A 57671-nucleotide genomic window follows, 5' to 3' on the forward strand; every position below is an offset into this window, starting at 1 on the left:
CATTACGGCTGCATTCTTAAACAAAACAACAAAGGATCATGACAAAACGAGCTTGCAATATGATTATGCCAAAATAGGAAAAGTGTTAGACAGTATACTAATGCGTAATGGAGAGTCTTGGGAAAAAAGAAACTATAACCAATTGGAATTTAACTATACCAAAACATTCGATAAAGCGCATAAGAAATACACGATAGATATGCAGTACGATTTTTGGAATAGCGATAAGGACTGGAGTTTATTCACCCAAAAAACTTTCCCGGTAGCCACCTCCTTTCCTGGCATTAGAACCAGTTCCATTGGATCAAGCAAAGATTTTATGTTACAAACCGATTATATACACCCTTTAGATAGCATTGCCAATTTAGAGTTCGGTATTAAAATCGAAAAACGTAGTGTAACCAGTGCATATAAAGCCGAACAGCAAAACAATATAGATTGGGAAATACTGGACAGAATCAACAACCAGATTATTTATGATGAATTAATTGGTGGTGCCTATGTACAATTTAGCAACAAATGGAATAGAATAACTTACCAAGTTGGTTTAAGAACAGAATTGACCAAAACCGCTTTAGAAGATAAAGCAGGAACATTTAACGATACCAAAAAATACACAAGACTTTTTCCAACGCTTAACCTAACCTATCAGTTTGGTGCAAATACCACAATACAGGCTAGTTATAGCAAACGAATTAATAGGCCCTCCCTCTTTTCGTTATATCCTTTTAATGAATTGACCGATTTCAATGCCCAGTATGTAGGCAATCCAAATTTAAATCCTTCCTACGCTGATGTCATAGAATTCAGTTTTTTAAAAACCTGGCATAAACTAACCTTTAATCCCTCCTTATATTATCAGAACAATAGTGCCATTATCCAAGATTATACTTACAGAGACCTTAATGGAGTATTTATTACCACACCTATAAATATTGATAGAGAAACACGTAGCGGGCTAGAGCTTTCTGCCTTATATAGCCCTTATAAATTTTTACACCTAAGCATGGAAGTTAATGCCTATTATTTTAAGCAAAAAGGTTTCTATGTAGACCAGGATTTTTATCACAGTGGCAATATTTTAATCAGTAGGTTCAGCGTGCAAACGAAACTACCTGAAAAATTCAGTTTCCAATGTCGTTATAATTTTACCAGTGCGCAAAGTAATGCACAGAGTAGAGTGGCCAGTATTCATAATTTAGATTTTGGGATAAGCAAACTACTACTAAAAGACAAAGCTACCCTAATATTTGATGTCACTAATTTATTTGATTTGAAAAAATTTGAAACTAAAACAACTGGCAGCACCTACTTACTTTCACAAACCAATAGACCAAATGCAGCAAGGTATCGTTTAACCTTTATCCACAAATTTAACCTCAAAGAAAATCAAGGTGTTAGACAAGCAAAAACGGGCAATAGAAATTAAACTTTATTATCACCTTCCAGGTCTAGGGATCATCATTAAACTTTCATGGCCCTTTTCATCTACAGACTGTACCGCAAAAAAGTAATTGTCTTTTGAGTAGGCCAAAGTAGCCATGGGTTCTTTTACAAAAAACTTTCGTTCCCAAAATGGGCTGGTGGTTTCTCTCATTAATACATAGTAGCCATAAGGCTGTTTTCCTTTTGGCGCATCCCATTTCAATTGCGTTTTATTGGTCAATCCAGAGGTGACAACCACTACATTCTCTGGCTCTTGGGTTGATAAGCCCAGATTAGCCATTACCGACAAGTTCATTCTGGTTACCTTTTGCAGGTAGGTATAATCTACATATTCGGGTAAATCACCATACTTAAATCCATTCTCCGTTCTTATATCTTGATGTTGTCTATTAAAATCTTCGTTCATCTCTGTTACCCTAACGGCAGTAAAACCTTGTTGTGAAAACGGCGTATGATCACCACCTCTCAGATACCTGTCTCTTCGGTAAATCAATTTTACTTCGAGCTGGTCAACATATTTTTCGGCAATTTCTTTAATATACCGGGCAGCCTGTCTAGCCTTGCCATCATTTTCCGTACCCGCCGATTGACGGGCAGCGGCCTGTTCCTTCGTTTCTCCCGCTGGCACACCTTCACTAAAAACACGGACACTCTTATTATCTTTTATATCGGTCTCCATGCCATAAGAATTGCCAACAATATCATTATTCATTAATAAATGTACATTCCAACCCTCTTCTTTCGCCCGTTTGGCCAAATTGGTGGCTCCATACAAGCCCTGTTCTTCGCCTACGAAAGCCACAAATACCAAGGTGCCACTGAATTTGTATTTGCTCATGATACGGCACATTTCCAATACCGCAGCTACACCAGAGGCATCGTCATTAGCTCCAGGTGCAAAATCCTTAATGTTCATCACATCGGTAACCCTTGAATCATAATGTCCGGAAACCATCAACATCCGTTTATCTTCTGGATCGGTTCCCGGCAATATGGCCATTACATTCTTAAGGATAACAGGTTCTTTGATCCTTCTACCATCTGCTGGCTGCAAAAAAGTATCATAAGAAACCTGTAGTCTTCCCCCACTTGATTGGGCATATTTCTCGAACTCACTTTTTATCCAGGTACGTGCTGCCCCAATACCCGTAGTCTTACTTATGGTATCACTCAGGGTATGCCTGGTATGGAAAGAAACCAATCTCTTCACCAATACTTCGAGATTGGCTGCCGAAACCTCTCCAACCATCGTACTAATTTCGGGATCTTTGACTTCTGTTCTTTGGGCAGAAACCCTATCTGTTACCAAAAGGAATAAGAACATGAATAGGGACAGGTATTTATTTTTTATCATAAAAGCACGTGTAAAATTATGAATAGAAAGTTACAACTATTTAGCAATACCTGTAAATTCACACACTACATTGTTACTTAAACTAACTAATATATGATGATGAAAAAATTTATGATTGGCACATTGGCCGTGGCCTTTTACTTCTCTGCATTTGCACAAGAGCCCGTGAACACTGTGGCTGTGCAAAAGATAAGAGCCGAAGGCCTAGAAAAATCGAAGGTGATGGACATTGCCCATCAAATTACCGATGTAATTGGTCCCCGTTTGGCCAATTCTCCCGGCATTAAACGAGGGAGGGACTGGGCTGTTAAATATTTTACGGAATTAGGCCTTAAAAATGTAAAGCAGGAAAGCTGGGGAGATTTTGGAAAAGGCTGGTCGGTTGAAAAATATTATGCAGCAACTACCACACCGTTTTACAGACCGATTATCGGTTATCCTAAAGCTTGGACCCCGGGAACCAATGGTCCTATCAAATCTGAAGTGGTACTCATTAAAGCAGATACCGTGACCGATCTAGCTGCCTATAAAGGTAAACTAGCAGGCAAGATCGTGGTGATCGAATCGGTGTTAGTTCAGCCGCTTAAAAATTCTTATACCCCTGATGTAACCCGCTATACCGATGAAAAACTTGCGGAAATGGCAGCAGCAGAACCCGTAGCTCCGGGAGCTGGTCGTCCAGGTGGACGCGGAGGCAACAACCAAATGGCCATGATGATGAGGATGAGACAAAACAGGGCTGCTATTAACGAAGTGCTATTACAGGAAAAAGTAGGTTTAATCTTAACCTATGCCCGTGGTAGCTATGGCACCTTCTTTACCAGCAATGGGGCTTCTTATGCCCTAGATGCCAAACCTGTTTCACCAGAGCTGGAAGTTTCGGCCGAAGACTTCCTTCACATTCTACGTTTATTGCGCAGCGGGCAAAAAGTAGAGGTAGAAGCTGATATCAAGACTTCTTTCTATTCCCAAGATCCCAAAGGCTATAATGTAATTGCCGAAATTCCAGGTACCGACAAAAAACTGAAAGATGAAATCGTAATGCTTGGTGCCCACTTTGATTCATGGCACTCGGGAACCGGAGCCACCGACAATGCCGCTGGCTCTATCGTAATGATCGAAGTAATGCGAATTTTGAAAGCAATTAACTTCCAACCCAAAAGAACTATAAGAATTGCCCTTTGGGATGCCGAAGAACAAGGTTTACATGGTTCAAGGGGCTATGTAAAACAACACTTTGCCGATCCAACCAAAATGGAGTTATTGCCAGAACATGGCAAACTTAGTGCTTATTATAACTTAGATAATGGTACTGGTGCGGTTCGTGGTATTTATTTACAGGGTAATGCAGGTGCGAGAGATATTTTCCAGTCTTGGCTAAACCCATTTGCAGATTTAGGTGCTAAAACGGTAACCATTAGCAATACTGGTGGTACAGATCACCAAGCTTACGATGCTGTAGGCTTGCCCGGTTTCCAATTTATCCAAGATCCAATGGATTACAATACACGTACTCATCACACCAACCAAGATACTTATGACAGATTGGTAGAAGATGACCTCAAAAAATCGGCAACCATTATTGCCTCATTTGTATACCATACTGCTGAACGTGCAGAAAAAATTCCGCGTAAGGAGTTGCCAAAACCGGTTGCACCGAGGAATTAATTTATTTCTAATCTAAAAAATAATAAAAGCCACTTAAAAGTGGCTTTTATTATAATATGTAGCTTGTTCTCAGCAAAGTCTTCTAACATTTCAACTAAATTTATATGGTATGAATCAAAGCATAGATATTTGGGTTGGTATAATAATAATTCCCAAATTGGTCCCCTATTATTCGGTCATTATATAGGTCAAAAACAAAAGTCTTTATTTCTTTTTCAAATTTAACTTTTACGCTTACCTGCCCAGTTTTCATGGCAGAAAATTGTCCATCAATTGTAAAAGGCTCTGAGGCAAAAAAATCTTTTAATATCCCTTTGTTTAATTTATTGTCAACATTTAGCTGCCTTATCCCAACGTTAGAATTAATAAAGTTTCTAGATATCCTAACTTCCTCAACTTGATCTGCGGTTATTATCTTGAATACATTTCCATCATTAAACGTTATCATTTTCAGTTTTGTAAAGTGAGGTGTGGGAGCATTTATAGGGGTTGGCCTTCTGTCAGGGGTTGCGACTTGCCAAACAGAGCCATTCTCGAACCAAACTCGGGGTTCATTACTTGAATATGTAAATCCTGTTCTACCAGCAACCGGCTTACCTATGGCCTGGGCCAATAAAAATAAAAAGTCTGCGCCTCTTTCTCCCGCCCCGCTATGGCAAGAATAAATGTATATAATGGGGAAGTTTTTACCTTTTAGTTTTTCTAAAAAGGTTTTCCAATATAATTCATTCCAAGTGGTTATATAATTAGTTTTCCAGTCTTGCGCACCCGTTTGTCCAGAACCCGTTTCCAAGAACCCTTCATTACCATGTCCCCCAATGTTTAGGTTTCCATTTCCAAATAGTTCAATCTCATCTTTAGGATTAATCGCTTTATTAACTCTAGATAACCAATTGTTTACGGCCATTTCAGTGGTTGAATGACGCATGCACTGCCAAAATGCCCTCCCCATATTGTTATTTGCACCGTTATCTGGACCGCTTGACACAGTATTTTGATCTCCTATGCCTTTGTCCATAAGAGAATAAAAATGCTTATTTTGACCTTTTGTTTTCATATTATTTTATTTAATGGTTACATGACAATCTCCTTAGTTTACCATCAGATAAGAAAAAGAAGTATGATTAATCAAGCAAAAACCCTCTCCTTAAATGCCCACACCACCAACTGGTACGCATTTCTAAAACCCATCTTCTTCACCATATTTCTGCGATGGGTTTCAACGGTAAGCTTGCTGATAAAAAGCTCATTGGCGATTTCCTTATTGCTATAGCCCATGGAGATTAATTGCAAAACCTCGATCTCTCTGGGACTAATGGTATTTTGTAGCTGTTCTTCATTAATTTGAATTGTCATAGCTCTTTAGTTTTAACCAAAATTATTTAGCAGGAGCTATTTCTATTTAGGAGATATTACCCTAAATTACAGGGTGTTTTTACGGTATTGAGCATCTGTAAAAAGCGGTTACTTTGAAGAAATTAATAAACCATTTAAATTATCTAATATATAAACCATGATTATCAAACTAAACGACGGAGAAAAGTCACACACAGGAAAACCTTTTAAAAAAGACGAAGTAAAGGAAATGGTTAATGCATATAGAAAACTCATAGACCCCGATAAAGACTTAAAATTTGCACATTTCACTGTTTATGAGATACTGGAATTATTTGTAGACAATAAGATTATCCCAAAGGCAGTATTAAGTCAAATAAACAAGCCCAGTGCGACAACGGAATATGGTGTGAAAATTTATATTGGAAGGCACAGTACAGAAAGAACTTGTCCTACTGGTAGAATCAATGATTATTTAAACCGTAATACAGCAATTATATGCAATACTGAAATTCTTGGATTTAAGAAATATCTAGATATATTAGACAATACCAAGTCAATCTCAATGGCTGTTCCAGGACCCGGTGACGCTATAGACCAAGCTACGATATGTCCGCCCGATTGTCCTGAAGGCACATATACCGATCCTTCAGATGGTTATGATGTAGGTAACGCATAATGAGTTTATTAAAAATACCATTTTCTGTAATTATAGAATGGATGTGTTTCGTCGCATCTATTCTATTTATTCCTAAAAGAATATTTCCAAGGTATTGGAGAGCGTTTATTATATATTTAGGCATCTTAATTATCTTTGAGACCTACACTCATGTTGCGAGTAAAATGGCTACGGTTACAAGAAGCAATCACTCTTTGTATAACAGCTTCATGCTTGTTTATGCTTCTTTTCATATTTGGATATTTTCTAAAATAATTACACTGAAAAATATTAAAATAATATGCTCTTTATTAGCACTTGGGCTACTTGTTGGCTATATTTCCGAATGGCTATATCAAGGTTTCTATCTTTACTTTTACCGAACAAATACAGCTTTTAGTGGCATAATGGTACTACTCTGTATTATTTATTATTTTAGTTTATTTAAACAAGATGAATATCACGATCTTCTAAAAGATGCTACGTTTTGGTTCGTTACTGGCTGCTTAATTTTTTATGCTACCAATACTGCCGTAAACGCCTTTTTCGCAGAACTTATCCGTGTAAAGATAAAAGGACAGGTTTCTATACGTTATGCAATAATAAATATATTAAATATACTGATGTATAGCTGTTGGATAAAATCATTTCTATGCTTAAAGAACAAACAGATCTATACACGAGCATAATTCTTATCTCTCTTGTCTTTTTGATAATTGTGATTGGCCTTGTCATTTTGGTGACTACCTATTATAGAAAGAAAAGAATTCATTTAGACGAAAAAAAGCTGCTTCACCAAAAATTTGAAGCCGAGCTACTTAAATCTCAAATTGAAGTACAGGAACAAACCATGCAAACTATCGCTAGCAACCTGCACGACAATATTGGCCAACTGCTAAGCCTTACTAACTTAACCTTGGCTTCCATAAATATTGATGATCAAGAAAAAGCGAGCAAAAAAATTAATAACTCTACAGAGTTAGTAAACAAATCCATCAAAGAACTAAGAGAATTGGCTAAACTTTTACAGGGAGAAAAACTGCTCGAAAAAGGTATCGGCTACGCCCTTGCACAGGAAGTAGCTTGGCTTGAAAAATCTGAAATCTACCAAATTAACTTTACCAACCAACTTGAAGAGAATCTAGAAGATTCTGCCGAAAAGGACTTGATTATCCTAAGACTCTTTCAGGAAATCGTGAATAACATTATCAAACATGCCCAGGCTACCGAAATTATCATCAGCTTGGCACAACAACAAGGAAGCTTAGTCATAGTCATTAAAGAAAATGGCATTGGCTTTAATTATCACGACGTATCTAAAAACAGCAGTGGCGGGCTAGGTCTCCACACCATAGATAAGAGAGTAAAATTAATTGAAGGAACATTTCAAGTCGACTCAGAAATAGGCAAAGGAACTCAAATTACCTTAATCATACCCTACCCTTAAATTATGCAAGAAAAGATAAAAATAGCCTTAGTGGATGATCACACCCTATTCAGATCTGGTTTGGCGAGCCTGCTAAGTGAATTTGAGGAAATTACCATTGCTTTTGAGGCAACAAACGGTATTGATCTTCAAGCCAAAATAAAACACCATGAAGACATACAATTGATATTAATGGACATTAATATGCCCATTATGGATGGCTTTACCGCTACTAAATGGATGAAGGTAAATTATCCAGCTATCTATATCTTAGCCCTAAGCATGTTTGAAGATGAGAAGTCCATTATCAATATGATCAAAGCTGGTGCAAATGGCTATATGCTTAAAGAATCAAAATCTACAGAGCTACTGGTAGCCATCAAAACAATGATTGAGAAAGGATTCTATATCAATGAACTGGTTTCTGGTCGATTGCTGGTTTCCATGAAAAATAACGATTCCAAAGACACCCTTACCGAAAAAGAACTCGTCTTTCTACAACATTGCAGTACAGAACTAACCTATAAAGAAATTGCCAGTCTTATGAATGTAAGTCCACGTACGGTAGATAATTATCGCGAATCCTTATTTGCCAAGCTCAATCTCAAATCTAGAACTGGCCTAGTGGTTTATGGCATTAAAAATAATTTGATCAAAATTTAGTTGGGGTTGGGTTAACTGTTTAATTGGTTATTTGATTAGCTTGAAACATCAAATTAGCTAATTAACTGAGCAGGTCAAACGATTGGTGCCTATCAGGAATTTCAACATTCCTAAAACCAGCTGCCCTTAACCTTTCTTTAAAGTTCAACTGAACTTCATATTCACCATGAACAAGGAACAGTGTTTTCACCTTACCGGCATCTTGGCAGGACAGAAACTGTAGCAGGTCTTGATAATCGCCATGTGCACTCATGGATTCGATGCTTCGTACCTCGGCGTGCACATCAAACTTGTCTCCAAAAATACTGACTTGCTGTGCCCCATTTTTTAATCTACCGCCCAAGGAATTTGGCTCGCAATAACCAACCAACAATATGGTGTTCTTTTGATTTCCAATATTGTTTTTAATGTGGTGTTTAACCCTGCCAGCCTCAGCCATTCCAGAAGCTGAAATGATGATACAGGGATTTGGATCTGCATTTAGCGCAATAGATTCCGCTACGCTTTCCACGTAATGGAGGTTTTTAAAATCAAAAGGATTATCATCGATCTTTAGAACATCTAAAACATTATCATTATACCCTTCTGCATGTTTTTCCACAATTTGCGTGGCCTTTGCAGAGAGCGGGCTGTCTACATAAACCTTAACCTTGGGAAGCTGTCCTTTTAAATCAAGGTTATTTAAGATATAAAGCAATTCTTGGGTTCTACCCACACTAAAGGCAGGAATAATTACTTTTCCTTTTTTCTCTATACAGGTCTTGGTCACCACTTCCAACAAAGCGTGCTCGGTAGGTTGAGCATCCTTATGTAATTTATCCCCATAGGTAGATTCCAGCAGAATGTAATCGGCCTGCGGAAACGGTTGGGGCGAACGCAAAAGCAAATCTCCATATTGGCCTACATCACCACTAAAGCTCAACTTAGTAGTTTTTCCCCCTTCAATGATGGTTAAATGTACAGAGGCACTACCAATAATGTGGCCCGCATCTATAAATTTTAACCAAACCCCTTCCGTTATCTCAATTTCGCTTTGATAGTCGACTGCCACAAATAACGACATTGCCGCCCTTACATCATCTTCAACATACAATGCCTCTTCTAACGGCATCCCCCTTTTCAATAGCTTCTTATTTTTATAAGCTAAATCTCCAGCCTGTATTTTGGCCGAATCAAGAAGTAGAATTTGACTAAGTTCCATAGAGGCAGGCGTGGCATAAATCTGCCCCTTAAAGCCCTGATTTACTAACCGAGGAATCAAACCGCTGTGGTCGATATGCGCATGCGAGAGCACAAGATAATCTACTTCAGCAGGATCAAAACCAAAATGCTCGTTTAAGCTTTCTGTCTCCTGTCCCATGCCCTGAAACATACCACAGTCCAGTAAAATTTTAGTTCCGCTATCAAGCGTTAGCAAATGTTTGCTACCAGTTACATTTCTGGCTGCTCCATGAAAAGATATTTTCATCATTAGATTTATTTACTCAATAATAATGAAATATGTCGGAAAAGACTATAGGTGTAATTCATAAAACCTATATCCCGTAATCGGGCACCAGCAAAGACCCAACAAAAATAAAACACAGAAAATTTCAAAAACTAAACAATTAGTTATAAATTAGACTTAGATATCTAAAACTAGTTAGTGCTTTGCAAGGCCTGAACTTAAAAAACAACATCAAAATGGAAATTAAAGATTTGACAAAAGCAGAAGAGCAGTTAATGCAAATAGTTTGGCAGTTAAAGAGTGCTTTTGTAAAAGAAGTGATTGATTGCCTACCTGAACCAAAACCTGCCTATAACACTGTTTCAACTATCATAAGAATTCTGGAAGTAAAAGGGTTTATAGGACATGAAGCTTATGGAAAGGCCCATAAATATTTTCCTTTAATTTCTAGGGAAGAGTACAAAAGACATGCTACCGAAAAACTCTTGGGCAACTATTTCGAAAATTCGGTAGAAAGTATGTTCTCTTTCTTTGTAAAGGAGGAAAAGCTTGATCTGAGTGATGTGGATGAAATTTTAAAAATGATTAACAAATTTAAAAACAAACCTAAATGAGCTGGTCACACTATTTATTGCAAGTAAATATCTATTTGGTTGTTTTTTATGCCTTTTATAGGTTATTACTCACCAAAGAAACCTATTTCGTGTTAAATAGGGTCTACTTAATTTGTTCGGGCATTTTCTCGCTGGCCATTCCCTTTATACAGGTAGATTGGTTTAGCAAACAGGAAATTAGTCAGCAGATTTACGTGCAGGTTGAACAACTGAACCAGCTCATTAACCAAGGGCCAGTAGCTGCAGAAGCCAAAAGTTTTAACTGGGGCAGTATCATTGTACTTATTTATCTATTGGGAGTACTGTTTTTCCTAGGCCGCTTTATCATTCAACTGATCGGTGTAAAAAAAATGTTCAATGGACTTAAAAATGGTTTGGCTTTTTCTTTCTGGAATAAGAAAATAGTAGCTGATAACCTTCCTGGTGCCACAACTGTAAATCACCACGAAGACATCCACATTAAACAACTGCACACTTTCGACGTACTATTTTTCGAGTCCTTAGGTATACTCACTTGGTTCAATCCTATTATCTACCTCTATAAGGCTACGGTTAAAAGTATCCACGAATATTTAGCTGATGAAGCTGCTGCTAAATTTCAGGGCGATAAGGAGGCTTATTCCATGTTATTGCTTAACCAAGCTTTTGGCGTAAACGTTAATACCTTAACCAATGGTTTCCTTAAAAAATCAATGATTAAGAAGCGGATTTTTATGCTTTATAAAGAAAGATCCAGAAAAACAGCTATCGTGAAATATGGCATTTTCGTTCCTCTTTTTGCCTTAGCCCTATTACTTTCTTCTTCAACTATAAGAAAAAATGAACAGCTTTTGGCTGCAGCTGACCAAGTACCACTTGAAGATGCAAAAGCAACCGTAGCTGAAGTGTTGAATTTGACGCCACAAAAGTCGGTTGAAGTTGTTCTTGCTGAACCTATCGTAAGATTTCCACTGCCTAAGGGCACTAGGGCTGAAGATGGGATTAACTCATTTTATAAATATTTAGGTAATACGGTAAAATATCCTTCTTTAGCTGCCGAAAATAAAGTTCAAGGAAACTTAGTGATCACCTTTAAGGTAATTGACAAAAAAACCACGGACATTAAAATAGAAACCAAATTAGGTGCGGGCTGCGATGAGGAAATGGTTAAAAGGATAGAAGCCTATAAAGAAGGAGCGTTAAAAGACGGAAATTACAGCTTAAAAGTAGCTTTTATGCTTCAAGGTTCTTCGGCACCATTTATTAACGAAAAGGCAGAGAACAAAGCTAACTTCATCAGTTTAAACACTATTTCTATTGTTGGATATCCTTTCGAGCCCGACGAAGTATATAGCTTTGCGAGCTTAGAAAACCCTCCAAAATTCCCTGGAGGAGTTAATGATTTTTATAAATTTTTAGGCGACAATATTAAATATCCAGAAGAAGCCGCAAAGCAAGATATTGAAGGAAATGTTTTTGTGTCCTTTATTGTAGAAAAAGATGGCTCACTAAATGAGATTAAAATAGACAGGGGATTAGGATATGGTACAGACGAAGAAGCCGTGAGAATTTTAAAACTTAGTCCAAAATGGACACCAGGTACTCAAAACGGCAAAATCGTTCGCGTAAAGTATAATCTCCCAATTAAGTTTAGCCTAAATAAAAAACAAACTGGTACAATAAAAGGCATTAAATTCGAATCTCAGGAAGGCGCAATAAAGCTAACTGGAGACCAAATTGTGCTGAGAGGAAAAGACTTTGAAGACGGAAAATCACCTCTTTATGTTTTAGATGGTGAAATTTTGGAAAATGGAAGAATTAGTGGCATAGACGCTAAAACCATTGAAACTATCAACATTTTGAAAGATGATAGCGGGGTAGCGCTCTACGGCGAAAAAGCAAAAAATGGTGTGGTAATTATTACTACAAAAAATGCTGAAAAAGTAGTGACTGGAAGACCTAGTAAAAAACCAACTCAACGATAAAAATGAAGAAAATTGCGCTTATCTTATTGGTTTCGCTATTAGGGTACCACTTAGGTCAAGCCCAAACCACTAAAGATAAAGTACATTCTTTTGTTTCTATGAAAAATCCTCCAAAATTTCTAGGGGGCATGGCAAAGTTTTATAAGTATCTGGGCGAAAATATCAAATATCCCTAGCAGCCCACAAAAGACAATATACAAGGAAATGTCTTTATGTCTTTTGTGCTAGAAAAAGACGGATCGGTAAGGGATGTTAAAACATTGAGGGGATTAAGCACCGAAACCAACCAGGAAGCAGAAAGAGTTTTAAAGCTTAGCCCAAAGTGTAATCCCGGTATGCTAGACGGCAAAGCTGTTAGAGTAGTGTACAACCTTCCAATAAAGTTTGCCAACAAAGCCGGAAAATAAATCTCCTCCTTTAATATACAAGAACTAAAAATAAAAGCCCTCCCGACAAAATGTCGAGAGGGCTTTGTAATTTCTCCTCTGTCTCGGACAACTAAATTTAGTGAAAAATTTAGTGATTAGAAAATATAATCTTCATTAATAATGAATTACGACTGAAATTGCTTGCCTTTTACCTTACGTTCCTGCTCGGTCAAATAGATTTTACGTAATCGCATACTTGCTGGGGTTACTTCAATATATTCATCAGCTTGGATATATTCCATAGCTTCTTCCAAAGAGAACTTGATTGCCGGAGCAATACGGGTATTGTCGTCAGTACCAGACGCACGCATATTGGTTAATGCTTTACCTTTAACCACGTTTACGACTAAATCGTTATCACGGATGTGCTCGCCCATGATCTGTCCTTCATAAACATCCACTCCCGGATCCACAAAGAAACGACCACGATCCTGCAGCTTATCAATAGAATAGGCGGTAGTCATGCCTTTTTCCATAGAAATTAAAACCCCATTTAAACGACCAGGAATTGTACCTTTCCAAGGCTCATAAGCTTTGAAACGATGCGCCATAATGGCTTCGCCAGCAGTTGCAGTTAATACGTTATTACGCAAGCCAATGATACCACGGGCAGGAATTTCAAATTCTAAATGTTGTAAATCGCCTTTTGGCTCCATAATCAACAACTCGCCTTTACGCTGAGTTACCAATTCAATGACCTTACCAGCAACTTCACCTGGTACGTCTACAATTAAAGTTTCTATCGGCTCATGTTTTTTGCCATCAACTTCTTTAACGATAACCTGTGGCTGACCAACTTGTAGCTCGTAACCTTCACGACGCATGGTTTCGATTAAAACAGACAAGTGAAGAATACCACGACCATAAACCAACCAAGAGTCTGGAGAAGCTGTCTCCACCACTTTAAGGGCCAAGTTTTTTTCCATTTCCTTCATCAAACGGTCTTTGATACGTTGTGAAGTAACCAACTTACCTTCTTTACCAAAAAATGGAGAGTTGTTAATGGTAAACAACATGTTCATTGTTGGCTCATCAATGCTAATTACCGGTAGTTGTTCTGGCGCTTCAAAATCAGCAATAGTGTCACCAATATCGAAACCATCAATTCCCACAACTGCACAGATATCTCCAGATTTAACTTCAGTAGTTCTTACCTTGCCTAAACCCTCGAAAGTATATAATTCTTTTACCCTAGATTTTACCAATTTACCATCACGTTTAATTAAGGTAACGGGTTGGTTTTCTTTAATTACGCCCCTATGTACACGACCAATAGCAATACGACCCACGAATGAAGAATAATCCAAAGAAGTGATTTGCATTTGCAAAGTGCCATCGTTAACCGGTGCAGCTGGGATATGCTCTACAATAGCATCTAATAACGGGAAGAAATTATCTGTTGGCTGTTTGTAATCAGTACTCATCCAACCATTTTTAGAAGAACCGTAAATTACAGGAAAATCCAACTGCTCTTCAGTAGCTTCTAAGTTAAAGAACAACTCAAAAATTTGCTCATAAACTTCTTCTGGGCGACAGTTTTCTTTATCAACTTTGTTGACCACCACAATTGGCTTTAAACCTAAGGCCAAAGCTTTTTGTGTGACGAAACGAGTTTGGGGCATTGCTCCTTCAAATGCATCGCAAAGCAAAAGTACGCCATCGGCCATTTTCAAAACACGCTCTACCTCACCGCCAAAATCGGCGTGACCAGGAGTATCAATAATGTTGATTTTAACATCCTTATATTTTACCGAAACGTTTTTAGACACGATGGTAATACCACGTTCACGCTCTAAATCGTTGTTATCAAGAATTAAATCTCCAGTTTGCTCGTTGTCACGAAAAATAGAACAGGCATGTAAAATCTTGTCTACAGTAGTAGTTTTACCGTGGTCTACGTGGGCTATAATAGCTATATTTCTTATCTTTTGCATCGTATGCGATTGTATTTAAGGGCGCAAAGGTAGTAAAAAAAGCTTAAAACAGAAAGGAAAAAGCCAAACAATTGATGTTAAGTTTTTGTAAATCAACCGCATTACAAATTAATTACTATAGCCCTATACCGAAACGAAAAGCTACGCAGTAAACCGAGCATTAGCCCATTTAGCAAATCGTAATTTAATGCAGTAGCATACGTTATTCTGTTTAACTTCTGTATTGAGCTTAGTTTGAACCAATTCACATTGGCATTGGATAACCTGATATTGTCGCTTAAACATACTTTGGACCTCAGCATAGAAGAACATTAAAGTATACATTAAACGAAAGGATTTATAAAATCCGAGAAAGACTTTATGAATACAAAACAACCTTTTATACCTTAAAGACCAATCAATTAGGTCTTGAAATCCAACCTATCAAATCAGTCAAAAATCCAATTATCGCAAAAAACCATCAAGGAAATGTCAAATTATAATTTATTTCAAGTATTATTGAGGCAATTTAAACCAACCAAATACAAACTCATTCAGCAAATCTGTAACAGCTATTATGAACGAAAACATTATTAGTAATTATGCTAAACTGAAATCATCTTTATTTTATTTACCGCTATTTTTATTGATTTCAATTGTTGTTTTTTTATATATTCAAAACGCACTAAATGTTGAGGCATACACACAAATTCAAAAGAACTATTTCTTTTTTTTCAATTCGAAATTATCGCAACTTCCAAGTATACAATATAACCTTACCCAATTGGGCGATGTGTTAATTATTTTTTCGCTTTTAAGTATTTTTATTATATATGCTCCAAAAATGTGGGAGTCTCTAATATCAGCATCGCTTGTCTCGGCTTTACTTTCCGGCCTATTAAAAGCATTATTTGCCGTACCAAGACCTGCCGAGACATTGGACAACAAGAGTTTTGTTATTATTGGAAAAGCATGTTCTGGTTACAGCAGTTTGCCTTCTGGACACTCTATAACTGTTTTTACCACACTCACTATTTTGTTGTTCGGATTTATGCCCAAAGAACTGAAATTTAAAATTTTATGGTGTTTTTTGGCCATCATTACAGGATTGATTATTGTGTCTACGAGAGTAGGTGTAGGGGCACATTATCCCCTTGATGTTATTGTGGGAAGTATTATTGGGTATATTTCGGGACTTATAGGTATTTTTATCAACCAAAAATACAGCATATGGACTTGGATCGGCAACAGAAAATACTATCCAGTTTTTATTGTATTATTTTTAGTTTGCTGCTGCTTATTAGTAAACAAACTAATTGGTGATAATTTGATAATTTATTATTTGTCGTTAACAAGCCTAATTACTTCATTATATATAACCACTAATGTTCAAATTAAAAAACAAATTAAGTTTAAATCACTACGTATGGATAGCGAGCTTTCTTAATTTTTTATTATTTCATTACCCTTTTTTTTCCTTTGTCTTTAATAACCTTGACTATAAAAGTTTAAACGGCATTGCCATTATTATTAGTTTAATAATTCTAATGTTGGTTTTAAATGCTTTTGTTTTTTACCTGATATTTTTCCTGTCTCGAATTGTGGGGAAATCCCTATTGGTGTTATTTTTTATCCTTAATGCAATTGCTGTTTATTTTGTTAACACTTATGGTGTCATCATAGACGAGAGCATGATTGGCAATGTACTGAATACCAATTTTAAAGAGTCTAGTAGTTTTTTCTCTATAAAGCTGATCATTTATGTGGTTTTATTTGGTGTACTTCCCAGTGTTTACATCATAAAAACCAAAATAATAAACGTAACACTAAAAAAGTTTGCCATAACTTCTGCGCTTACCTTGTTATTTGTTGCCATTTTAATATTTGCCAATGCCAGCAATTGGTTATGGATTGATCAAAATTCAAAGCAATTAGGTGGCTTAGCAATGCCTTGGTCATATGTGGTAAATACTTCGCGTTTTTACATCCATAAACACCAGGAAAATGAAAAAGAGATATTATTGCCTAATGCCACAATAAAGGATAACAAAAAATCTATTGTGGTCCTAGTAATAGGAGAATCGGCAAGAAGCCAAAACTTTTCTTTATATGGATATGAGAAAGACACCAACCCCCTACTTGCTAAGGTGGAAAACTTATTCCCTTTCAAGGCAACCTCTTGTGCAACCTATACAACTGCAGGCCTAAAATGTATTTTAGAACACAAAAACACCGATGAATTATATGAAATTCTACCCAATTATTTATACAGAAATAATGTAGACGTTATCTGGAGAACTACAAACTGGGGAGAACCTCCAATTCATATTAAAAATTATCAAACTGGGGAAAACTTAGCTTCAAATTGCAAAGGCGTTGGCTGTAATTATGATGAAGTTCTTTTGACTGGCCTAAAAGAACAAATATTGGCTAGTAAAAACAATAAAATATTAATTGTTTTGCATACAAGCACAAGTCATGGACCAACGTACAGTAAAAAATACCCAGCTCAATTTGAAATTTTTAAACCTGTTTGTAATAGTGTGGAATTAGGAAATTGTTCTCACCAAGAACTCATCAATGCTTATGACAATACTATCGTTTACACAGACTATATACTCTACAATGTAATTGAAGATTTAAAACAATTGAAAGAATATAACAGCGCAATGCTTTTTGTTTCTGATCATGGAGAATCATTAGGAGAAAAAAACCTGTATATGCATGGACTACCCTTAAGCATTGCCCCCAAAGAACAATTTGATATTCCTTTTATGGTTTGGTTATCTGATGGCTCAAAACAACTTAAACCCAATAGAACAGTATCTCAGAACTATGTATTTCATAGTGTTCTAAATTTTTTAGGCATACAAAGCGCTATTTATGATGACAAAATGAGCATTTTTAAATAAGGAATATCCAATCGCGATTTCTTTAAAAACCTGCCATAGGACAAAGGGGTTCAAAAGACCGATGCAAACAATTGTTAAAATACGCATTAGATCATCTTAATGTTGAACGAGTTGAGTTTAAAACTTGCCTATACCTGCTCCAACCATTCCTCATAACTTATTACACCTAACTCGGGCTTTCCTTCGCCTTCCAACATGGCGATAAATTCTAAATCATGTCCATCAGGATCTTTAAAATAAATGGCAATTGCAGGCATCCAAGCAAAGACCATTGGCTTTTCACTGCCATCCTTCAGAAAATTATAAGGTTTTAAATTCCTTGTTTTTAAAAATGCCACAGATGTTTGCAACACGTCAACAACTTCACACCTAAAGGCAAAATGCCTTATATCAATCTGATTTTTAGGTTTTTCCCATAAACCAAGCATCGCACCCTTAGGTTCCCCAATCCAAAAAAATGCTACCCTACGCTCATCGGAATAATTACATTCAATTAGGCCTAGAACATTTTTATAAAAATCTATAGACCTTTCTAAATTCTCGACAAATAAGTGCGTTTCAAATAATCCTTTTATCATGCCATAAAATTACACGTTAATAAAGGTCAAAGAAAATCACTTATATCAATCTGCATATCGATTATATATATATATATATATCAACAATCTCAGCAAACCGGCGAACTATTATACTTAAAATTTCAACCCTAGCCCAAAGGTTCCAGTTACCATTCTTGTATCAAAGCCAATATTGTTCTTAAATACCGGCACAATGCCATAACTGCCTCTTAAATCTAAATAAAAAGTGGTCTTGCCAAGTTGTTGGGAACCAACCTGAACACCTATTAGGGGGCTAATATTGAGTTTATTCACGCCATGCAGGCTTTGATCTCGATTTGGTTGGCCATTACCTGGCCCAGAGGTGATGGTAGGATATTTCAAAGACACGTTACTGGAAACCAAAATACCTGGGGCTACCCCTCCATAAGCACTCAGATAAGTACTGGAACCATTTAAAAATTTATAGTTAATCATTATGGGCAACTCTAAATAATCGAGCTTGAATATATAATAATCATAAGCTTGTTGCCTACCCCCATTTGAATTTAGGCTAAGAACACTGTTGTTTTCCCTACGATAGGCATTCCCCCTACTATTGTAAAGCAATTCTGTCCCAACATTTAGCCTATTGCTTAGGTTATATTCGCCAACCAAACCAACTGCGATGGAGCCTCGAAAATAACTTTCGAAATCATTATAACCCATTGCATCAAATGTGGTCAGCATTTGTGCTTTATTGGTAAAAGCAGAAAAATTGATCCCCAATTTAAGACCAATCTTCAACTTAGTCTTCTCTTGTGAAAATGAATTAAGGGACAGCAGCAGTAAAAAACTGAAAATTTTTGATTTCATTGAACCTATATTTAGATGGTTAAGCCGCAAAAATAAATCTTACATCATGACTAAACAATAGGAAAATCAGTACCATAAAAAAAGCCCCGAATTGGGGCCTTTCTATTAATTAGCCATGAAAAACTAAGGCATTAGTACGGTATCAATTACATGTATAACCCCATTAGATTGGTTAACATCGGCTATAGTTACTTTTGCATCATGACCTTTTGCATCCCTTACATACAAATCTTTACCTTTTGTCCAGAATGTAAGATTTTCACCCTCAACAGTTTTCATAGTTGCTTTTCCTCCGCCTTTTTTAACTGCTTCCCAAATGGCCTTTGCACTATAGTTTCCAGCAAGAACATGATAGGTAAGAATCTTGGTTAGCATGGCTTTATTTTCTGGCTTAACCAATGTTTCAACAGTGCCTTTAGGCAATTTATCAAAAGCGGCATTAGTTGGTGCAAACACCGTAAAAGGTCCTTTTGAAGATAGGGTTTCTACCAAACCTGCGGCTTTTACCGCTGCCACAAGTGTAGTATGGTCTTTTGAGTTTACCGCATTTTCAATAATATTTTTTGAAGGGTACATGGCTGCACCACCCACCATTACTGTCTTTTCTTTCGACTTCATCGACTGTGCACTTACTTGTCCTGCCAACAAAAGGCTAAAAGAAACAGCTCCAAGAGCAATAAATTTTGTTAGATTTTTCATTTTCTTACGTTTTTAATGATTTAGTAATTTTTGATTTCTGAAACATTTACGAGAACTATTTTGCTTCGGTTTTTCCTTTCTTCATTTTTTCGAACTGGCAGCGCTGAACAAGGTCGAACGACATTTAAAACATTAATTGAAAACAATTGATATAAAGTGCCTTTCATTCATTTTATTTTATATTTTTGTTTTAATAAGTATATACTTTTTGAATACAAGCATAAAATTATCAGAAGAACAACTGATCTCCTTACTACTTAAAAAGGATGAAAAGGGATTTAATTATCTATATGATAATTATGCTGCTGCCCTATTTGGCGTAATTACCAGAATGGTCAGTTCAAAAGAATATGCGGATGAAATCATGCAGGATGTATTTGTAAAGATTTGGAAAAACATCGCACAATTTGACCCTGAAAAAGGCCGTCTTTATACTTGGATGTTAAATCTTGCCCGCAATACCTCTATTGATTATCTAAGATCTAAAGGCTTTCAAAACGAACAAAAAAACCAAAGTATTCCAGAATCCGTAAATGATAGCGAACATTATTCCATCATCTCGGATGTGGACAATATTGGAGTTAAAAACATTTTGCTGCAATTAAGACCAGAATGGAGAGAGTTGATTGATTTGGCCTATTACAAAGGGTATACCCAACAGGAAATAGCGGAAAGGCTGGACATCCCTATAGGCACAATCAAAACACGAACAAGGAATGCGTTAATTGAATTGAAAAAACTATTAAAAGATCATCAATAAATTGGATATTAAAGAATACATATCATCTGGCATTATTGAAGCCTATGTAATGGGATTAGCATCTGAAGAAGAAGTGGGTATATTGATGTGCGTACAGAAAAACAATCCAGAAGTTAAACAAGCCATCTTAGAGGCAGAAAAAACACTGGAAGATTTCAACAGCAGGCACGCAATCAATCCTCCAGAAGAACTAAAATCTGCTATCTGGGCCAAGATCAGTGCCGAAGGTGAAGAGGCTTCTGCTCAACAAAGTTCTGATGATAGTTTAACTGAAGACCACATTATCCCATTAAATCAAGAAATTAAACCTATAAACACGGTAAATCTGTCTCTAAAATGGCTATCTATTGCAGCTTCTGTCCTATTGATCGTCAGTATATCACTTAACCTATATTTCAGAAGCAGTCAAAACAATTATCAGGCCCAGCTTCTTGACCTTCAAAAGAAACAACAAAATACCGATATAGCTTATAATGCCCTTAAAATTAAATGGGATATTGCTAATCACCCCAACATGAAGACTATTCAGCTATTGGGCGTAGAAAAGCATCCAAATATGAAAGCAATGGTGTATATGGATAAGAGTTCCAATGAGGTTTATCTTAGCTTGGAGAATTTACCATCTCCTCCTAAAGACCAAGAATATCAGCTTTGGGCCATAGTAGATGGGAAACCTACTAGTATGGGCGTATTTGACCAAGAATCTACCGAAGCCGTTCAAAAAATGGTTACCGTGACCAATGCCCAAGCCTTTGCCATTACGTTAGAAAAGAAAGGGGGTAGCGAAGTGCCTACTTTAGAGAATATGTATGTAATGGGAAAAGTTTAATCCGTAAATCTTATTTAACCTAAGTTCGAATTAAGTGAACTTAGCGGCTGTCTAAATTTCACGTCATCATCATGGTCCCGAATATTTTGGGTATGCACTACTTGTTCCGATGTATCGAAATGATGACCATTTGTTATGCCATTATTTAGCTTTTCCCGAAAGCCCAAATCAGAAATTTGGGCATGGCCTTTGTCCAAGTGGGCACATCATGTTTCCCACCAACCATTTCGTAATAGAAAATATCATCTGGCCTACTGTACGTTTTTTTCAACAACTCCTTTACTACATCAATCGTGTCATCTATAGAATCGATAATAAAGTTTTGATTTCGATCTGCTTTTTCATCTTCGGTTCCCGTCATCAACCAGAACTTAAGACTAGGCTTGCCTTTAGTTTTACGAATCATCTCATGTAAAATTCGATCATTATCGGTGTAACCATCGCTCAAATCTCTTTTCCTCCACCAAAAAGAACCAGAAAAAACACCAACCATATCAAAAATCCCATCGTGCTTCCAAGCAATATCGAATGCGGTTAATCCACCTAAAGAAAAACCGGCAAAAGCGGTCTTTCCTTTGATCTTTACTGGAATTTCACTTTTCACAAACGGCAATAGTTCATGAACGATAAAGCCCGCATATAACTCTGCCTTACTTCCCCTTTGTTTAAAGTCTGGCTCTCCAGCTATACCATATTCAAGCAATCTATCTTTTCCCGCCTTTATGCCCACCACCACTACAGGATCTATTTTCCACTTTTCATACAATGAGTCCAGTATCTCTTCCATGCCCATTTCTGCCAAATCCTGCCCATCGTTCACCAACAGCAGGTTAACATACTCGTTTCCTAATAAATTTTCGGGCAGGTAGATCTCCAATTCCACCTCTCTTTCTAGATATTTAGATTTTATAGAATGTATACTTTTGATGGCCGTTGGTAATAAAAGGGTGCTATACATAAATTATCTGCTCACAAATCAGCAACAAAGGTACAACTCTGTTTAAAAAACCTGTGGCACTATATGGAATTTTTACTTAAACAGGTAGATTCCATTTAAAAAAACCTTTGATTTCTTTGGGATTGGAAATCATTTATTTATATTAAAACATCTAATTATTGTGCCCATGAAAGAAGAACTGAAAAGATGGTACAGTCCTAGCTTAAATAAGGATATTGAGACACTTGTTTTTGGATATGGAGGCCATCCCATTATCCTATTTCCCACAAGCATGGGTCGATATTACGAGAACAAGGATTTTAAATTGATCGAATCCGTTCAAAATTTTATTAACGAAGGAAAGATTAAGATTTATTGTCCAGACAGTATCGATTCGATGAGCTGGTACAACAAGAATATCCCCCCTGCCCATAGGGTGAAAAACCATATTTGGTATGATAAGTTTTTACTGGAGGAACTCACTCCCTTAATCAAATCTGAAACAGGTTCTTCACAACTCATTACAGCAGGATGTAGCTTTGGCGGTTATCATGCTGCCAATTTTGCCTTCCGACACCCTTGGTTAGTTAGCCATTTATTTAGCATGAGTGGTGCTTTTGACATCAAAGGCCAGTTAGATGGCTTTTATAATGACGACGTTTATTTTAATAATCCTGTCGATTATTTGCCCAACAACATCAATCCTGAACTTTGGCAAATGAAAATTGTATTGGGCACTACAGATAGGGACCTGTGCAGACCTGATAACGAACGTTTATCCGCAATTCTCCACCAGAAAGGCATTAACCATTGGTTAGATATACGGGCCAATGCCGATCACGACTGGCCAATATGGCGAGATATGTTCCCCGAATATATTTATCAAATTTAACTAGTTGTTGTGTATTAGCAAGCTAGAAAAACAATTAAACAGTTAACCAATTACTTTAAAAAACATATAACCCCAATGAAAAAAATAGGAATTTTATTTGGTCAGGAACGCTCATTTCCGCAGGCATTTATAGATAGGGTAAACCAAAAGGCAGTGAAGGGCATTACTGCAGAATTCGTCAAGATAGACAAAGTCTTTCAGGCCGAGGTGCCCCAGTATGCGGTAATTATAGATCGCATTTCGCAAGATGTTCCTTTTTATCGTGCCTATTTAAAAAATGCCGCTATGGGTGGAACAGCGGTGATCAATAACCCCTTTTGGTGGAGCGCCGATGAAAAATTTTTCAATAATGCATTGGCAGAAAATATTGGTGTTCCCGTACCTAAAACGGCTTTGATCCCATCAAGGGAACATCCAGATGACACCAACGAGCATTCTTTCAGCAACTTGGTGATGCCATTCGATTGGGATTCCATATTTGAATATACAGGTTTCCCTGCCTACATGAAGCCTTTCGATGGCGGTGGTTGGAAAGAAGTCTATAAACTGCACAACAAGGAAGAGTTCTTTGAAAAGCACAGCGAGACTAAGCAAACCGTAATGATGCTCCAGGAAGAAATTATTTTCGACGAATATTTCAGGTGCTATTGTATAGGAGGCAAACATGTACGTATTATGCAGTATGAACCCCGTAACCCACACCATTTGCGCTATGTAGTTGATGGGCCAAAACCAAGCGAAAAGCTATTGAAAACCATTGAGGATTATACCTTAAAACTTAACCAATATTTGGGCTACGACTTCAATACGGTCGAGTTTGCTGTTCGAGATGGCGTTCCTATTGCGATCGACTTTTGCAATCCAGCCCCAGATGCAAGCTTAGAAAGTGTGGGCGCAGAAAACTTTGAATGGGTAGTAGAAACTGCGGCCAACTATGCCATTGAAAAAGCGAAAAAACAAGTGTTTGGACAAGATAATTTAACTTGGGGAAATTACATAAAAAGTAGCGCCACGGGTACAGCACTAATTCAGAAAGCCAAAAAGGCCACTACAGCTAAAAAAGTTGCTGATAAGCCTAAGGCAACAAAAACCACAGTCAAGCAAACAACAACCAAATAAAAGCTATAAACCCATCTATTTATGAATGATTTTACATTAGGCATAGAAGAAGAATACATGATTGTAGATCCCGTAACAAGGGAACTCACTTCTCATGACCAAAAAATTGTAGAAGCTGCCCAAAAAATCCATAAAGACCAGGTGAAGGCAGAAATGCATCAGGCCGTAGTTGAAGTAGGCACAGGCATTTGTAGAAACACAGAACAGGCAAGATCTGAAATTTCCCAATTGCGCTATACGGTTTCACAATTGGCGGGAGAACAGGGATTGCGCATAGGGGCCTCAGGCACACATCCATTTTCCCATTGGGAAAAACAACTCATTACAGAACATCCCCGTTATAATGAAATTGTAAACGAATTACAGGAAGCAGCAAGGTCCAATCTTATCTTTGGCCTTCATGTGCATGTCGGATTTCAATCAAGGGAACTGGCCGTACACATCGCCAATCAGGTACGCTATTTCCTTCCTCATGTTTTTGCACTTTCTACCAATTCACCATTTTGGGAAGGGAGAAACACAGGTTACAAATCGTTTCGCACCAAAGTTTTCGATAAGTTTCCCCGAACGGGCATTCCAGATATCTTCAATAGCATAGAAGATTATGACAATTATGTAAAATTGCTCATCAAGACCAACTGCATCGACAATGCAAAGAAAATTTGGTGGGATATCCGCGTCCATCCCTTTTTTGAAACCATTGAGTTTAGGGTATGCGATTGCCCCATGCTTATTGACGAAACCATGGCTTTTACAGCCATATTTCAGGCATTATGCGCCAAACTATATAAGCTAAGGCTGCAAAACCTCAATTTCATTTCTTACTCCAGGGCATTGATTAATGAAAACAAATGGAGGGCCGCCCGTTATGGCATTGATGGAAACTTAATAGACTTTGGTAAAGAAATGGAAGTAAATTGCCGAAATTTGATCCTTGAACTGCTAGACTTCATTGATGACGTAGTTGATGATTTGGGCAGCAGGGACGAAATTGAATATGTGCATAAAATTTTGGCAAATGGTACAGGTGCAGATAGGCAACTCGCCGTTTATGAACAGACCAAGAGTTTCGAATCTGTAGTAGACTACATTACTACACAAACACTAATCGGTGCGAAATAGCATGAGTGATCAGAACCCTATAAAAGTTGCCATTATCGACATGAATAATGGTTCTCCAAATCAGGGCATGAGGGGAATACAAGAAATATTAAACCGGTACAGGCTATCCCATCAGTTAAACCTGACCTTTGATATATTTGATCTTAGACAAAAAGGAGAACTCCCAGACCTGGACTATCACATTTATATTTCTAGTGGCGGCCCTGGAAGTCCATTTGACGGGGAAGGTCTGGAATGGGAGAATAGCTTTTTCAATCTATTGGATAAAATCGAAGCATTTAACTTACAGAATGAAGATAAAAAGCACGTTTTCCTAATCTGCCACTCTTTTCAGCTGGCCTGTAGAAAATACGGGTTGGGCAAGGTGGTACAGCGAAAATCAAATGCATTTGGTATTTTCCCGATCACACTCACAGATATGGGACAAGAGGAAAGCGTATTCGCCGGACTTCATAACCCCTTCTTCTCTGTAGACAGTAGAGATTGGCAGGTTGTACAACCCGATCCTGCTGTTTTTGAACGAAAAGGCGCTAAGTTATTGGCCATAGAAAAAGAGCGCCCCCATGTTGACCTGGAACGATGTATGATGGCCATTCGTTTTTCTCCGTGCATTATTGGCACGCAATTCCATCCGGAAGCCGACCCCGTTGGGATGAAAATGTATTTATTGCTGGCCGAAAAGAAAGAATTGATCATTAAAAACCATGGAGAGGAAAAATATAATGACATGCTTAACAGCCTAGAAAATCCGGACAGGATCATGCTCACCCAAAGTATTATTTTACCTAATTTTTTAAATGAGGCCATCAATGCACAGCATATAGCTTGATCATTTTTGATACCCAAGCCTAAGGTTTATTTCAAAACTATGATAAAACAATATAGAGCAGCGTTTAATGCCAATTTCAGCACCAAAAAGTACCATCTGTTTTTGGCTCAGCTAGCGAATAGCTATCCTGAAATTACCTTTAGGGTTGCCGAATCCCCAATCTTTATTCCAAAAGAATTGAAAGATAAGTTGATCCATGCTGGCAATGAAATCATTTCACTGATCAAAAAAGCTGATTTTAAGGCGCTCACCCAAGCTTCCATTCCCAAAACCTGGAATGTGCCAAACGAAAATGCCCATCCGCATTTCCTTACTTTCGATTTTGGTCTCTGTAAAAACGAAGAAAATGAAGTAGAACCTATGCTCATCGAAATGCAGGGCTTTCCATCGCTGTACGGCTTTCAATCTCATTTGGCAAAAAACTACAAAACAGGCTATGCGCTAGAGGAAAAGCTTAGCCCTTACTTTAATGGACTTACAGAAGAAACCTACTTCGATCTCCTTAAACGGGTAATTGTGGGTAATCATTCGCCTAAACAGGTCGTTTTGATGGACATTGATGCACCTCATCAAAAAACAGCTATCGATTTCTTTGTGACTGCAAAAAAATTGGGCATTAAAATCTTATCCTTAACAGACATTAAAAAAGAAGGCCAAAAACTCTTTTATACCGAAGCAGGCGAGCGCATTCAGATTAAGCGGATTTACAACCGTTTAATATTTGATGAAATTGCCGAAAACACACAGATATTTGAACAGAGCTTTGATCCGAGAGCAACACTTGATATTGAATGGATTACACATCCTAATTGGTTCTATCGCATCAGCAAATACACCATACCTTTTCTAAAAAGCAAATTTGTACCCGAAACTAGATTTCTAAATCAAGTTGAGGCAGTTCCTTCAGACTTGGAAAATTATGTATTAAAGCCCCTGTTTTCATTTGCAGGTATGGGCGTGATTATTGATGTAAATGAAAGTGATATTACCGCCATAAAAGATCCTGAAAATTGGATTTTACAGCGAAAAGTAACCTACGAGCCTGTAGTACAGGCGCCAGATGGAGGTATAAAAGCGGAAATACGCTTGATGTACCTCTGGCCAGATGGCGAAGAGCCACAGCTTTGCATTAACTTAGCCAGGTTAAGTCGGGGTAAAATGATTGGCGTACGCTACAACGCAGATTTTGACTGGGTTGGTGGTACCGTTGGATTAATGGAGTAAATATTCCGCTTTTCGTCATGCTGAACTCGTTTCAGCATTTACTTTAAGAACCTACAATTTTACATTAATCTGAAACCCAGCCTCTAAATAATCCTAACTTTGCACTATGGATATTCAGTTCATACTCATGATCATCATTTTTCTAGCCGCATTATTTTATGTGGGACGGATGATCTACCGTGCTATTTCCCCCAAAAAGGGTTCCTGCGCTACTGGATGTGGCAAGTGCGCTGCTAGTTTCGATCAAATTCCCGATCTTAAGAAATAAATTAATGCTAGAAAAATTTCAGTCCTATCTTAAACAACGTTTAGCCATAACCGACGAACAGGCACAAGAAGCCACCAGTTGTTTACAGACCAAGCAATTTAAAAAGGGCAGTATTCTATTAAGACCTGGCGATTTAAGATCCGAAAACTACTTTATTAACGAAGGCTTGCTGCGTTGTTTTTCTATAGACGAAAAGGGCAAGGAACATATTATTCAGTTTGCTCCCGAAAATTGGATGATTTCGGAACGCAATAGCTCTGTTTTCAAAGAACCTTCCATATTTTTTATTGATGCCATAGAAAACACAGAGGCACTAATTGTACCAAGCCATTTTTTTGTAGACATCCAAAAGCTTGTTCCGCATATTCTAGAATTAAATATTCTGATGTTGCATAACTCCATCAGGTTTATGCAGAAAAGAATCAATATGTTATTAAGCGCTACGGCCGAGGAGCGCTATCTCGATTTCATTAAACTTTATCCCAACTTAACCCTCCGGGTACCACAATGGATGATTGCCTCTTATTTAGGTATCACACCAGAATCGCTTAGCCGTGTCCGTAAAGACCTGGCCAAAAAGCATTTTCGCTAAAACTGGTCAATTGTTTAAACCGTTGACTTGGTTAGCTGATCCCATCCAACTCAAAGAACAAATAAACTAAATCATTACTTAACATACATCAATAATAGTTGAACATAGCTGTGGTAATTTTGTTGTATAAGTTTACAACATAAAAATTAAATATTATGGCAACAACAAAATGGGCACTAGACCCAACCCACAGCGAACTACAATTTAAGGTTAAGCATTTAATGATTACTACCGTAACTGGAAGTATCAAATCTTTCAGTGCAGAATTAACTTCAGAAGGTGATGATTTTAGCAATGCGACCATTACCTTTTCTGGTGATATGAATTCTATCGATACTGGAAACACCGATAGAGATAACCACTTAAAAAGCGGAGATTTCTTTGAAGCTGAAAAATATCCAACCATCAATTTTAAATCTACTTCGGTTGAGAAAGATGGTAGTGATTACCTTGTAAAAGGAGATTTAACAATTAAAGATATCACCAAAGCCATAAAATTAAATGCGGAGTTTGGTGGGATTGCAACAGACCCTTGGGGAAATACCAAAGCTGGTTTTACCATAAGCGGCAAAATTAATCGTACAGAATTTGGCTTAACCTGGAATGCTGCTTTAGAAACCGGAGGTGTGATGGTTAGTGAAGAAGTGAAAATTTTGGGCGAGCTACAGTTTGTAAAACAAGCTTAACAGCCAATAAAAATAGAAAGGAGGCAAAAATGCCTACAACATTTAAACAGATTGCTGCGATCCTGAATCCGCCTGCTCCACATATGGTAGGAGATGGGTTCAGGGTACACAATTTTTTCCCAAGCGGATATAAGATCAACATGGATCCATTTTATCTGCTTGATTATAATGCAAAAATCGAGTTTTCGGCACGAAAACATCCCCGTGGCGTTGGTGTTCACCCGCACCGAGGTTTTGAAACCGTAACCATTGCTTATCATGGGGCAGTAGCACATCATGATAGCGCAGGCAATAGCGGAGTTATTAACCCAGGAGATATACAATGGATGACAGCGGCAAGTGGCATTCTTCACAAAGAATATCATGAAGAAAGGTACAGCCAAAAAGGTGGTCCATTTCAAATGGTACAGCTGTGGGTCAACTTACCCGCCAAATACAAAATGACTGCACCAAAATACCAAGCCATTGAACATGCTAATATTGCCACCTTCAAATTAGCTGAAGATAGTGGGGTGATAGAAGTAATTGCAGGAAATTATCAGAGTGTTAAGGGAAGTGCATTCACCTATACGCCTATAGAGCTGTACAATATCAGATTAAAGGCCAATGGTAAAGCTGTACTGAATACACCAGAGCATTATAACACGGCAATGATCGTCATTGAAGGTTCGATAACGATCAATGATACCGAAAAGATAGACACCAACCAAATGGTACATTTCAACCATACGGGCACTCAAATAGATATAGGGTCCAATGAAGAAGCCATTGTACTTTTTTTATCTGGAGCACCAATTAATGAACCTATAGCACAATATGGGCCATTCTTAATGAATAAACCAGAAGAGTTGGAACAAGCCATTGAAGATTATAACACCGGAAAGTTCGGTTATCTGGAAGAGTAAACCAGTTATGGTTATGAGTTGCAAATTATGGACGATGGAATTTAGACCACCTCTTAACCTGTAACTCATAACCTTTAACCAAGCTTCTCAATCAAACAAACGGCATAGGCCACTACACCTTCTTCCCTACCAATAAATCCCATCTGTTCATTCGTTGTGGCTTTGATCGAAATATCATCTATAGAAATACCAATAGCTTCTGCTATATTCTGTTGCATCTGAGGAATGTATGGGTTAATCTTGGGCGCCTCTAAACAAAGCATGGCATCTATGTTCCCCACTTCAAATCCTTTTTCTTTTAAAAGTTTCATGGTCTCTTGAAGTAAGATGATGCTGCTTATCCCTTTCCATTGCGGGTCCGTATTTTTAAAATGAAAGCCAATATCCCTTAAATTAGCTGCCCCCAAAAGGGCGTCGCAAATGGCATGTAGCAGTACATCAGCATCAGAATGTCCATAAGCTCCTTTGTAATGAGCCAAATCTACCCCTCCTACCACAAATGGGTGATTGTCCTTTAGCTGATGAACATCAAAGCCAAAGCCTATCTTAATTCGCATTATTTATTTCCCTACACGATCAAAGTTAAACAACAAACTAAATCTTAATGTATTTGCCAATGGGCTTTTTTGGGCATTCGCCAATAAATAAGACACATCAAGGTTAAAGATGTTATACTTTAGACCTGCTCCCAATGTAAAATACCTTCTATCTCCCTTTTCAGGTGTTTCATAGAAATATCCAGCCCTAACCGCAAATTGCTGGTTATACATATATTCAATACCAGTAGAGATGCTTACTTCCTTTAATTCTTCGCTAAAACCACCTGGGGCATCGGCAAAAGAGCCAAATATTCCAGAAGGAACAGAACGATTAGGATCCTTACCAGAGATAATATTTCCATTGGTATCCCTGATCGGTTGTGTGGGAACCATTAGTTTATTAAAATCAAGCGCAAAAGTGAACTGGTTATAATCGTCAATAATAAAAGTGGATGCACCACCAAGTTTCATATTGGCAGGTAGAAAAGGTTTCTCTGCTGTTTCTGCATAACTAACTTTTGTCCCTATATTAGAAAGATTTAAACCTGCAGAAAGGATAGCATCCTTACCGAACATAACAGTTGGTTTTTTAAAAAAAGCGGAAACATCTACAGCTAAAGCTGTACCTGCTTTTTGCTGACTTCCGCTCACCTGACCTGAAGTTAAATTAGAATAGATAAATCTGGCCGTTGTACCTAATGAAAAGCTCTCTCCAAATTTACGGGCATAGGTTGCATCGAAAGCAAGTTCATTCGGACTGAAAACGCCTTGCTGTATTTGATTTTCATCAATCAAATCAATTTGCCCTAAGGAGAAGTATCTTAATGAACTTCCGATCACTGTTCTATCGTCAATTTGATAGAAACCGCTTAAATAAGCTAAATTGATATCTGGCACCAAACTTTTAAGCCATGGACTATAAGAAAGAGCAAAACCATAGGGCTTATCTAAAAAAGCCAATTTCGAAGGATTAATACTCATTGCATTGCCATCGGGCATTACAGCTACTCCAGCTTCACCCATTGCCCCTGCCCTAGCATCGGGGGTAATTAACAGAAAGGGAACTCCTGGCTGAATACTGTTTGACTGGCTACCATTTGATTGTTGAGCAGAAAGTTTATTTCCAAAAAGTCCCAACATCAAACCAACCACTATAAATCCACTCAAGTAGTTTAATCTCATTTTATCATCTTTTATATTGCGCAATTTAGTATAGAGTTTGGTAATTTCAAAGTTTATCCCCTACGCTATTGTAATTGCAACTCAGAACGTAAAAACCCTCACAATATTGCGCCCCACAGTTAAAATCAACGATTTATCTATAAGCTTCCCCATTTTAGGCAACGAACAAAAAGAGTATTTTGTCCCAAACCGCCTATCAGAAAGGCAGTTCTGCACTCTTCTTCCTTTGATGAATAATTTCAGCTAATATTTTCAACCACACTCCAAAGAAACCAAAATTCTCACTTTGAGAAAAAAATTCCATAGTTTTGAAATAAAAAAAGATATCAACAATAATTAACAAGACGAAACGTTAAGTCTCTTTGAAAGAGACCTTTCAAACAGCAAAAACGATTGATTTTGGGCTATTGCTTTTATTTAATTAACGATAAATAAAAAAGATTTTTACCTGCTGATATTTTTTTTGTGTAATTTTAACTGCTAAAGTGCAATATGTACAATTTATGAAGAAAATTTACTTATATACATTGCTATCATTATTCGGTACTGGACTTATAAGTTCTTGTAGTTCAAGTAAGAAAGGGGGATCCGTTTCAGAAAAAACCGGCTATGCTTACAATAAAAGAGAAAACGGAGGTTTTGAGGTAGCAAAAAATTTTAAAAGGGGGCCTGGACCTGGCTTGGTCGAAATTGAGGGTGGAGAGTTTATAATGGGAGGTAGTGCCATTGACATTCCAGGTCAGGATTTGAGCAGCTATAACTATAAGAGAGAAGTTACCGTAACTTCATTTTATATGGATGAAACCGAAGTATCAAATACCGATTGGCTAGAATACCTACATTGGATCAAAACAACTTTTCCTCCTGCTGGAAGTGCTCAAAATGCAGAATATTATTATAGTGCATTACCCGATACGCTGGTATGGCGTAGACCTTTGTCATATAATGAGCCCTATGTAAATAATTATTTAAGACATCCAGCTTATCAGGATTACCCTGTAGTAGGTGTAAGTTGGGTACAGGCCAATGATTATTGTTCTTGGCGTACAGACAGGGTGAACGAGTTTCTTTTAAGAGAAAGAGGTTATATGACTTCTTTCAAAGACAAAGGTAAACCTGCCGGAAAAGGTACCACTACAGCAGCTCCTGCAAGCGGCGAACCTTTCAATACTGAAATCTACCTAAACGGTCAGATTAAGGATTTAGGCAAAAAAGCACCTCAAGATTTAAGCAAAGACGCAAAAGGAAAAGATAATAAAAGAAATGTTAGACTAGAAGATGGTGTAATTCTTCAGCCTTATCGCCTTCCAACTGAAGCAGAGTGGGAATATGCGGCATTAGGCTTAATAGGCAATACCCAATATGCAAACATCAACGAAAAGAAAATCTATCCTTGGAATGGCCTAGGCATTACTTCTCCGAAAAAATCAACGAGAGGAATGATATTGGCCAACTTTAAAAGGGGCAAGGGCGATTATATGGGGGTTGGAGGCTCTTTGAATGATAAAGGAAGTATTACCCAACCCGTTAGAAGCTTTGTTCCAAATGATTTTGGTTTATACAACATGGCCGGAAATGTGAACGAATGGGTAGCAGATGTTTACCGACCAGGTACATTTGAAGCTACGGAAGGATTAAATCCTTACAGGGGTAATGAATACCAAAATAAAGATAGAGACCCTCAAACAGGAGAGTTAAAGAAAGATCCTAATGGTAGAGGTACTCCAGTGATGAAACCTGCTATTTCTGGCGTTAAACAAACCTGGACTGAGTTACAAGCTGCCACCGTACCTGGTAATGGAAACTACAAACCCGATCAAAGAGGTTATAGAGATGAGCAAAACAATCTGGCTGGTGAAATTACCTTAGTCAATGACAAATCTAGGGTATATAAGGGCGGTTCTTGGGATGATCAGGCCATGTGGTTAAATCCTGCTGCAAGAAGGTTCTTACAAGAAGATGAATCAACCGCAGATATTGGTTTCCGCTGTGCCATGACCATGCTTGGGGCACCAGAGGTAAAATCTGCCGGTAAACCTCAATTCAAGAGTAAAGCTGCAAAACCATTTAAATCTAAATAAAAAAATAAGATTCCATAAAAAAAGCGCAGTGTTAACACTGCGCTTTTTTTATGGTCAAGAGAACCGAATTAACAACGTATTCTTTTCTATTTTATCCCCTTGTTTAACCTCTATACGCTGAACAAGCCCATCTGTTGGCGACTTTATGATATTTTCCATTTTCATGGCTTCCAATATAAGCAGGCTATCTCCCTTTTTTACCTCATCACCCTGCTTTACCAATATATTTAACACCAAACCAGGCATAGGGGCTTTTACCTGAAGCACCTTACTACCAGAAAGGTTGTCCATTCCCAACTGTTTCAGAAGCAGGTCTAATTGACTTCGAATAGCAACATGATAGGTGTTTCCATTTACTTTGATCTTAGCGGTTTTCTCAACCTTGTCAAGATCAACCAGCTCTAGCTTAAATGATCTATTCTGATACAGTATATGTCTTGTATTAACATCGATATCCAATTGATCAAATATGACTTCCTTATCATTTACCGTAATGAGGTCCCCAATGGTATTAATATCAAAATTATAGATTTCGTTTACCTTTACCTTATTCATATCAATTTGTTAAAGCATATTGTATTAAGTTGGCACCCATTTTAAGCGCATTACTTCTACTTTCTTGCGTGTCTGAAGGGTAAGTCCCAAAATCTTCCCATCCATTGCCAAGATCGCATTCATAAGTATAATAACACACTATCCTACCTTTATAGATCAAGGCAAAACCCTGCGGCCGCTTTCCATCATGTTCATGAATTTTAGGCAAACCATTGGGGAATTTATATTTTTGATTATAAATCTTATGGTTGGAGGGCAATTCTACAAAGCTAAGCTCAGGAAATACTTTTTTCATTTGCGGCCTAATAAACTTATCCAGTCCATAATTATCATCAATATGAAGAAAACCTCCATTCATAAGATATTTTCTCAAATTGGCTGCCTCCTGCTCGTTAAAAACAATATTCCCATGCCCAGTCATATACACAAAAGGATAACTGAACAATGCCGAACTTCCAACCTCGACAATGCCCTCATCAGGTGAAAAATTGGTGGAAAGATTCTGGTTACAGAAAGTGATCAAGTTAGGAAGCGCAGTTCTATTGGCATACCAATCTCCCCCTCCATTATACTTAAGTTTACCCATTTTATAAGTTGGCGCAGCACTGAAAGCTAAAAAGACAAAAGACAAAAGAATAAGTAGAAAACAATAAGGGCGAAACAGCCTCAAAAAGACAGTTTTATTTTTTCGTCTCATGAAAGCTCGCCTAATTTTTATGCTTTGTTCCTTGCTCATTACTCCTATTGATAAAATTGACTTCAAAACAGGCCGCCAAACCTGCCGTTTCGGTACGAAGTCGGGTATTACCTAAAGTTACTGGTTTATATCCGTTTTGCAAAGCAAGATCAATCTCTTTCGGCGAAAAATCGCCCTCTGGCCCAATCAAAACCAAGTAATTTTGAAAAGGAACAATCAACTGATCAATAAACTGCTTATGCTCATCATCTATACAATGTGCAATTAATCTATAGCCTTCAAATTCAGATTTCACAAAATCTGAATAGCTTATTGCACGATTTAATTTGGGATGATAAGCTGTTAATGATTGTTTAACGGCAGAAGTGATGACCCTTTCCAGTCTTTCTTCCTTAACTAACTTTCGTTCCGATCTATCACATATGATAGGGGTAATTTCATCGATACCAATTTCGGTAGCTTTTTCTAAAAACCACTCGAAACGATCGATATTCTTGGTTGGAGCAATAGCAAGATGTAAATAGTGGTTTCTCTTGCCATAACCAGTCTGTTTATTCGTAACCCTTAACTCAACTGCTTTTTTGGTGATTAAAATGATCTCTGCAGTATAAAACCCGCCAACGCCATCAATCAAATAAACCAAGTCGTTTACCTTTAGCCTAAGTACTTTACTACAATGGTTACTTTCTTCTTCATTTAAGGTATAAATCTTAGAATTAATATCGGGGGTGTAGAATAAATGCATCTTGGAGTTAAAAGTTTAGTATCTAAAGTTAAAAGCACATTTACAGTTAACCAAATTATCAACTAACCGATTAACCAAATTAGTGCAGGTCTACCATATCTCTTTTGTTGATGACGATTTCAAGTTTTACCGTTTCTACATTCTGCTCTGTCTTTTTAAGTATGGTAAATAAATAGCCATAACATTCTTCACTATCCCCCACTTCCGGTATCTTACCAAAAGCATGTGAGACCAAGCCGCCAACAGTATCAAAATCCTCATCCTCAGGCAAATCATGTGGAAGATGTTCATTCACATCATAAACTGTAGCATAAGCGTTTACGATAAATTCTGAATCGGAAATTTTCTCTACCGTTGGTTTTTCTTCATCATATTCATCCTGTATTTCTCCCACAATCTCTTCAACAATATCTTCTAGGGTGACCATACCGGCTGTTCCACCAAACTCGTCCAATACAATGGCAATTTGTATACGCTTTTGTTGTAGCTCGCTCAGCAAATCATTAATTTTTTTGGTTTCGGGGACGAAATATGGCTTTCTGATAATATCCGTTAACCCCCAATCTTTATTGCTGGCCAGTAAAGGCAATACGTCTTTAGCATGAATAATACCTATTATCTTATCGATAATATCATCGTAAACCGGCATTCGGGAGTAACCTTCAGAAATGATCTTCTCGACTACCTCTTCTTTGGTTGTGTTCAGTTCAATACCTGAAATTTTTGTACGGGGAACCATAATATTCTTTACTACCCGTTCATTAAAGTCAAATACATTCTTGATCAGTTCATGTTCATTATCTTCTAATGCTCCACTTTCCTTACCCTGATCCAGAAGATAATGTAGCTCTTCTGTACTATGTGAAGACTCATGCCCATCGGCCGAATTAAGTCCAAACGGTTTAAGGATCAGGCCAGCAAAGCCATTAAGCAACCATATAAAAGGCCTACCTATTAAATAAAAAGCTTGAAGGGGCAAAGAAATAAACAAAGTGGTGGCTACAGGACGCTGTATGGCTATCGATTTTGGAGCTAATTCTCCAAATACAATATGCATAATGGTAATAATAGAGAAGGCAATGATAGTAGAAGCCGATTTGATAAAGGTCTCACTTATTCCTAAGCCCAACAGGCCATCATGAATAATTTCATGCATTACCCGTTCTCCTATCCACCCTAGTCCAAGAGAAGCCAGGGTGATTCCTAATTGGGTAGCAGCCAAATATCCGTCAAGGTGATGGATAATATATTTGGCGGTTTTACCAACCCTGCTTCCCGACTTTGCCTTAATCTCAATTTGAGAACCGCGAACTTTTACAATAGCAAACTCTGCAGCTACAAAAAAGCCGTTAAGTGCAACTAAAAAGAATGTCCAAAATAAGTCCCAACCCATTAAGAATTGTTTCTAAATGTTTTATCATAGAGCTCTATGCTCTCGTTTATTACCTTATGTGCATATCTAACACCCAATAGGTGCTCTATGGTAACCTGCTTTTCCTCTAATGCTTTATAATCCTGAAAAAATTTAACAATTTCTTTCATGGTATGTGGAGGTAAGTCGGCCAAATCGTTGATATAGTTTACAGACATATCATTTTTTGCTACCGCAATAATTTTATCGTCTTGTTCTCCATTATCAATCATGTGCATTACACCAATCACTTTAGCTTCAATAATTGTCATTGGATAAACATCTACCGAGCATAAAACCAGAATATCCAATGGGTCTTTATCATCGCAGTAAGTCTGCGGAATAAAACCATAGTTTGCCGGGTACATTACTGAAGAGAACAATACTCTATCTAACTTAATTAAGCTAGAATCTTTATCTATTTCATATTTTGCCTTTGATCCCTTAGGGATTTCGATAATTGCATTTACTGTTTCTGGCAAGTTACTGCCTGGAGATACGCTGTGCCACGGATGGGTTTCGTCTTTATTCATCTTTTCTTTAAATCTCTGTTTCGTCTAATTTACTGGTATTCTTTGATATTTTATTTTTTACAAAGGTAATAACTAATGGAATTGTTGTAATCAAGATAAATCCAAATATGATATAACCTAAATACTCTTCAATCTGTTTGGAAAAACGCTTGCCCAAAAAATAACCTAGCAAAGTTAAGGAACAAATCCATAAAAGTGCACCCAAAACATTATAGAGAACAAATTTCTTAAAATCCATCCTAATAAGTCCGGCTACAATAGGAGCGAAAGTCCTTACTATAGGTACAAACCTGCCCATAATTAAGGCAAAAGCTCCCTGTTTACGATAATATTCTTCTGCAGTTCTGAGAAATCTTTTCTTGAAGAAAAAAGTATCTTTTCGAGTGTGTAGCACGGGACCGGTTTTTTTCCCGAACCAATATCCCGTAAAATTACCAGATACAGCAGCCACGATCAATGTAAATACCAACACATAGATATTTACATCCAACTTGCCCGTAGCCACAAACATCCCCGCTAAAAACAACAGGTAATCTCCTGGTAAAAAGAACCCAAAAAAAAGGCCGGTTTCCGCAAATATTACAAATACAACCAAGTAGAAACCACCTTCTCGCAGCAGTTTTTCAGGATCTATAAGATGCTGTAGGTGGTTCCAAAATTGCTCCATAGTTACAATTATTCGTAAAACTACAAATAATATTCTATATCACTATGCTATATCAGGTTTAAAATAAGGGAAGGATAAACACCTAAAACTAAGATCACTATGGTAGAAACAATTAATACCAATTTATATTGAACAGGGGTATCTAGATCCACTTCTTTTCCTTCTTTAAAATATACGGCAACAATTACCTTAAAATAGTAATAGAAACCTATTAATGCATTTAATATGGCAATAACCACCAATATGACCTGATAATTTTCCAACACATTTAAAAACATTACATATTTACCTATGAAGCCTGCCGTCAATGGAATTCCTGCCAAGGAAAGCATGGAAATAGTTAAGGCGAACGCTGCCATTGGATTGCGCTTGGCTAATCCGTTGAAGCTCTCTATATCGTCGCTCCCTGTCTTCTGTTTAACATTGATCAGTATAGCAAATGCTACGATACTCGCAAAGGTATAGGCTGCCGCGTAAACTAATACATTACTTGCTGAATTAGCTGTCAGCACAATTAAAGAAAACAACAGATAGCCTGCGTGGGAAATACTAGAGTAGGCCAGCATTCTCTTAAAATTCTTTTGATATAGCGCGGTAATGTTTCCTACACAAAGTGTAATGATTACAATTACAAACAAAGCAGGCATCCAAAAATCGTGCAGAGGTTCAAAAGCACCTGCAAACAACCTTAAGAATGCGGCAAAACCTGCCGTTTTTACCACGGTTGACATAAATGCGGTAATTAATGAAGGTGCTCCTTCGTAAACGTCTGGTGTCCAGAAATGGAAAGGTGCAGCCCCAACTTTGAAACATAAGCCCACCATGATCAATATAATGCCAGGATAGAATAGCGGAGAAACAGTCCTTATGCTATTTACTAAATGATTTTGAATCACATCAATATCAAAAGAACCTGTAGCTCCATAGATCAGCGCAATACCAAAAAGTAAAAACCCTGTAGAGAATGCTCCCATCAAAAAGTACTTCAGTGAAGCTTCATTCGAAGCAAAATTCAACTTTCTAATCCCCGCCAATATGTACAAACATACAGACATGATCTCAAGTCCGATGAACAACATCGAAAGGTTTTTATAAGAAACCATAATGATGATGCCACATAGTGCAAAAAGAATAAGTGTAAAATATTCAGCTATATTAGGGCTACCTTCTACAAAATAACGCTGTGTAAGTAAAAAGATCAATAAGGTTCCTATAATGGATATCCCTCCAAAGGCCAATGCAAAATTATCAATTTGCATCATGCCAAAATAGACTGTTGGAGTATTCCAAGAACAGACCACAAACCCCAAAGCGATCAATAAACCAATCAATGTCAAAGGCAATAATGCCTTCTTTGCCTTAAACAAACCTGCATAAAGTACTACTAAAGCCGTAACGGCAATGGTTATAATAATGTTCATCTGCTTAGTTTATCCCTGTTAATTTTTGATTAATCTGTTCTAATAAATGTTGTATCGAGGCATCAGACAACTGCATAAGTGGTTTTGGATAAACCCCAATTACAATAATCAAAGCACAAATGGTATACAGCACTATTTTTTCTGTTCCTTTTATATCTATGAAGCTAAAAGTTAGCTCATTAGTTTCCCCCAACATTATTTTTTGGTACATTCTGAACATATAAACCGCACCAAAAATAATTGTTAAGCCTGCAATAGCTCCTAGCCATGCACTATAATTATAGACGCTCATCAGCAATAGAAATTCTCCAATAAAGCCATTTGTTCCAGGTAAGGCAACCGTACCCAATACAATGATTAGAAAAACAATAGCTAGTTTCGGTGCTACTTTTGCTAGTCCGCCCAACTCCTCTATCTTATTCGTATTAAGGCGAGAAAAAATAATGTCCAATACGAAGAATAAACCCACAACGTTAATACCGTGACTTAGCATTTGTATCATACTTCCTTGTAATCCCTGCATGCTCAGGGTGAAAATACCCGCAGAGATTAAACCTACGTGGCTAATAGATGAATAGGCAATCAATCTTTTCGCATCTTTCTGTGTAAAGGCAATAAGAGCGGCATAAATAATGCCGATTACCGAAAGTATAATGGCTACACAGGTCCAGTCTTGTACTCCTTGCGGAACAATTGGCAATAACCACCTAATTACGCTGTAAATACCCATCTTCAGCATAATACCGGAAAGTAACATGGTGCCTGGAGTAGGTGCTGTAGTATAAGTATCTGGTTGCCAAGTATGAAAAGGAAAAATAGGCATCTTAATGGCAAATGCAATAAAAAATGCCCAAAAGATCCAACCTTGTTGATGCGTATCTAGCTCTAAAGCGTAGAAGGCATTAATATCAAAATTATGGGAAGGGTTTTGTAGATACAGGTAAATGATGCCCAACAACATGAAGAGCGATCCTGCTATGGTATAAACAAAAAATTTGATGTTCACTCTTATCCTGTCTTTTCCTCCCCACATGGCACAGATAAAATAAATAGGTATCAATGCCGCTTCCCATCCAATATAGAACAAGAATGCATCCAATGCAGTAAACACCAATAATAAACCACTTTGCATAAATAGAATCAATGCATAAAAAGCATTGGCATTTTTATACTCGTGCTTAAAGCTCGACAAAATAATTAAAGGTACCAATACGTTTGTCAACAGTACCATTACCATGCTTATTCCATCTATTCCAGCATGAAAACGAATGCCTAATTGATCAATCCAAGAATAGTTTACGACAAACTGTGTGCTGGCATCTGGTGTAAACCTGAACAACAAACCTATAGTTGTAGCAAGGGTCAATATTGAAAAGACCAAAGCAGCCACCTTAGCGGTATTCTGCTTAGCAACCAAAGCTGAAATTATAGCGCCAACTAAGGGGAGAAATATGAGTATTAAGAGTTCCATTTATTTTGTTGAACCAAATTTTAAGCGATAGATAAATAAGTATACAATAACAAGGCGACGATACCGAATACCATCATAAAAATATAAAAGCCAACGTTTCCAGACTGTAGCAATCTTAATCCCTTACTGCCTTCATTAGCAGTCCATCCGAAACCATTCACTAAACCATCAATTACTTTTTTATCGACGATGCGATAGAAAAATCTAGATAAGACATCTAATGGTTTTCTGATCAGGGTATCATAGATTTCATCCAAGTAAAACTTGTGATATGATATCTTTTCTAATACAGAACGTGGCGCTTCATCAGTTACTGGAACTTCAGCCCTCGTTACGTATTTAGCACGAGCAAACAAAATAGCTAAAATAGCTGCCAATACCGACACGCCCATTAACGTAAATTCGGTAGTATGGCTAAGGCTCAAGTGATTTTGGGTAACCTTCGCTCCCGATAGCCAGTGTGACAACCACTCGTTTCCATCAAATACATGAGGAATATTAATGATACCACCAATTGCAGCCAATATGGCCAGTACAACTAAAGGCGTAGTCATTGCTTTAGGCGATTCATGAATGTGTTCTTCTGTATGGTGCGAACCCCTAAACTTTCCATAGAAAGTTAGGAACATCATCCTAAACATATAAAATGCCGTTAAGAAGGCCGTGAATACACCTATGGCCCAAAGTATCTTACTGTGCTCATAAGTATGTGCCAAAATTTCATCTTTAGAGAAAAACCCAGAGAAAGGAGGCAAACCTGCAATCGCTATTGTTCCGATCATCATGGTGGCAAAAGTGATTTTCAACTTCGATTTTAGTCCACCCATTTGGCGCATATCCTGCTCATGATGTAAAGAGTGGATTACAGCTCCCGCGCCCAAAAATAATAATGCTTTAAAGAAAGCATGTGTTAACACATGGAAAAAAGAACCCGTATAAGCTCCTACGCCCAATCCCAGAAACATATACCCTAATTGCGAAACCGTTGAATAGGCCAGTACTTTTTTAATATCGGTTTGGGTTAAGGCAATCAAAGCTGCAATTAATGCGGTTGCCGCACCAATAATAGCAATAATATGTTGTGCGATAGGTGCCAAATCAAATAATACACTAGAACGGGCAATCATATAAATTCCGGCAGTTACCATGGTTGCGGCATGAATTAATGCTGAAACAGGTGTTGGTCCTGCCATTGCATCTGGAAGCCAAGTAAACAAAGGCAATTGTGCCGATTTTCCACAGGCGCCGATAAATAAAAGAATGGCAATGACTGCAATAGTTTCATTTCCAGGTAACATATTAGCTGCCTGCGGAAAAATTTTCGCAAACTCTACGCTCCCAAAAAAATTGAACAATAAAAATACGCCCAGCAAGAAGCCCAAATCACCAATCCTATTCATGATAAAAGCCTTCTTTGCAGCACTTGCGTAACTGCTATTGGTAAACCAGAAACCTATCAATAAATAAGAACATAAACCTACACCTTCCCAGCCAATAAACATGACAATATAGTTTGAGCCTAAAACCAAGATCAACATGAAGAAGATAAATAGGTTCAAGTAGCTAAAGAATTTTCCAAAGCCCGCATCTTCATGCATATAGGCTGTAGAATAAACATGAATTAAAAAGCCTATACCTGTAATGATTAAGAGCATGATTGCACTCAAAGGATCATACAGAAAAGATAGTGGAATATTTAAATTACCTACATTAATCCAATCGAAGAGGTTTATGGTAAACTGCTTTGTTGCACTTGAGCTAAGCTCAAAAAACAGACAAACACTAATAATAAATGAGGCAAATACCACACCGCTGCCAATAAAACCAACTACACCCTTACTCAATGAATTTCGGCCAAGGCCATTAATTACAAAGCCTAAAAGCGGAAGCAACGGAACCAACCAAAGTAAACTTGTTATCATTTTATTTTATTAGAATTACCACTTAAGGCGATTTAACACATTAATATCAATTGATTGTGTATTACGATAAACCATTACGATAATACTTAAACCTACTGCGACTTCGGCTGCTGCCAAAGCCATAATAAAGAATACAAAAACCTGACCAGACGGATCGTTATGATGTACCGAAAAGGCTGCCAAGAGGAGGTTAACCGCATTTAACATTAACTCAACCGACATGAAAATAACAATCGCATTTCTACGGGTTAATACACCAACTACGCCAATAGTAAAAATAATTGCACAAAACCAGATATAATGGTCAAGTGGTACCCCCTGCATATTTTGAAATAAACTATCCATTATTTTTTTCTTCTTTTTTAGTTAAAAGTACTGCCCCAACCATTGCGCTCAATAATAACAACGACGAAAGCTCAAACGGCAGCATAAATGGACCAAACAACTCCTTACCCAAATTTTCCACCAAACCTAAGCTTGGGTTTTTCAACAGTAAAGGGCTACTTATCGATACTGATTTTAGAGATCCGATTAGGGTAACTACCAAACACCCACCAGCTATGATGCCTACAACCTTAAGCAAGGCAGTTTTATTCGGCTCGTTTTCCTTATTGAGATTGAGGAGCATAAGCACAAATAAGAAAAGTACCATAATGGCTCCCATGTAAACAATAAAGTTGACGACTGCCAAAAATTGGGCATTCAACAGTACATAGTGAACCGTGAAGGTAAAGAAAGTTAAAATAAGATATAAAACACTATGAATAGGATTTTTAGCAAAAACCACCATCAATGCGAAAAATATACTTAAAGTTGCTACAAAATAGAATACTGATGTACCCATTAATTTTTATTTAGTTGTTTCAATTTTGCCGTCATTGCGAGGCACAAAGCAATCTTTTATAATCTAATCATTGCGTTAGGATTGCTTCGTTCCTTGCAATGATGAAAAGGCTTACTTATCCAAAGGACCCTCTACCAATTTATCTTTACCGTAGATGAAATCTTTACGTAAATAATCTGCCGGAACAATTGGACCATCTAAGTAGATCGCCTCTTTTGGGCAGGCTTCTTCACACAAACCACAGAAAATACAACGTAACATGTTAATTTCGTATACCGAAGCGTATTTTTCTTCACGATACAGATGTTTCTCATCGTTCTTGCGTTCTGCAGCAATCATGGTAATGGCTTCTGCTGGACAAGAAAGTGCACAAAGACCACAGGCTGTGCAACGCTCTCTCCCTTGTTCATCTCTTTTAAGGGAGTGCATGCCCCTCCAGTTCAAAGAGAACTCACGCTGCTGCTCCGGATACCTTATGGTAGCACTCTTTTTGAAAAAGTGACTGATGGTTGTTCCCAAACCTCTAGCTATAGCTGGCAAATACATCCGCTCGGCTAAATTAAGTGGCTTTTGCTCTAATACTTTTTTCTTATTGCTTAATGATTCCATGTCTCCTTAAAAATTATTAGTCAACGCAATAACTATCCCTGTAACTATAATATTTGCAATGGCCAGTGGGATTAATGTTTTCCAACCTAAATTCATCAATTGATCGTAACGGAAACGTGGAATGGTCCAACGTACCCACATAAAGAAAAAGATGAATGCAAATATTTTCATAAAGAATATAAATGTACCAAACAAAGGTGCCCATGTTGGTCCCCATTGGGCCGCAATATAATCCATACCTGGATAGTTGTAACCACCAAAGTATAATGCCGCCATTACAGTAGAGGAAACGAACATGTTGATATATTCGGCAAATAGGTAAAATCCTAATTTCATTGATGAATATTCCATGTGGTAACCACCGTTTAGCTCGGCCTCACATTCGGGCAGATCAAATGGTGCGCGGTTAGTTTCTGCAAAAGCACAAACCATAAAAATTAAGAAGCCCAACGGCTGATACCAAAAATTCCAATTAAAGCCATGTTGTTGCTCTACTATTTCTTTTAAACTCAGTGAATTAGAAACCAAAAGCAAGGCAATAATAGAAAGGCCCATGGCAATTTCATAACTGATATTTTGAGAAGCGGCACGTATAGCACTCAATAATGAATATTTATTATTAGAGGCCCAGCCACCAATCATTACGCCATAAACGCCCAAAGAAATTACGCCAAATATGTATAATAGACCCACATTGATATCAGTTACCTGCAAAGGAATTACCCTATCTCCTATCACCATATCCTGTCCCCAAGGAATAACGGCCGTACCAATACAGGCACAAAGCATGGCCAAGCCTGGCCCAACCATAAACAGCCATTTATTCGCATTTGCAGGAATAATCTCTTCTTTCATGAACATTTTTACCCCATCGGCTAAAGGCTGCAGAATACCAAAAGGTCCAGCTCTATCGGGCCCTAACCTATCCTGTAAAAAAGCGGCGACTTTACGTTCGGCATAAGTTGAATACATGGCAATAAGCAAGCTAATTGCAAATAATATTGTAATCAGCACAAACTTCTCTATAACAAAATTTATATCCATTAGAATTTAATGCTTTTTTCTAGTTCTCGTTTATTGGCTTCTTGTAAAGCTAAATTTTCCTTAATCACAGGAAGTGGTTTAAATGTTTCGTAATGATTTGAGGAGATTACCGAAGTATCTGAAATATGGGTAGGATGCTCTAATGTCCAGTCATTTGTTTTTTTCTTGTCGAAACGACATTCGTTACAGATAAACTCTTCTACTTCACCATATTGGTCCTTACGTGCAGTGACACGCAAAACATCCTCTCCTTTATACCAAAGTGTCACCTTGCCATTGCATTTTTCATGGGTACAGTTTCTATGGGCATCAATTGGTTTGGTAAACCATACGCGGTTCTTAAAACGAAAGGTCTTATCGGTCAATGCGCCCACGGGGCATACATCAATTACGTTCCCAGAAAAATCATTATCTACCGCAGTTTGTATGTAAGTGGAAATTTCTGAATGATCTCCTCTATTTAGAATACCGTGAACACGTTTATTCGTAATTTGATCGGCAGTAAACACACAACGGTAGCATAAAATGCAACGGTTCATGTGCAACTGGATTTTATCCCCAATATCGATTCTATCGAAAGTACGGCGTTCAAATTCGTATCTCGTTTTTTGCAAACCATGTTCATAGCTCAAATTCTGCAAATCACACTCCCCAGCCTGATCACAAACGGGGCAATCTAAAGGGTGATTAATCAGTAGGATCTCTACCACGCCTGCACGAGCCTCTAATACTTCTGGAGAAGTAATATTCTGCACTTCCATACCATCCATCACAGTGGTACGACAAGATGCTACCAACTTAGGCATTGGCCGAGGATCTTTCTCAGACCCCTTGCTTACCTTCACAATGCAGGTACGGCATTTACCTCCACTTCCCTTCAATTTGGAATAATAGCACATGGCAGGAGGCACAATCTCTCCCCCAATTTGTCGGGCAGCATTTAAAATAGTAGTGCCTGGCTCTACCTCTACTGTTATTCCATCTATGGTTACTTTAACTAAATCGCTCATGGTTAAAGATTATCCTGTTTAACTTCTACTTGTTTTTCAATAGGATTAGCATAATTTGCTAAACCATAATTGGTACTTTGACTTTTCATTGGCTCTTTAACGTGCCATTCAAATTCATCTCTGAAATGTCTGATGGCACTTGCTACCGGCCAAGCAGCTGCATCGCCCAGTGGACAAATGGTATTACCTTCTATTTTCCGCTGTACATCCCATAGTAGATCAATATCCTCCATGGTACCATGTCCATATTCAATTTTGTGCAATATCTTTTCCATCCATCCTGTTCCTTCACGACAAGGTGAACATTGACCACAACTTTCATGATGGTAGAAACGGGAGAAATTCCAAGTATTTCTAACAATACACTGGTCCTCATCAAAAGCAATAAAGCCTCCCGAACCCAACATTGTTCCCGTAGCAAATCCCCCTTCTGAAAGCGACTCGTAACTCATTAAACGAGGCTCTCCATTGGCATACTTTAGGGTAAGGTTAGCAGGCAGTATTGGCACTGAAGAACCTCCGGCAACCGTTGCTTTCAGCTTTTTGCCGTTGGCAATACCTCCACAATATTCATCAGAATAGATAAACTCTTCAACTGGTAAGCCTAGTTCAATTTCATAAACACCCGGTTTTACCAAGTTTCCAGAAGCGGATATTAACTTTGTTCCTGTGCTTCTTCCGATACCAATTTTTGCATATTCATCACCCCCATCATTGATGATTGGCACCACTGCGGCAATAGATTCAACATTATTAACCACCGTTGGACAACCATATAGGCCCGCAATAGCTGGGAAAGGAGGTTTGATACGTGGGTTTCCTCTCTTACCTTCTAACGATTCCAATAAGGCTGTTTCTTCCCCGCAGATATAAGCTCCGCCTCCTGGCTGAACATATAATTCTAAATTATAGCCGGTACCTAATATATTTTTACCTAAAAAGCCTGCTGCTCTAGCTTCTTCAATTGCTCTTTCTAGTATCCTGATCTGTGGCATCATCTCACCACGAACATAGATATAAGAGGTATTTGCTCCCAAAGCATAACTTGCTACAATCATTCCCTCTATTAAAGCATGAGGAATGTGGGTCATTAAAAATCTATCCTTGAAAGTGCCCGGCTCCGATTCGTCGGCATTACAAACAAGATAGCGCGCTACCCCTTCTGGTTTTGCCAAAAAACTCCATTTCATTCCCGTAGGGAAACCTGCCCCACCTCTACCTCTTAAACCTGATTTCTTTACCTCCTCCACTACATCATCGGGAGTTAAGGTCTTTAATGCTTTTTCAACAGCTCGGTAACCGCCTTTTTGACGATAAACCTCTAGCGTATTGATACCAGGCACATTGATATGTTCTAATAATAGTTTACGAGCCATTATTTCTTGCGTAAATCGTCAATTAATTTGTTTACCGACTCTTCAGTCAAGTTTTCATAGAAGGTATATTCTGGACCAATCTGTAAAACCGGGCCAAAACCACAGGCTGCCAAACACTCTACCCCTCTCCAACTGAACAAGCCATCTGCAGTAACCTCTCCTTCTTTCACCCCTAACCTGGTTTCTATATGGTTCATTATCTTTTCAGCACCTACCAAGCAGCATGGGCCTGTTCTGCAAACCTCTAACACATACTTCCCTTTGGGTTGAAGGAAATACATGGTATAAAAACTGGCCACCTCATAAACTTCGATGGGTTCTATAGCAAGGTATTCTGCCACTTTATCCATTGCTGGCACACTTGTCCAACCATATTCTGCCTGAACCAAGTGCAAAATCGGCAATAAGGCCGATTTCTGTTTTCCTTCTGGATAACGTTTAACTATTTCATCAAATTTTTCTAACAAAGCTGATGAAAATTCTACAGGTTGTGTTTCTTCTACTTTAAGCATCTAATTCTCCTGCAATAATGTTCATACTACTCATGTTGATAATGGCATCAGACAACAACATGCCTTCGCTCATTTTAGCATACATTGAGTAATTAATAAAACTTGGCCTTCTAAAATGTAAGCGGTAAGGTGTTCTGCCTCCATCGTTTATTAAATAAAATCCAAGTTCACCGTTACCACCTTCAACAGCATGGTAAACCTCCGCTTTAGGTGCATCAATTTCTCCCATCACAATTTTAAAATGATAGATCAATGCTTCCATATTGTTATAAACTTCTTCTTTTCCAGGCAGATAAAAATCTGGAACGTCGGCATGGAATATCCCCTTAGGCTCAGTTTTCACTTTTTCCAAAGCCTGTTCTATGATACGGATACTCTGCCACATTTCTTCATTGCGGACCAGGTATCTATCAAAAACATCTCCACTGGTTCCTACCGGAACTTCAAAGTCAAAATCTTGGTATGAAGAATAAGGCTCACTTACCCTAACGTCATAATCAATTCCAGTGGCACGCAATAAAGGGCCTGTCCAACTATAATTTAATGCAGCCTCTTGAGTAACCTCTGCTACACCCGCTGTACGATCTATAAAAATACGGTTACGGTTCAACAAGCTTTCAAATTCTCTTAAGGCTACCGGAAACTCTTTTAAAAACTTATTGATCTTGGCAAAGGCTATCTCATTGAAATCTCTTTCCAAGCCACCTATACGGCCAATGTTAGTGGTTAAACGAGCACCACAGATTTCCTCAAAAATCTCATAGATATGTTCTCTAAATTGAAAAAGGTAAAGGAAGGTTGTAGTCGCTCCAGTATCCTGGGCAATGATGGTATTACAAATGATATGATCGGAAATACGCGATAGCTCCATAATGATTACCCTCAAATAATCAACCCGCTTAGGGATTTGAATATTCAACAGCTTTTCTACCGTCATGTGCCAGCCCATATTATTGATAGGCGACGAACAATAATTTAAACGATCGGTTAAAGGGGTAATCTGATAAAATGGGCGATGCTCTGCAATCTTTTCAAAAGCTCGGTGAATATAACCAATGGTAGACACTCCACTTACAATCCGCTCTCCGTCCATCTGCAAAACATTTTGAAAAACCCCATGTGTTGCAGGGTGCGTTGGCCCTAGGTTTAAGGTAACCAACTCACTTTGTGGGTCATTATCTGTATATACTGGATGATTATGTGCCATACGTATTATCTACCAAAATATTCGTCTTTTTTATCTACTCTATTTGGATCTTCCAATGGGTATTGCTTAAGCATAGGGTGCACAATCAGGTCATCCATATTCAATATCCTTTTCAAATTTGGATGTCCTTCAAACTTCACCCCAAAAAAATCATAAGTTTCTCTTTCCATCCAGTTGGCCCCATTCCATAATGTAGTAGCAGTAGGAATTTTAGCTTCTCTTTCGTTCAAGAATACCTTTATTCTTATTCTTATGCCGCCAACCATACTATGCAAATGGTAAACGACCGCAATTTGTTCCTTCTCTGGGTAATGTACCGCTGTAATATCTGTTAGAAAATTAAAAGTGATTTTTTCATTCTCTTTAAGAAAAGTGAGCACATCAATGATCTTCTCTTTAGTCGTAGAGAAGGTTAATAAGCCATATGGCTCAGAAACATCAAATAGCTGTTCGCCAAAATTATGGCCAAGTAGATCAATTATTTCTGTATTTGTTGCTTTAGCCATTATTGTATTCCGTAACTAGCCAACATTTCTTTATATTCAGTAGAGTACCTTCTTCTTCCAGATTCATTTTTCACCAGTTCCTGTATCTTTGTAAAGCCATCTAAAATAGCTTCTGGCCTCGGCGGACAACCAGGCACATAAACATCTACCGGGATGATCTCATCTATGCCCTGAAGCACAGAATAGGTATCAAATATACCCCCACTAGAAGCACAGGCACCCACAGCCATTACCCATCTAGGCTCTGCCATTTGAAGGTATACTTGCTTTAAAACCGGCCCCATTTTTTTTGCAATGGTTCCCATGACCATTAACACATCGGCCTGTCTTGGCGAAAAGCTTAACCTTTCAGAGCCAAAGCGGCCAAAATCATAATGTGAACCCATGGTTGCCATAAATTCAATGCCACAACAAGAAGTAGCAAATGGCAGGGGCCATAAAGAATGTGAGCGAGCCAAACCTATCACCTTATCTAAGGAAGTAGCAAAAAAGCCATTACCTTCAATACCAGGGGGCGCCTCAACTATATTGATTTCACTCATGTCTTAAACAAAAAATGCTTGCCCTAACTAACTAAGACAAGCAACAAATTTACAATATTTACTAGGAATTGGGTTAAACGATCATCATTTAGAAACAATCTAAATAGCTAAAACAACAATGTGTTTAATGTTTAATTCCACTCTAAAGCTTTCTTTTTCAAGATATAGATAAAGCCTAATAAAAGGGTTCCCATGAAAATAAACATTTCTATGATACCATTCCATCCAAGCGTTCTAAAGTTAACCGCCCAAGGGTACATAAAGATGACTTCCACATCAAACAATACAAATAGAATGGCTACCAAAAAGTACTTGATAGAAAAAGGCTGACGGGCATTACCCACCACTTTAATTCCTGACTCAAAAGTAGCTAACTTATCTTCCGTTTTTCGTCTAGGCCCCAAAAGATGCGTAGCAAACAAGGTGACTACTACAAATCCCAAAGCAACAATTACCTGAAAAATAATAGGTATAAAATCCTGTGCTGTACTCTGTGCTTCCATATCAATTAAAATAGTTGAGGCAAAATTAAAATAAAAAGGCAGGATTACAAATCCTGCCTTTTACATCTCCTTAAAAGTTTTATTTTTTAATTGGTGTTTTTTTTGCTGGCGTTGCTGGACCAGACAGATATTTCAAGTTATCTAAAGCAAGTGTATTTTGTGGATCTATTGCTAAAACCTTGTTAAAATATTCTTTCGCTTTTTCTTTATCTGTTGACGCATACAATGCACCTATGTAGTTATAAGCCTCGACCAAACCTTTTTGGTTGATAGGCGTAGAAGCTTTTTCTGGCTTATCTACAGTTACCATTTGGATATATTTCTCAAAATGAGGTATAGCAATGCCTTTTGGTTCCTTAACGTCATCCATCAATCTAATGGTACGAGCACGATATAGTTGTGCAGCTTCATATTCTGGTGCCAATTCTAAAAGCTTAACAAAAGCCGAATCTGCCGCCTTTAGCAAGTTCACATTTTCTCCTTTAGAACTTACATAGTTAGAAGTACCTAAATAGTAATAAGCCATGGCCAAAGAAGGATTCTTTGAATTTAAGTTAACCACTCTATTATATACAGAAGCCGCTTTAGGGAAGTTTTTATCTGTAAAATACTTTAGACCAACTGCAGCTAATTCCTCTACTTTTGTCGAATCAAGTTCCACACCTTTGGTAATGTTAACTACCGCTAAACTGTCTTGTCCTGTGGCCAATTGAGCTTTACCTAAATATAAATAATCTGAACCTATGATACGTGAAGCATCTTGGGTTCTTGCGAAAAGCTGATTCATATATTTGATACCTTGCTCATAGTTTTTGTTTTCAACGGCAGAATACCCTCTCATCCTGGTTACCACAAAGGTTTTAGGATTTTTAGGGTCAGGAGCATTCAAAGTAGCTACTTCTTTTTCCAAAGTGGCAAAATCACTGGCGTAAACTAAAAACTGGGCATAACGCAAACGTGAGTCAAAAGATTTATCGGTTAAGTCCAGGTATTTCCTCATGTTTTCAAGGGCTTCTGCTCTTTTTGCATTACCGTTTTTCGGATCTGCAAAAGACCATTGCATTTGTGTTTCCGCCAATTCGCGATAAGCAGGACCATAATTAGGATCTGCAGCAATTACTTTCTTGATTTCTACTTCTGCTTCAGGAAATGCGAAAGCTTCTTTGTACATCTTTCCAATTTGCACATTTGCACGATACAGGCTTGGATTAATGTCCAAGGCCCTCAAATATTGAGGATATGCTTCTGTATTTTTTTTCTGCATGGCATAAAAATCTGCCAAGGCCAAGAAAGTTTCCGGATCTTTATCTTTTGCATCTAGCTCATCTGCTTTTTGTAAATTCGGTAGTGCTGCTGCATAATCAGGTGTTTTTTGATCAATATAAGCCCTACCAATACCCAAATAGGTCAAATAATTTTTAGCGCCCAATTGTAAAGCCTTATCAAAATTGGTTTTCGCATTAGTTGCATTACCTTCTATCAAATCGGCTTGACCCAAACCAACAAAGTTTAGTGCATTTTTAGGATCAGCTGTGGTTCCATTTGTGAAAGCTGCTCTGGCAGAATCTATATCCTCAGTTAATAAATAAACTTTACCAAGGTTAAAATAATTATCGCCTTGTTTTGCCTGATTGGCAACTAAGGTCTTAAGCATAGAGGTTGCTTTTTGATACTGTTCAGCATCAATAGCTTTTTTAGCGTCGGCTAAACTTTGAGCAAACGAGGCAGTACTACCCATCATTAATAAGCCTACGGCAAAGGCTATGTTCTTCTTAATCGTTTTCATTGTCTCCATTTGTTAATCGAAATAACTGTTTTACTGCTTGGATATACAGCGTTCTCTATTTCTCTAAGTTGAAAAATTAATTTTTAGTTGTAGTTTTTAAGTTAAATTCTCTAGTCATTATCTTATGTGGACCTAGTCCTGATTTGAGTACAATTAACTGGCCACGTGGGCTAGCTAACCAATTTGCAAATCCTGTGCCTAAACCGTCACGGCCTTCGGCATTTATAAGGTAAATATTTCTCAGGAACGGATATTTTCCATTAATGAGGTTTTCTTGTTTAGGTTGGTAATACGCATCATCTCCCTTTTTTCCCGCAAGGTTTTTCACACCCAACGTTTTTACCTTAGGCAAATATGCAGAAATATTTTTATTATTTTCCAAGAGCCAATTTACACCTACTACACCTATATAACCTTTATTTTCAGCAACGTATTTAATTACGTCATTGTTGTTCTGCAAGGTATAAATTCCAGATTTGGGCAATTTATCTACCTTAGCCGAATCCATAAAATACCTGATCGTACTGGATAATGCGTTATCAAAAACCAACTTTCTATTGGCGTCGGCTGTTCCTTTTACGATATCATACACTTCCTTTGCCGTTATAGTAGAATCATTATCGGCAACATTAGCGATCAATGCTATGCCATCAATGCCAAAGCGATCGGTAAATACGGGTATTTCGAGTTTCTTAAAAACACTCAGCTCGCCAGGTTTGAGCATTCTAGAAAGCACCATCATTTTCACTTCTCTTTTCAGAAATAAGGGAATGATCTTGTTTTCGTTTCCTAAGATAGTTTCTATTTTCGTTTCGGGATACTCACTCTTAAAAACTTGGATCTGGTCATCCAAAATCCTCGAAAATGATTCATCAACTAATAATTTCGTGGTTCCCGAAGTTCTTGTTTCCTTTACCGAATCCTTATTTGTTTTTCTATTGCAAGAAATACAAACAAGCAAAAAAAGTGCTAAGAAAACTAAAGCTGAAATCTTCCTCATTCTTCGATTCTGTTATCTCTTATTATTCTAAAAAACCTAATTGCAGCATATACAATCAACACTATAGCGAAGGCAATCTGATATTTTCTTGGAAACCGATCAGGATCAAGCCCTAATAAATCGCTGAAGAAAATGAGCACGATACTGATGCCAAGATAAATGACCATCATGGCAAGTCCTAAAATAAACAGAAATCGCTGTTGAGGCGATTTCTGTTTGGAATTATTGAAATTAAACATGCTTAACTATTGTTGTAAGCTAAATTTAATTGGTATGTTATACTTCACACGTACAGGTTTACCATTTTGCATACCTGGATTCCAGCGTTTGCTCAATTTCAAAACCCTGACCGCTTCTTCATCAGTACCATAACCAAGTTTTCTATCGATCTTAATATCGGTCAAAGAACCGTCTTTCTCTACAGTGAAAGAAACAAATACATTTCCTTGTATATTGTTCTCTGCAGCCATAGGTGGGTATTTAATATTATCACCCAAAAATCTGTAGAACTTGTCTATACCACCTGGATAAGCTGGAGGATTCTCCATACTTACAAAGTTATATACCGTATTATCTTCTACCACTACCGCTTGTTTCGGACCTTCTCCTGCTGCTGTGATCTGCACAACATCAGCAGTTGGATCACCTTCCATTGTTTTCTGACCTGGGTCAGCCTTTTTCAGGTCATCAACGGTTGGTGGCTGCTCATCCCTTACCTGGTTGTCAGGCTTAACAATGGGAGGAGGAAACTTGATCTGATCCTGCTTTGGTGGAGGTGGCTCTACCGGAGGAGGAGTTTTCACCTCAGGGTTAATGGGAGGAGGAGGTTGCATAATTACCTCTGTTACTTTTTCTGGAGGTGGCTCTGGGGCCATCCCTTTCAACAAAGCATAAATCCTTGGAGCTAGAAAAATGAAAACAAAAATTGACGAGGCAATAAACAACGATTTGGTTGTATTCCAAGCATTAGTCTGACGAAGCTCGTAAGCTCCGTAAGCCTTATTCTTTTTGGCGAATACAACGTCAATCCATTCCTTATTAAATAAATCTATTTTAGACATTGTTTAATATTTTAATTGTTATCATTTAGCTATAAAATCCCTGCGGCTTTCATAGCTCCTTTTTCACTGTCCAACAAGTGGTTAGGATCGTCATCAACAGCCGGAGCGTTAATGTTAGTCTTTGTGATGTTAATCTCATCCATAATATCTACAAAATTCTTATATGTAGATACGTCAGTTGGCTTAACAATGATTACGATATCCCTACCGGTTGATTCTTTCACATTCTTTTTATTCTTCAACAACGAAGATCTGATATCGTTGAAGCCTTCGATGGTAGGTGCCGATTTACCAGGTTCACCCATATACCAAGCAATTTTATTGTTCTTGCCTAGCAATATGGTCATGGTTTGAGATTCTCTCAATTCCAACCTGTTCTCATCTTTGGCATCTTTATCAGGCTTTGCAATATCCATCGCAAGTGGTTTCGATAAAGATGTGGTTAACATAAAGAAAGTAATCAAAAGGAAAGCAAGATCCACCATTGCGGTTAAATCTACTTTTGTCGACTGCTTTTTACTTCTAACCTTGCCACCTTTACCGCCATCCTTGCTGGAGGTATCTAATTCTGCCATAGCTTATATTTTATTGTCCGCCAGCTTCGGCAGATGTAATTAAACTAAATTTGTTTACTTTTTGCTTTTGAAGCACATCTACAACCTTTCTGATTGTTGGATACTCTTCGTCGGAGTTACCTTTAATACTCACACGCATATCAATACCGTGCAATTCTCCAGTAGCCAATCGTGCTTGCTTAATCCAGTTAAATAGCTCACCATTGGTCGTCGAATCAGAGGGGATACCTGTTTGTATGCCTGATTTATCACGTTGTTCGCTATTCATGGCCAGAAACTGTTTTAAGTTTCCAAATGGAACTCCAAACGAAGGAAGAACAGAAAAACGTTTCGTTTCTTCTTCCGTAAAAGTGGCTCCATATTGTTCAGCCATTTTTTGCAAGGTTAATCTTTTAACATCTTGACCAACGATTTCCAAAAACACTTTACCCTTACCTATACTGATGATAGAGATATCTTTATCAGGCACTTTAAATTGTACCGTAGAAGAAGGGATCTTAATATCTAATGGATCTGGTTGTCGAGCTGTTGCTGTCAAAATAAAGAAAGTCAATAAAAGGAAAGATACGTCGCACATGGCGGTCATATCAATCGAAGTACTCTTTCTTGGAACTTTTGCCCTACCCATAATCTAAAAATTATAATATTTTAATTAATGATGTTAATTCTTCCGGTTTTCCATAAAGCCGGCAAAAAAAATTAAAATAATTATTATTTATGTGTACTAGCGTAAGTTTGGATGATGCTAAAACCAGCTTCATCAATAGCATAAGTTAACTTATCAATTTTTGAAGTTAAGATGTTATACATGATGATCGCTAAAGTAGAAGTACCGATACCTGTTGCAGTATTGATCAAAGCTTCAGAAATACCTGTTGCCAAAGCTGCCTGATCTGGTGCTCCTGAGTTAGCCAAACCACCAAATGCCTTGATCATACCTGTTACCGTACCTAATAGACCGGTCAATGTACCTACAGAAACCAATGTTGCGATTACCGTTAAGTTTTGTTCTAACATTGGCATCTCTAATGCAGTTGCTTCTTCAATGTCTTTTTGGATTGCTACTACAGATTGCTCAACATCTAAATTAGTATCCACTTCTACCTCACCATATTTTTTTAGGCCAGATTTGATTACGTTTGCTACCGAACCTTCTTGTTTGTCGCATTCTGCAACAGCAGCTTGAATGTTACCTGCACTTAAAAGTGATTGGATTTTTTTGATAAATACTTCTAAGCTTCCTTTTCCTGTTGCTTTACCAATTACGATTAAACGCTCGATAGAGAATACAAATACCATTAAAAGCATACCCATTAAGATTGGTACGATAAAGCCTCCTTTAAAAGCCATACCGCCATAGTTACCTACTTTAGGCAATATGCTGTGTGTATCGTCATTATAAAACGCCAACGATAAGGTACTGTTATTTTTTGCAACAGCTTCATCTATAATAAAGTTTGAAGGCTTTCCTAGTACGAATAAGAATAGTAGTACCCCAATAATAATACAGATGGGAATAACTAGAGTAGCAAATAAGTTAGACGCTGTAGCGCTGCTCTCTTTTTTAGCTGGTGTAGGTTTTGGTGCGTTTGCCATTTTTTTAATTTTTAGTTTTAGTACTTGTTTTAAAATTTTGTTTTTGTATAAATATTAAATTAATTAAGTATTACACTCAACGCAGGATTAGCCCGAATTGTTGCGCAAGCAAATTTATAATTTTGATTTAAATTACAAATTAAATATTCATTACACAATTAATTCGTTACTTAA

The 57671-nt window shown here is 37.7% G+C and carries 60 protein-coding genes; 23 read left to right on the forward strand and 37 right to left on the reverse strand.

Annotated elements, in window-relative coordinates:
* The coding region (locus tag JHD79_RS12630; RefSeq protein ID WP_199119603.1) for an outer membrane beta-barrel family protein at positions 1-1429 on the forward strand (1429 nt) is incomplete at its 5' end.
* A 9-nt stretch (positions 1430-1438) separates the two neighbouring features.
* Here JHD79_RS12630 and JHD79_RS12635 read toward each other — a convergent pair.
* Positions 1439-2800 (reverse strand): M20/M25/M40 family metallo-hydrolase, encoded by a 1362-nt coding sequence (locus JHD79_RS12635; protein WP_233164683.1) that lies wholly within the window; start codon positions 2798-2800, stop codon positions 1439-1441.
* Between the two features lie 93 nt (positions 2801-2893).
* On the opposite strand from JHD79_RS12635, the gene JHD79_RS12640 reads away from it, so the two are divergent.
* Complete coding sequence (locus JHD79_RS12640) at positions 2894-4468, forward strand: M20/M25/M40 family metallo-hydrolase (protein ID WP_233164684.1); 1575 nt, start codon at positions 2894-2896, stop codon at positions 4466-4468.
* Between the two features lie 100 nt (positions 4469-4568).
* On the opposite strand, the gene JHD79_RS12645 is transcribed toward JHD79_RS12640, so the two are convergent.
* Together JHD79_RS12645 and JHD79_RS12650 are read right to left on the reverse strand one after the other, a co-directional pair.
* On the reverse strand, positions 4569-5525 hold the full coding sequence (locus JHD79_RS12645) for a hypothetical protein (RefSeq protein ID WP_199119604.1): 957 nt from the start codon (positions 5523-5525) through the stop codon (positions 4569-4571).
* A 71-nt stretch (positions 5526-5596) separates the two neighbouring features.
* Positions 5597-5824: a response regulator transcription factor gene (locus JHD79_RS12650; protein WP_199119605.1), complete on the reverse strand. Its 228-nt coding sequence runs from the start codon at positions 5822-5824 to the stop codon at positions 5597-5599.
* Positions 5825-5981: 157 nt separating this feature from the next.
* Here JHD79_RS12650 and JHD79_RS12655 point away from each other — a divergent pair, with 157 nt between their 5' ends.
* The 3 genes from JHD79_RS12655 (at position 5982) to JHD79_RS12665 (ending at position 8550) form a co-directional block, all read left to right on the forward strand.
* Complete coding sequence (locus tag JHD79_RS12655; protein WP_199119606.1) at positions 5982-6482, forward strand: hypothetical protein; 501 nt, start codon at positions 5982-5984, stop codon at positions 6480-6482.
* 631 nt (positions 6483-7113) lie between these two features.
* On the forward strand, positions 7114-7908 hold the full coding sequence (locus tag JHD79_RS12660; protein ID WP_199119607.1) for a sensor histidine kinase: 795 nt from the start codon (positions 7114-7116) through the stop codon (positions 7906-7908).
* 3 nt (positions 7909-7911) lie between these two features.
* Positions 7912-8550: a response regulator transcription factor gene (locus JHD79_RS12665; protein ID WP_233164685.1), complete on the forward strand. Its 639-nt coding sequence runs from the start codon at positions 7912-7914 to the stop codon at positions 8548-8550.
* 61 nt (positions 8551-8611) lie between these two features.
* Here JHD79_RS12665 and JHD79_RS12670 read toward each other — a convergent pair whose 3' ends face one another.
* Positions 8612-10021, reverse strand: a complete 1410-nt coding sequence (locus tag JHD79_RS12670) for an MBL fold metallo-hydrolase RNA specificity domain-containing protein (RefSeq protein WP_370583332.1) — start codon at positions 10019-10021, stop codon at positions 8612-8614.
* Positions 10022-10233: 212 nt separating this feature from the next.
* On the opposite strand from JHD79_RS12670, the gene JHD79_RS12675 reads away from it, so the two are divergent.
* Genes JHD79_RS12675 through JHD79_RS12690 form a run of 4 tightly spaced genes read left to right on the forward strand, consistent with a single transcriptional unit; the run spans position 10234 to position 12982 of the window.
* On the forward strand, positions 10234-10611 hold the full coding sequence (locus tag JHD79_RS12675) for a BlaI/MecI/CopY family transcriptional regulator (protein WP_199119608.1): 378 nt from the start codon (positions 10234-10236) through the stop codon (positions 10609-10611).
* The gene (locus JHD79_RS12680; protein WP_199119609.1) at positions 10608-12575 is read left to right on the forward strand and encodes a M56 family metallopeptidase; all 1968 of its coding nucleotides are present in this window, start codon (positions 10608-10610) and stop codon (positions 12573-12575) included. The genes JHD79_RS12675 and JHD79_RS12680 overlap by 4 nt, the downstream gene beginning before the upstream one ends.
* 2 nt (positions 12576-12577) lie before the next feature.
* Positions 12578-12751 carry a hypothetical protein gene (locus JHD79_RS12685; RefSeq protein WP_199119610.1) on the forward strand — a complete coding sequence of 58 codons (174 nt, stop codon included), beginning with the start codon at positions 12578-12580 and terminating at the stop codon, positions 12749-12751.
* Positions 12752-12769: 18 nt separating this feature from the next.
* Positions 12770-12982 carry an energy transducer TonB gene (locus tag JHD79_RS12690; protein WP_370583334.1) on the forward strand — a complete coding sequence of 71 codons (213 nt, stop codon included), beginning with the start codon at positions 12770-12772 and terminating at the stop codon, positions 12980-12982.
* A 146-nt stretch (positions 12983-13128) separates the two neighbouring features.
* Here JHD79_RS12690 and typA read toward each other — a convergent pair whose 3' ends face one another.
* The gene (gene typA / locus JHD79_RS12695; protein ID WP_199119612.1) at positions 13129-14937 is read right to left on the reverse strand and encodes a translational GTPase TypA; all 1809 of its coding nucleotides are present in this window, start codon (positions 14935-14937) and stop codon (positions 13129-13131) included.
* Positions 14938-15760: 823 nt separating this feature from the next.
* Here typA and JHD79_RS12700 point away from each other — a divergent pair.
* Positions 15761-16363, forward strand: coding sequence for a phosphatase PAP2 family protein (locus JHD79_RS12700; RefSeq protein ID WP_233164686.1), 603 nt, complete (start codon positions 15761-15763; stop codon positions 16361-16363).
* Positions 16302-17828 (forward strand): phosphoethanolamine--lipid A transferase EptA, encoded by a 1527-nt coding sequence (gene eptA, locus JHD79_RS12705; RefSeq protein WP_199119614.1) that lies wholly within the window; start codon positions 16302-16304, stop codon positions 17826-17828. Before JHD79_RS12700 ends, eptA begins: the two co-directional genes overlap by 62 nt.
* A gap of 128 nt (positions 17829-17956) precedes the next feature.
* On the opposite strand, the gene JHD79_RS12710 is transcribed toward eptA, so the two are convergent.
* The 3 genes from JHD79_RS12710 to JHD79_RS12720 form a co-directional block, all read right to left on the reverse strand.
* A complete protein-coding gene (locus tag JHD79_RS12710) occupies positions 17957-18406 on the reverse strand; it encodes a VOC family protein (RefSeq protein WP_199119615.1) in 450 nt (149 codons plus the stop codon).
* 114 nt (positions 18407-18520) lie between these two features.
* A complete protein-coding gene (locus JHD79_RS12715; protein ID WP_199119616.1) occupies positions 18521-19240 on the reverse strand; it encodes a porin family protein in 720 nt (239 codons plus the stop codon).
* A gap of 123 nt (positions 19241-19363) precedes the next feature.
* The gene (locus tag JHD79_RS12720; protein WP_199119617.1) at positions 19364-19939 is read right to left on the reverse strand and encodes a fasciclin domain-containing protein; all 576 of its coding nucleotides are present in this window, start codon (positions 19937-19939) and stop codon (positions 19364-19366) included.
* A gap of 208 nt (positions 19940-20147) precedes the next feature.
* Between JHD79_RS12720 and JHD79_RS12725 the strand changes: the two genes are divergently transcribed.
* Positions 20148-20699: an RNA polymerase sigma factor gene (locus JHD79_RS12725; RefSeq protein ID WP_199119618.1), complete on the forward strand. Its 552-nt coding sequence runs from the start codon at positions 20148-20150 to the stop codon at positions 20697-20699.
* A gap of 1 nt (position 20700) precedes the next feature.
* Complete coding sequence (locus tag JHD79_RS12730) at positions 20701-21528, forward strand: anti-sigma factor domain-containing protein (RefSeq protein ID WP_199119619.1); 828 nt, start codon at positions 20701-20703, stop codon at positions 21526-21528.
* 145 nt (positions 21529-21673) lie between these two features.
* Here JHD79_RS12730 and JHD79_RS12735 read toward each other — a convergent pair whose 3' ends face one another.
* Positions 21674-22486, reverse strand: coding sequence for an esterase family protein (locus JHD79_RS12735; protein WP_199119620.1), 813 nt, complete (start codon positions 22484-22486; stop codon positions 21674-21676).
* Positions 22487-22652: 166 nt separating this feature from the next.
* Between JHD79_RS12735 and JHD79_RS12740 the strand changes: the two genes are divergently transcribed.
* From JHD79_RS12740 to JHD79_RS12780, 9 genes are all read left to right on the forward strand, one after another.
* Positions 22653-23357 carry an esterase family protein gene (locus tag JHD79_RS12740; RefSeq protein ID WP_199119621.1) on the forward strand — a complete coding sequence of 235 codons (705 nt, stop codon included), beginning with the start codon at positions 22653-22655 and terminating at the stop codon, positions 23355-23357.
* Between the two features lie 75 nt (positions 23358-23432).
* Positions 23433-24476: a RimK family alpha-L-glutamate ligase gene (locus tag JHD79_RS12745; RefSeq protein ID WP_199119622.1), complete on the forward strand. Its 1044-nt coding sequence runs from the start codon at positions 23433-23435 to the stop codon at positions 24474-24476.
* Between the two features lie 21 nt (positions 24477-24497).
* Entirely contained in the window at positions 24498-25598 is a 1101-nt protein-coding gene (locus tag JHD79_RS12750; RefSeq protein ID WP_199119623.1) for a carboxylate-amine ligase, read from the forward strand.
* A gap of 1 nt (position 25599) precedes the next feature.
* Positions 25600-26427, forward strand: a complete 828-nt coding sequence (locus JHD79_RS12755; protein WP_199119624.1) for a type 1 glutamine amidotransferase — start codon at positions 25600-25602, stop codon at positions 26425-26427.
* A 39-nt stretch (positions 26428-26466) separates the two neighbouring features.
* The gene (locus JHD79_RS12760) at positions 26467-27651 is read left to right on the forward strand and encodes a hypothetical protein (RefSeq protein WP_199119625.1); all 1185 of its coding nucleotides are present in this window, start codon (positions 26467-26469) and stop codon (positions 27649-27651) included.
* Positions 27652-27778: 127 nt separating this feature from the next.
* Positions 27779-27919 carry a FeoB-associated Cys-rich membrane protein gene (locus JHD79_RS12765; RefSeq protein ID WP_233164690.1) on the forward strand — a complete coding sequence of 47 codons (141 nt, stop codon included), beginning with the start codon at positions 27779-27781 and terminating at the stop codon, positions 27917-27919.
* Positions 27920-27923: 4 nt separating this feature from the next.
* The gene (locus tag JHD79_RS12770) at positions 27924-28511 is read left to right on the forward strand and encodes a Crp/Fnr family transcriptional regulator (protein WP_199119627.1); all 588 of its coding nucleotides are present in this window, start codon (positions 27924-27926) and stop codon (positions 28509-28511) included.
* 155 nt (positions 28512-28666) lie between these two features.
* Positions 28667-29197, forward strand: a complete 531-nt coding sequence (locus JHD79_RS12775; protein ID WP_199119628.1) for a YceI family protein — start codon at positions 28667-28669, stop codon at positions 29195-29197.
* A 29-nt stretch (positions 29198-29226) separates the two neighbouring features.
* Complete coding sequence (locus tag JHD79_RS12780; protein ID WP_199119629.1) at positions 29227-30102, forward strand: pirin family protein; 876 nt, start codon at positions 29227-29229, stop codon at positions 30100-30102.
* Between the two features lie 74 nt (positions 30103-30176).
* Here the strand turns inward: JHD79_RS12780 and ispF are convergent, their stop codons facing one another.
* Both ispF and porV read right to left on the reverse strand, forming a co-directional pair.
* The gene (gene ispF / locus JHD79_RS12785; protein WP_199119630.1) at positions 30177-30659 is read right to left on the reverse strand and encodes a 2-C-methyl-D-erythritol 2,4-cyclodiphosphate synthase; all 483 of its coding nucleotides are present in this window, start codon (positions 30657-30659) and stop codon (positions 30177-30179) included.
* 3 nt (positions 30660-30662) lie between these two features.
* Entirely contained in the window at positions 30663-31823 is a 1161-nt protein-coding gene (porV, locus tag JHD79_RS12790) for a type IX secretion system outer membrane channel protein PorV (RefSeq protein WP_199119631.1), read from the reverse strand.
* Positions 31824-32326: 503 nt separating this feature from the next.
* Here porV and JHD79_RS12795 point away from each other — a divergent pair.
* A complete protein-coding gene (locus JHD79_RS12795; RefSeq protein WP_199119632.1) occupies positions 32327-33904 on the forward strand; it encodes an SUMF1/EgtB/PvdO family nonheme iron enzyme in 1578 nt (525 codons plus the stop codon).
* Positions 33905-33958: 54 nt separating this feature from the next.
* Here JHD79_RS12795 and JHD79_RS12800 read toward each other — a convergent pair whose 3' ends face one another.
* The 26 genes from JHD79_RS12800 to JHD79_RS12930 form a co-directional block, all read right to left on the reverse strand.
* Positions 33959-34459, reverse strand: a complete 501-nt coding sequence (locus JHD79_RS12800; protein WP_199119633.1) for an acetyl-CoA carboxylase biotin carboxyl carrier protein subunit — start codon at positions 34457-34459, stop codon at positions 33959-33961.
* A 1-nt stretch (position 34460) separates the two neighbouring features.
* Complete coding sequence (locus tag JHD79_RS12805; RefSeq protein WP_233164687.1) at positions 34461-35045, reverse strand: DUF4159 domain-containing protein; 585 nt, start codon at positions 35043-35045, stop codon at positions 34461-34463.
* 121 nt (positions 35046-35166) lie between these two features.
* The gene (locus tag JHD79_RS12810) at positions 35167-35901 is read right to left on the reverse strand and encodes a 16S rRNA (uracil(1498)-N(3))-methyltransferase (RefSeq protein ID WP_199119635.1); all 735 of its coding nucleotides are present in this window, start codon (positions 35899-35901) and stop codon (positions 35167-35169) included.
* 79 nt (positions 35902-35980) lie between these two features.
* Positions 35981-37294 carry a hemolysin family protein gene (locus JHD79_RS12815; RefSeq protein ID WP_199119636.1) on the reverse strand — a complete coding sequence of 438 codons (1314 nt, stop codon included), beginning with the start codon at positions 37292-37294 and terminating at the stop codon, positions 35981-35983.
* Positions 37294-37845, reverse strand: a complete 552-nt coding sequence (locus JHD79_RS12820) for an inorganic diphosphatase (protein ID WP_199119637.1) — start codon at positions 37843-37845, stop codon at positions 37294-37296. The genes JHD79_RS12815 and JHD79_RS12820 overlap by 1 nt, the downstream gene beginning before the upstream one ends.
* Positions 37846-37852: 7 nt before the next feature.
* Positions 37853-38512, reverse strand: coding sequence for a DedA family protein (locus tag JHD79_RS12825; RefSeq protein ID WP_199119638.1), 660 nt, complete (start codon positions 38510-38512; stop codon positions 37853-37855).
* A 47-nt stretch (positions 38513-38559) separates the two neighbouring features.
* Positions 38560-39933, reverse strand: a complete 1374-nt coding sequence (locus JHD79_RS12830) for an NADH-quinone oxidoreductase subunit N (RefSeq protein WP_199119639.1) — start codon at positions 39931-39933, stop codon at positions 38560-38562.
* A 4-nt stretch (positions 39934-39937) separates the two neighbouring features.
* On the reverse strand, positions 39938-41404 hold the full coding sequence (locus JHD79_RS12835; protein ID WP_199119640.1) for a NuoM family protein: 1467 nt from the start codon (positions 41402-41404) through the stop codon (positions 39938-39940).
* Positions 41405-41424: 20 nt separating this feature from the next.
* Positions 41425-43323 (reverse strand): NADH-quinone oxidoreductase subunit L, encoded by a 1899-nt coding sequence (gene nuoL, locus JHD79_RS12840; RefSeq protein WP_199119671.1) that lies wholly within the window; start codon positions 43321-43323, stop codon positions 41425-41427.
* Between the two features lie 18 nt (positions 43324-43341).
* Positions 43342-43671 (reverse strand): NADH-quinone oxidoreductase subunit NuoK, encoded by a 330-nt coding sequence (gene nuoK, locus JHD79_RS12845; protein WP_199119641.1) that lies wholly within the window; start codon positions 43669-43671, stop codon positions 43342-43344.
* On the reverse strand, positions 43664-44170 hold the full coding sequence (locus JHD79_RS12850) for an NADH-quinone oxidoreductase subunit J (RefSeq protein WP_199119642.1): 507 nt from the start codon (positions 44168-44170) through the stop codon (positions 43664-43666). Before JHD79_RS12850 ends, nuoK begins: the two co-directional genes overlap by 8 nt.
* Positions 44171-44281: 111 nt before the next feature.
* On the reverse strand, positions 44282-44779 hold the full coding sequence (locus JHD79_RS12855) for an NADH-quinone oxidoreductase subunit I (protein WP_199119643.1): 498 nt from the start codon (positions 44777-44779) through the stop codon (positions 44282-44284).
* A gap of 6 nt (positions 44780-44785) precedes the next feature.
* Positions 44786-45823 carry an NADH-quinone oxidoreductase subunit NuoH gene (nuoH, locus tag JHD79_RS12860; RefSeq protein WP_199119644.1) on the reverse strand — a complete coding sequence of 346 codons (1038 nt, stop codon included), beginning with the start codon at positions 45821-45823 and terminating at the stop codon, positions 44786-44788.
* Complete coding sequence (locus JHD79_RS12865; protein ID WP_199119645.1) at positions 45823-46833, reverse strand: 2Fe-2S iron-sulfur cluster-binding protein; 1011 nt, start codon at positions 46831-46833, stop codon at positions 45823-45825. Before JHD79_RS12865 ends, nuoH begins: the two co-directional genes overlap by 1 nt.
* Before the next feature lie 2 nt (positions 46834-46835).
* A complete protein-coding gene (nuoF, locus tag JHD79_RS12870) occupies positions 46836-48209 on the reverse strand; it encodes an NADH-quinone oxidoreductase subunit NuoF (RefSeq protein ID WP_199119646.1) in 1374 nt (457 codons plus the stop codon).
* Positions 48209-48721, reverse strand: coding sequence for an NAD(P)H-dependent oxidoreductase subunit E (gene nuoE, locus JHD79_RS12875; protein WP_199119647.1), 513 nt, complete (start codon positions 48719-48721; stop codon positions 48209-48211). Before nuoE ends, nuoF begins: the two co-directional genes overlap by 1 nt.
* Positions 48714-49928, reverse strand: coding sequence for an NADH-quinone oxidoreductase subunit D (locus JHD79_RS12880; protein WP_199119648.1), 1215 nt, complete (start codon positions 49926-49928; stop codon positions 48714-48716). The genes nuoE and JHD79_RS12880 overlap by 8 nt, the downstream gene beginning before the upstream one ends.
* A gap of 5 nt (positions 49929-49933) precedes the next feature.
* On the reverse strand, positions 49934-50434 hold the full coding sequence (locus JHD79_RS12885) for an NADH-quinone oxidoreductase subunit C (protein ID WP_199119649.1): 501 nt from the start codon (positions 50432-50434) through the stop codon (positions 49934-49936).
* Entirely contained in the window at positions 50434-50976 is a 543-nt protein-coding gene (locus tag JHD79_RS12890) for an NADH-quinone oxidoreductase subunit B (protein WP_199119650.1), read from the reverse strand. Before JHD79_RS12890 ends, JHD79_RS12885 begins: the two co-directional genes overlap by 1 nt.
* A gap of 131 nt (positions 50977-51107) precedes the next feature.
* Complete coding sequence (locus JHD79_RS12895) at positions 51108-51479, reverse strand: NADH-quinone oxidoreductase subunit A (RefSeq protein WP_199119651.1); 372 nt, start codon at positions 51477-51479, stop codon at positions 51108-51110.
* Between the two features lie 79 nt (positions 51480-51558).
* Complete coding sequence (locus JHD79_RS12900) at positions 51559-53265, reverse strand: tetratricopeptide repeat protein (protein ID WP_199119652.1); 1707 nt, start codon at positions 53263-53265, stop codon at positions 51559-51561.
* 76 nt (positions 53266-53341) lie between these two features.
* Positions 53342-54265, reverse strand: a complete 924-nt coding sequence (locus JHD79_RS12905) for a PstS family phosphate ABC transporter substrate-binding protein (protein ID WP_199119653.1) — start codon at positions 54263-54265, stop codon at positions 53342-53344.
* Between the two features lie 245 nt (positions 54266-54510).
* Positions 54511-55326 (reverse strand): energy transducer TonB, encoded by an 816-nt coding sequence (locus JHD79_RS12915; RefSeq protein ID WP_199119655.1) that lies wholly within the window; start codon positions 55324-55326, stop codon positions 54511-54513.
* 29 nt (positions 55327-55355) lie between these two features.
* On the reverse strand, positions 55356-55901 hold the full coding sequence (locus tag JHD79_RS12920) for a biopolymer transporter ExbD (protein WP_199119657.1): 546 nt from the start codon (positions 55899-55901) through the stop codon (positions 55356-55358).
* A gap of 10 nt (positions 55902-55911) precedes the next feature.
* A complete protein-coding gene (locus JHD79_RS12925; protein ID WP_199119658.1) occupies positions 55912-56529 on the reverse strand; it encodes a biopolymer transporter ExbD in 618 nt (205 codons plus the stop codon).
* Between the two features lie 83 nt (positions 56530-56612).
* Positions 56613-57497 carry a MotA/TolQ/ExbB proton channel family protein gene (locus tag JHD79_RS12930; protein WP_199119661.1) on the reverse strand — a complete coding sequence of 295 codons (885 nt, stop codon included), beginning with the start codon at positions 57495-57497 and terminating at the stop codon, positions 56613-56615.
* Positions 57498-57671 lie beyond the last annotated feature (174 nt).

The organism is Pedobacter sp. ASV28 (assembly GCF_016428855.1).
Lineage (GTDB): Bacteria > Bacteroidota > Bacteroidia > Sphingobacteriales > Sphingobacteriaceae > Pedobacter.

What these genes read in the sequence shown, in the direction of transcription:
- JHD79_RS12890 (WP_199119650.1), bottom strand. Translation starts at nt 50,976, where the DNA reads ATGAGTGAAATCAATATAGTTGAGGCGCCCCCTGGTATTGAAGGTAAT.
- JHD79_RS12745 (WP_199119622.1), top strand. Translation starts at nt 23,433, where the DNA reads ATGAAAAAAATAGGAATTTTATTTGGTCAGGAACGCTCATTTCCGCAG.
- porV (WP_199119631.1), bottom strand. Translation starts at nt 31,823, where the DNA reads ATGAGATTAAACTACTTGAGTGGATTTATAGTGGTTGGTTTGATGTTG.
- JHD79_RS12710 (WP_199119615.1), bottom strand. Translation starts at nt 18,406, where the DNA reads ATGATAAAAGGATTATTTGAAACGCACTTATTTGTCGAGAATTTAGAA.
- JHD79_RS12815 (WP_199119636.1), bottom strand. Translation starts at nt 37,294, where the DNA reads ATGGGTTGGGACTTATTTTGGACATTCTTTTTAGTTGCACTTAACGGC.
- JHD79_RS12885 (WP_199119649.1), bottom strand. Translation starts at nt 50,434, where the DNA reads ATGGCTAAAGCAACAAATACAGAAATAATTGATCTACTTGGCCATAAT.
- JHD79_RS12715 (WP_199119616.1), bottom strand. Translation starts at nt 19,240, where the DNA reads ATGAAATCAAAAATTTTCAGTTTTTTACTGCTGCTGTCCCTTAATTCA.
- JHD79_RS12895 (WP_199119651.1), bottom strand. Translation starts at nt 51,479, where the DNA reads ATGGAAGCACAGAGTACAGCACAGGATTTTATACCTATTATTTTTCAG.
- ispF (WP_199119630.1), bottom strand. Translation starts at nt 30,659, where the DNA reads ATGCGAATTAAGATAGGCTTTGGCTTTGATGTTCATCAGCTAAAGGAC.
- JHD79_RS12750 (WP_199119623.1), top strand. Translation starts at nt 24,498, where the DNA reads ATGAATGATTTTACATTAGGCATAGAAGAAGAATACATGATTGTAGAT.
- JHD79_RS12670 (WP_370583332.1), bottom strand. Translation starts at nt 10,021, where the DNA reads ATGATGAAAATATCTTTTCATGGAGCAGCCAGAAATGTAACTGGTAGC.
- JHD79_RS12765 (WP_233164690.1), top strand. Translation starts at nt 27,779, where the DNA reads ATGATCATCATTTTTCTAGCCGCATTATTTTATGTGGGACGGATGATC.
- JHD79_RS12770 (WP_199119627.1), top strand. Translation starts at nt 27,924, where the DNA reads ATGCTAGAAAAATTTCAGTCCTATCTTAAACAACGTTTAGCCATAACC.
- JHD79_RS12645 (WP_199119604.1), bottom strand. Translation starts at nt 5,525, where the DNA reads ATGAAAACAAAAGGTCAAAATAAGCATTTTTATTCTCTTATGGACAAA.
- JHD79_RS12735 (WP_199119620.1), bottom strand. Translation starts at nt 22,486, where the DNA reads ATGTATAGCACCCTTTTATTACCAACGGCCATCAAAAGTATACATTCT.
- JHD79_RS12780 (WP_199119629.1), top strand. Translation starts at nt 29,227, where the DNA reads ATGCCTACAACATTTAAACAGATTGCTGCGATCCTGAATCCGCCTGCT.
- JHD79_RS12650 (WP_199119605.1), bottom strand. Translation starts at nt 5,824, where the DNA reads ATGACAATTCAAATTAATGAAGAACAGCTACAAAATACCATTAGTCCC.
- JHD79_RS12655 (WP_199119606.1), top strand. Translation starts at nt 5,982, where the DNA reads ATGATTATCAAACTAAACGACGGAGAAAAGTCACACACAGGAAAACCT.
- JHD79_RS12865 (WP_199119645.1), bottom strand. Translation starts at nt 46,833, where the DNA reads ATGAGCGATTTAGTTAAAGTAACCATAGATGGAATAACAGTAGAGGTA.
- JHD79_RS12740 (WP_199119621.1), top strand. Translation starts at nt 22,653, where the DNA reads ATGAAAGAAGAACTGAAAAGATGGTACAGTCCTAGCTTAAATAAGGAT.
- JHD79_RS12880 (WP_199119648.1), bottom strand. Translation starts at nt 49,928, where the DNA reads ATGGCACATAATCATCCAGTATATACAGATAATGACCCACAAAGTGAG.
- JHD79_RS12755 (WP_199119624.1), top strand. Translation starts at nt 25,600, where the DNA reads ATGAGTGATCAGAACCCTATAAAAGTTGCCATTATCGACATGAATAAT.
- JHD79_RS12685 (WP_199119610.1), top strand. Translation starts at nt 12,578, where the DNA reads ATGAAGAAAATTGCGCTTATCTTATTGGTTTCGCTATTAGGGTACCAC.
- typA (WP_199119612.1), bottom strand. Translation starts at nt 14,937, where the DNA reads ATGCAAAAGATAAGAAATATAGCTATTATAGCCCACGTAGACCACGGT.
- JHD79_RS12825 (WP_199119638.1), bottom strand. Translation starts at nt 38,512, where the DNA reads ATGGAGCAATTTTGGAACCACCTACAGCATCTTATAGATCCTGAAAAA.
- JHD79_RS12930 (WP_199119661.1), bottom strand. Translation starts at nt 57,497, where the DNA reads ATGGCAAACGCACCAAAACCTACACCAGCTAAAAAAGAGAGCAGCGCT.
- JHD79_RS12850 (WP_199119642.1), bottom strand. Translation starts at nt 44,170, where the DNA reads ATGGGTACATCAGTATTCTATTTTGTAGCAACTTTAAGTATATTTTTC.
- JHD79_RS12835 (WP_199119640.1), bottom strand. Translation starts at nt 41,404, where the DNA reads ATGGAACTCTTAATACTCATATTTCTCCCCTTAGTTGGCGCTATAATT.
- JHD79_RS12900 (WP_199119652.1), bottom strand. Translation starts at nt 53,265, where the DNA reads ATGAAAACGATTAAGAAGAACATAGCCTTTGCCGTAGGCTTATTAATG.
- eptA (WP_199119614.1), top strand. Translation starts at nt 16,302, where the DNA reads ATGTTCAAATTAAAAAACAAATTAAGTTTAAATCACTACGTATGGATA.
- JHD79_RS12635 (WP_233164683.1), bottom strand. Translation starts at nt 2,800, where the DNA reads ATGATAAAAAATAAATACCTGTCCCTATTCATGTTCTTATTCCTTTTG.
- nuoE (WP_199119647.1), bottom strand. Translation starts at nt 48,721, where the DNA reads ATGCTTAAAGTAGAAGAAACACAACCTGTAGAATTTTCATCAGCTTTG.
- JHD79_RS12795 (WP_199119632.1), top strand. Translation starts at nt 32,327, where the DNA reads ATGAAGAAAATTTACTTATATACATTGCTATCATTATTCGGTACTGGA.
- JHD79_RS12800 (WP_199119633.1), bottom strand. Translation starts at nt 34,459, where the DNA reads ATGAATAAGGTAAAGGTAAACGAAATCTATAATTTTGATATTAATACC.
- JHD79_RS12905 (WP_199119653.1), bottom strand. Translation starts at nt 54,265, where the DNA reads ATGAGGAAGATTTCAGCTTTAGTTTTCTTAGCACTTTTTTTGCTTGTT.
- JHD79_RS12830 (WP_199119639.1), bottom strand. Translation starts at nt 39,933, where the DNA reads ATGAACATTATTATAACCATTGCCGTTACGGCTTTAGTAGTACTTTAT.
- JHD79_RS12820 (WP_199119637.1), bottom strand. Translation starts at nt 37,845, where the DNA reads ATGAATAAAGACGAAACCCATCCGTGGCACAGCGTATCTCCAGGCAGT.
- nuoF (WP_199119646.1), bottom strand. Translation starts at nt 48,209, where the DNA reads ATGGCTCGTAAACTATTATTAGAACATATCAATGTGCCTGGTATCAAT.
- JHD79_RS12925 (WP_199119658.1), bottom strand. Translation starts at nt 56,529, where the DNA reads ATGGGTAGGGCAAAAGTTCCAAGAAAGAGTACTTCGATTGATATGACC.
- JHD79_RS12675 (WP_199119608.1), top strand. Translation starts at nt 10,234, where the DNA reads ATGGAAATTAAAGATTTGACAAAAGCAGAAGAGCAGTTAATGCAAATA.
- JHD79_RS12855 (WP_199119643.1), bottom strand. Translation starts at nt 44,779, where the DNA reads ATGGAATCATTAAGCAATAAGAAAAAAGTATTAGAGCAAAAGCCACTT.
- JHD79_RS12640 (WP_233164684.1), top strand. Translation starts at nt 2,894, where the DNA reads ATGATGATGAAAAAATTTATGATTGGCACATTGGCCGTGGCCTTTTAC.
- JHD79_RS12680 (WP_199119609.1), top strand. Translation starts at nt 10,608, where the DNA reads ATGAGCTGGTCACACTATTTATTGCAAGTAAATATCTATTTGGTTGTT.
- JHD79_RS12720 (WP_199119617.1), bottom strand. Translation starts at nt 19,939, where the DNA reads ATGAAAAATCTAACAAAATTTATTGCTCTTGGAGCTGTTTCTTTTAGC.
- JHD79_RS12700 (WP_233164686.1), top strand. Translation starts at nt 15,761, where the DNA reads ATGTGGGAGTCTCTAATATCAGCATCGCTTGTCTCGGCTTTACTTTCC.
- JHD79_RS12660 (WP_199119607.1), top strand. Translation starts at nt 7,114, where the DNA reads ATGCTTAAAGAACAAACAGATCTATACACGAGCATAATTCTTATCTCT.
- JHD79_RS12775 (WP_199119628.1), top strand. Translation starts at nt 28,667, where the DNA reads ATGGCAACAACAAAATGGGCACTAGACCCAACCCACAGCGAACTACAA.
- JHD79_RS12920 (WP_199119657.1), bottom strand. Translation starts at nt 55,901, where the DNA reads ATGGCAGAATTAGATACCTCCAGCAAGGATGGCGGTAAAGGTGGCAAG.
- JHD79_RS12805 (WP_233164687.1), bottom strand. Translation starts at nt 35,045, where the DNA reads ATGGGTAAACTTAAGTATAATGGAGGGGGAGATTGGTATGCCAATAGA.
- JHD79_RS12915 (WP_199119655.1), bottom strand. Translation starts at nt 55,326, where the DNA reads ATGTCTAAAATAGATTTATTTAATAAGGAATGGATTGACGTTGTATTC.
- nuoK (WP_199119641.1), bottom strand. Translation starts at nt 43,671, where the DNA reads ATGGATAGTTTATTTCAAAATATGCAGGGGGTACCACTTGACCATTAT.
- JHD79_RS12760 (WP_199119625.1), top strand. Translation starts at nt 26,467, where the DNA reads ATGATAAAACAATATAGAGCAGCGTTTAATGCCAATTTCAGCACCAAA.
- nuoH (WP_199119644.1), bottom strand. Translation starts at nt 45,823, where the DNA reads ATGGATATAAATTTTGTTATAGAGAAGTTTGTGCTGATTACAATATTA.
- JHD79_RS12665 (WP_233164685.1), top strand. Translation starts at nt 7,912, where the DNA reads ATGCAAGAAAAGATAAAAATAGCCTTAGTGGATGATCACACCCTATTC.
- JHD79_RS12810 (WP_199119635.1), bottom strand. Translation starts at nt 35,901, where the DNA reads ATGCATTTATTCTACACCCCCGATATTAATTCTAAGATTTATACCTTA.